We start from the raw sequence: 56038 nt of genomic DNA, 5'->3' as shown, positions 1-56038 counted from the left end.
ATCAACCTGACAGAGCCGGTCGCCAACAGCCGCAGCCTCTCGCTCTGGGCTTCCTTCATCAGCCGCGTCAGCGTCGATCCGGAACTCGCCGCCATCCACCGCGAGGGCTACCTGAGTTTCCGCAACGCGCTGGAGGGCTTGCTCGGCGATTTCCTTGCGGCGCGCGGTGAGGACGCCTCGCCGGAGCGTTGCCGCAGGCTCGCCATCGCAATCAACGGCCTGCTCGACGGCCTGTGGCTCGAAGGCTGTCTGGCCGGCGAACTCTTCGGGGAAAGCGAACTCGTCGAGATCGCGCTGACCTCGATCGAAACCCTGCTCGGGCTGCGCCTGAGACCGGTCGACGCCAACCGCGCCGATCGATAAACGACACTCAATGGAAATGCGGAGGACGGCCATGCGCTATGCATCCATCACAGATCGGCTTGCCAATCTCGGTTCTGAAAAATGGGCCATCCATGCCGAAGCGCGGCGCATGAAGGCCGAAGGCCAGACGATCATCGAACTGACCATCGGTGAGCCGGACGTGCCGCCGGACCCGACGCTGCTGGCAGAAGCCGTGCGCACCATGCATGCGGGTCGCTACCGCTACTCCAACGGCCGCGGCGAGCCCTCCGTGGTCGACGCGCTGGTGCGCAAGTACCAGAAGCGCCGCAACGACGTGACCGCCGCCAACGTGCTCTGCTTCCCCGGCACGCAGACCGCCCTCTTCGCCGTCATGCTCGGCCTCGTGGAGACCGGCGACGCGGTGCTCGTCGGCGACCCGCTCTATGCGACCTACGAGGGCGTCATCCGCTCGACCGGTGCCGAGCGCATCGCCGTGCCGCTGCGCCCGGAAAACGGCTTCCACATGAAGGCGGCCGACCTCGAGGCCGCCATCACGCCAGCCTGCCGGGTGCTGCTGCTCAACACGCCGCACAACCCGACCGGCGCGGTGCTGAGCGCCGCGGAGATTGCCGAGATCGGCGCTGTCTGCCGCAAGCACGATCTCTGGATCGTCTGCGACGAGGTCTATGAACAGCTCGTCTTCGGCGCGACCTTCGCCTCGCCCTTCGACAATCCGGACCTTGCCGAGCGCACCATCGTCGTCTCCTCCATTTCGAAATCCCATGCCGCGCCAGGCTTCCGCAGCGGCTGGGCGATCGGTCCGGCGGACTTCTGCACCCGGCTGCTCTCGGTCTCCGAAACGATGCTGTTCGGCGGCCAGCCCTTCATCGCCGACATGACGGCCTATGCGCTCGACAACCCGATCGCGACCGCCGCGACGATGCGCCAGAGCTACAAGGCACGTGCCGCCCGCTTCGCCGAAGCCCTGTCTCTGGCGCCCGGCCTCGTGCCGCTGCCGCCGGAAGCCGGCATGTTCATCGTCGTCGACGTCTCCGAAACCGGCATGAGCGGCGAGGATTTCGCCTGGGCGCTCCTGCGCGAGGAACTGGTCGCGGTCATGCCGGGCTCCTCCTTCGGCGACGAGGCGGAAGGCTTCATCCGCCTCAGTCTCACCGTGCCCGATGCCCATATCGACGAGGCCTGCCGGCGCATCACCGCACTCGCCACCCGTTCCACCATGCCGAAGGAGCGCCGCGCATGAGCACGAAAACCGTTGGGGAAGTTCTCGTCGACCTACTGGAGGCAAACGGCGTCGAGGTCGTATTCGGCATTCCGGGCGTGCACACGGTCGAACTCTACCGGGGCCTTGCCGCCTCGAAGATCCGCCATATCACACCGCGTCACGAGCAGGGCGCCGGCTTCATGGCGGATGGGTATGCGCGCGTTTCCGGCAAGCCGGGCGTCGCGCTGGTCATCACCGGTCCGGGCCTCACCAACACCATCACGGCGATGGCGCAGGCGCGGCAGGATTCCGTACCCATGCTGGTCATCTCGGGGGTCAACCGGCGTGATTCGCTCGGCCACGGCCGCGGCCTGCTGCACGAGCTGCCGGATCAGCAGGGCATGATGAAGACGCTCGCCCTCTATTCTCACACGCTGCTCAATCCCGCCGACCTGCCGCTCGTCATGGAGCGCGCCTTTGCCGTCTTGCTTTCCGGCCGCCCCGGCCCGGTGCATATCGAAATTCCGACCGACGTGATGGCAAAACCCATCGAAACCGGCCGTTTTCCCGCCGCCGTTGCCACGCGTCCGCGCGCCGATGCGGAAACCCTGCAGCGCGCCGCCATCCTGTGCACCAATGCCTCCCGTCCCGTCATCCTCGCGGGCGGCGGTGCGATAACGGCGGAAGAGGAAATCCGTTCGCTCGCCGAGCGGATCGGCGCACCCGTCGTCACCACCGTCAATGCCCGCGGCATGCTTGCCGGCCATCCCTTGCGCGTGCCGGCAAGCCCCAGCCTCAAGGCCGTGCGACGTCTGCTTTCCGACGCCGACCTCGTCGTCGCCTTCGGTACCGAATTCGGCCCGACGGACTATGACATCAACGTCGACAACGGCTTCCCACGGCTGAAATCGCTGATCCGCATCGATATCGATGCCGCCCAGCTTGCCCGCACGCCGCAATCGGGGCTGTCGATCTTCTCCAGCGCCAAGACGGCGGCGGCCGGCATGCTCGGTTTCCTCGAAGGCCATAAGGCAATCGGCAACGGTGCGGCACGCGCAGAAACCGCCCGCAAGGGCGCGTGGAACGAGCTGACGGCGAAGATGCAGGCGGAAATCGGCGTCATCGACGCCATCTGGCAGACGCTGCCGAAAGCCATCGTCGTCGGGGATTCCACCCAGGCCGTCTATGCCGGCAACTACTATTGCGACGCACCGCGCCCGCGCAGCTGGTTCAACGCCGCAACCGGTTACGGCGCGCTCGGCTTCGCCCCGCCCGCCGCCATCGGTGCAGCCCTTGCCGAGCCGGATGCGCCGATCATCTGCCTCGTCGGTGATGGCGGGCTGCAATTCTCGCTCTCGGAGATCGGCTCGGCGGCGGATGCCGACGCCCGCGTCGTCTTCCTCGTCTGGAACAATGACGGCTATCAGGAGATCGAGAACTACATGGTCGATGCCGGAATCACACCGGAAGGCGTGAAGCCGTCCGCACCCGACTTCGTCGCCATCGGCACCGCCTATGGCGTGCCCTCCGAGCGCCTCGCCGATGTGCGCGATCTGCCGGCCGCGCTGGAAAAGGCCGGCGGGCGCAAGGGCCCGAGCCTCATCGAAATCCACCAGACGAAGACGGCCGGCGCCACGGCCTGATTCGCAGCGGCACAAGAGCAGCACCGCCGCTGCGCGGACGCCTGCAACGGTTCGGCGGCATGAAAACCTGGAAATATCCAGGTTTTCATGCCGGTGGCAGCGCTCCCGGTTCTCCCGGCTTTGCAAACCGTCGTTTATTTGTCATGGATGACGCCGCCGCCGGTCCCCTTTGTGCCGACGGTCATCGGGAACGGACTCGAGTACAGGTTGGCGGACCAGCAGACATTTCCACGACCGGTCTATGAACGGGGCCCACCCCGCGCGCGACCCCCAGCACCCTCGCTCCTCCAGAGGGCGCTCGACCTGGTGCCGATGCGCGACTTCGCGGCTGCGCATATCGGCTTCACCGGCCGGTTCAACCGCGCCGTCAAGCGTCTCGATCGCGAAGGAGGCCCCGCCATCCTCGCCGCCCAGGGGCACTTTCATTTCGGCGAACGGCTGGTCATCCCCATTGCGACCAGCCACCTGACCACGCGGCTGCGCGACAACATTTCCGATCGCGGGCGGCTACGCTGGATCGGCACGCACTTCCTCGACGGCAGCGACTGGAGCCGCATCGTCGAGCCGCTCGAAAAGTCCTCCTCCCATGTCGAGATCACCGAACTCTTCGAGACGCGGCAGGATTTTCGCGCAGGCGCGCGCTATCAGGCCTATGCCAAGCGCATCAAGGATGGCGCAACGGTCAAACGCAACCGCATTGCCATCGACACGATCGAAAAGCTCGACAATTTCTTCGAATATTACCTGGCGCTCATCGCAGACATCGAGAAGAACGGCATCGTGCCGCATTCCGATCTCGGCCTGCTCGGCCAGACCGGCCGGCGCCATCGCTGGACACGCACGCTCTGGCAGGATCTCGCCGAGCGCGATATCGGCGTGGCGATCGACGCCGAGGGCCGCCTTGTCCGCCACACCAACGGCAAGCACCGCACGGCAGCAGCCGTTGCGCTCGGCATCGAGCGCATTCCCGTCGAAATCCGGCTGGTGCATGCCGGCTGGCTTTTGCGCCAGGGCAAACGGCTCGGCCTTTCACCGGCCGATGCGCTCCTCGCCACGCTCGAACAGGCCCGCGCTACGGGCTGGCCTCCAACGTAAAAGGCCCGGCGAACCGGGCCCTTCGTATCAATCGGCTCAGGATGCTTCAGGCAACCGGACGGCTCTTCAGGAGGTCGCGGATCTCGGTGAGAAGCAGCACGTCTTCCGGCGGCGGTGCGGGCTCGGCGGCACCGGCGGCCTTTTCCTTCTCCAGCGACTCGCGCATGCGGTTCACGCCCTTGATCATCAGGAAGATGATCCAGGCGAGGATGAGGAAGTTGATGAGCACGGTGATGAAATTGCCATAGGCAAAGACCGCGCCCTGCTCGCGGGCGGCGGCAAGCGACGTTGCCGTCACGTTGCTGGACAACGCGATGAAGTAGTTGGAAAAATCGAAACCACCCCCGGTCAATGCACCGACGATCGGCATGACCAGGTCGTTGACGACGGATTCGACGATCTTGTTGAAGGCTGCACCGATGATGACACCCACGGCGAGGTCCATGACATTGCCGCGGGCGATAAACGCCTTGAACTCATTGAGCATGAGGGTCTCCTGTTGCTGCGAAGCAAAGGCAACCTAGTTTAGTTTTTGCTGAGATGGAACTGCGTTCCATCAATATCTAGGGGTTTACACACCGGTCCTTTCCACACTCGACCTTCGGCGCAATTTCCTTCCTCTCCGCTTTGGCCTATTCTCGCGTGAAAGGCCGAAGGACTGCGGGAGGAAGCATGCCGGGCTCGCTGATATTCGCCCTGGCGCTCGCCTATCTGCTGCTGCTCTTTGCGGTTGCAAGTTACGGCGACCGGAAGGCAAAGCGCACCGGCCGCACATCGAAGGGCCGGCCGCTGGTCTATGCGCTGAGCCTTGCGATCTACTGCACCTCCTGGACCTATTTCGGCGGCGTGGGCCTTGCCACGACCCATGGCCTCGAATTTGCGGGCATCTATATCGGCCCGATCCTGATGTTCACGCTCGGCATGCCGCTCATCCGCCGCATCGTGACGCTGGCCAAATCCGAACGCCTCACCTCGATCGCCGATTTCGTCGCCGCGCGCTACGGCAAGAATCCGGGCGTCGCCGCCGTCGTCGCCCTCATTTCGCTGATCGGCTACATCCCCTACATCGCGCTGCAATTGAAAGCCGTGTCCAGCTCGGTCTCGGCCATGGTCGATACGACCGGCTTCGGCATCGCCGCCTCCGGCGGCCTCATCGACCTGCCGCTGGTCGTCACGCTCTTTCTCGCGTGTTTTGCCATCGTCTTCGGCACGCGCCACACGGACGCAACCGAGCACCAGGACGGCCTCATCCTCGCCATCTCGATGGAATCGCTGGTCAAGCTCGTCGCCATCGCCTCGGTCGGCATCTACGTCATCTTCTTCATGTTCGACGGGCTCGGCGATCTCTGGCAGCGCGCGGCGGAGAACGAGCGCGTCATGCAGGCGCTGACCTACGAGACGCCGGTGGCACGGTGGATCCTGCTCATCGTGCTGTCCGCCTTCGCCATCGTGATGCTGCCACGCCAGTTCCATGTCACCGTGGTGGAGAACCGCACGGCAGGCGAGCTGCGCATGGCGGGCATCCTCTTCCCGCTCTATCTCGTCGCCATCAACCTCTTCGTGCTGCCGGTCGCCATCGGCGGCGTGCTCACCTTCAACGGCCAGGGCGATGCCGACCTCTATGTGCTGACCCTGCCCTTCGCACTCGACCAGCCGCTCCTGACGCTGGTCGCGTTCATCGGCGGCTTCTCCGCCGCCACCGCCATGGTCATCGTCGCCTCGGTGGCGCTCTCCATCATGGTGTCGAACGACATCGTCATCCCGGTCGTGCTCAGGCGCAGCCTCATCGGCGGTGTCGAGCAGCAGGACGACCTCTCGCGCATGCTGCTGCGCATCCGGCGCCTCGCGATCTTCTTCGTCTTGCTGCTGGGTTATGCCTATTACCGCGCCGCGACCGCCAATGCGGGCCTTGCCTCGATGGGCCTGCTCGCCTTCGCCGCAGCGGCGCAGGTCGCCCCGACGATGCTCGGCGGCCTCTTCTGGCGCAATGCCAATGCACGCGGTGCCATGGCCGGCATGATCTCCGGCCTCGTCGTCTGGGCCTACCTGCTGTTCCTGCCGAGCATCGGCGTCGCCGACAATGCCTATATCGCCGAAACGGTGCTCGGCTTCCTGTTTCCCGGCGCGACCATCTTTACCGGCGAGAACGCGGACCCGCTGGTCAACGCCACGCTGCTGGCCATGATGGTGAATATCGGCGCCTATGTCGTCGGCTCCCTCACCCGCAATCCGACCTCGCTTGAACGGCTGCAGGCCGGCACCTTCATCCGCTCCAAGCCGCGCCTCGAGCGGGCCTTCCGCGGCCGACGCACCAAGGTGACGGTCAAGGACCTCAAGACGACCATCGCCAAGTATCTCGGCGAGGAGCGCATGCAGCGCTCCTTCCATACCTATGAGCGGCAGGTCGGCCGCTGGCTGGAAGACAACTCCCCCGCCGACGCCGCCATCGTGCATTTTTCCGAGCAGCTGCTCGGCAGCGCCATCGGCTCCTCCTCGGCCCGCCTCGTGCTGTCGCTCGTGCTCCAGCGCATCGACGATACGCCGACGGATACGGACTGGCTGCTCGACCAGGCCAGCGAGGCCCTGCAATACAACCAGGACATGCTGCAGACGGCACTCGGCCAGATGGACCAGGGCATCGCCGTCTTCGACAGCGCCGGGAACCTCACCGTCTGGAACCGCCGTTTCCGCCAGCTGCTCGACCTGCCGGAATATGTCGGCCAGGTCGGCTTCCCGCTTTCCGATATCGTGGAAATCCTCGTCGAGCGCGGCGACATCGCCGCGGAGGAGCAGGAGGCCGTGGTGACGCGCACCATGACCTTCGACGAACCCTTCGCGCTGGTGCTGTCCGGCGGCGAGCGCATCATCGAAGTGCGCACCAACGCCATGCCGGAAAAAGGCTTCGTTTCCACCTATACGGACATCACCGACCGGGTGGCGGCCGACCGGGCGCTGAAGCAGGTCAACGAGACGCTGGAACAACGCGTCGCCCAGCGCACCATCGAGCTCACCCGCGTCAACACGGAACTCGCCGAAGCGCGCGCTGCCGCCGAGGAGGCGAACATCAGCAAGACGCGTTTCTTCGCCGCTGCCGGCCACGATATCCTGCAGCCGCTGAACGCCGCCCGGCTCTATTCGTCGTCCCTCGTCGAAAGGCTCGGCGAGACGGAGAACCGCGAGATGATCCACAATATCGATTCCTCGCTGGAATCGGTGGAAGCGATCCTCGGCGCCGTGCTCGACATTTCCCGCCTCGACACCGGTGCGATGAAGGCGCGCGTGCAGACGGTACCGCTGAAGGACCTGCTGAAACGCATCGAGACCGATTTTGCGCCGATGGCGCGGGCGAAGAACCTGAAATTCACCGTGCTCCCCTCCTCGCTCGCCATCCGCACCGACCCGAACCTCCTGCGCCGCGTCGTGCAGAACCTCGTCTCGAACGCCATCAAGTACACCAATTCGGGCAAGGTCCTCGTCGGCGTCCGGCGCAAGGGTGGGCACGCCTATATCCAGGTGCTCGATTCCGGCATCGGCATTCCCGCCTCGAAATTCCGAACGGTCTTCAAGGAATTCGCCCGTCTAGACGAGGGCGCGCGTACGGCACCGGGCCTCGGGCTCGGCCTTTCCATCGTCGACCGCATCTCGCGCGTGCTGTCGCATCCGGTCGAACTGCAATCGACGCAGGGGCGCGGCACCAGCTTCAAGGTGCGCGTTCCGATCGATGCCGCCGCAAGCCGCCACGTCGCCGATAAACCTGCCGCTGTGCCCGTCAGTGACGAGCCGCTCAAGGGCCTTCGTGTCCTCTGCGTCGACAACGAGCCGAAGATCCTCGACGGCATGCGGCTGCTTCTCTCGGGCTGGGGCTGTACCGTCACGCTTGCCGAATCGGTGGCCGCGGTTGAAGCCTTGGCCGCAACCACCGTCGATGCCGTCATCGCCGACTACCACCTCGACGACGGCACAGGCATCGCCGCGATCGGAAAGCTTCGGGCAGCGCTTGGCCGCGAGGTTCCAGCCCTTCTCGTCACGGCCGACCGCACGCCGGACGTGCGCGCGGAAGCCGAACGCGACAATATCCTCGTGCAGAACAAGCCCGTGCGTCCCGCCTCCATGCGGGCCTGGCTGACGCAGCTTTCGACGACGCAGCGGGAGGCGGCGGAATAGGCCTCAGGCGGCGGCCTGAGCACTGCCGATCTTGCCGAGCTGGATGACCGCCTGGGTGCGGCTGTCGACATTCAACTTCAGGAGGATCGCCGAGACATGCGCCTTGATGGTCGCCTCGGAGACACTCAATTCATAGGCGATCTGCTTGTTGAGCAGGCCTTCGGCGAGCATGGCGAGCACGCGTGACTGCTGTGGCGTCAGCGTACGCAGCCGCGCGATGAGATCAGCAACCTCGCTGTCCTGCTCCGGCCCGCGCACATAGCCGCCGGGCGTATAGATGTTGCCTTCCAGCACCGAGCCAATGCCCTCGCGGATATCCTCGATGGAGGCGGATTTGGAGATGAAGCCGGAGGCGCCGAGATCGAGCGCTCGGCGGATGGTGGCCGGGTCGTCGCTCGCCGAGACGATGACGACCGGAAGGCTCTGGAATTCGGCCCGCAGCGAGATCAGGCCGGAAAGGCCGCTGACGCCGGGCATGGCAAGGTCGAGCAGCATGAGGTCGGCGTTCGGATTGCCGGCGGCGGCCTTGCGCGCCGCCTCGAAATCGCCGGCCTCGACGATGTCGGGATTGCCCGCCATTCCGGTCAGCGCCTGTTTCAGCGCACCGCGGAACAGCGGATGGTCGTCCGCGATGATGATCGTGAGTGCCGATGCCATGCGCTCCCTCCCAAGAGTAGACGGACCCGCGACGGACGCAACACGACCTCGGCCGGCGAAGGATGTCCGTTAGGTCTTTTGCGGGACCGCGTCTTTCCCGGGGGTGGTTTCCTCCTCACCCTCCTCCAGGTTTTTCACGATGCCCATGAACCTTTGCATCATCTTTTCCATGATGGTCATGGTCCGGTCAATCTCTTCATCCGTGGGTAGAGACGGTTTTGCGGTCGTCTCGCCCGTCACACCACCTTTTTCCAGCGCTTCGACACGCTTGGTGAGCAGGTCGAGCTCCTTTTCGAAGGCGGCGCGCTCATCTGCCGCCATGCGGCAGACGATCTGGCCCTCCTGCTCCCGGCACAGCGAAACCTCGCCCGTCGCCGTGTCGAGGCGGACAAAACCGCCGTCCGTCTTCTCCATGCGATAACGTCCCTCGCCCTCGGCCTGGGCCGAGCCCGCCACGAGGGCGACAACGAAGATGAAAGGCAGAGCGTGAATTCGCATGCAAAATCCTCCAAGAGCCGGTTTGCGGACCTGTCGCCGGTAGACATTCGCCGTTCTTTGCGGCAAGCGCTACCGTTGAAAAACAGCAGCCAGTGGAGGAACGGACGAGATGGCCAAAACAATCTACAAGATCGTTCCGGCAAGTCTGTGGCAGAAGGCGAAGGCGAACGGGATTTTCGAGGGCGCCGCCATCGACCTGTCCGACGGCTTCATCCACTTCTCCACCGCCACACAGGCAAAGGAGACGGCCGCCCGCCATTTCGCCGGCCAGGATGATCTCATTCTTGTCGCCGTCGATGGTGATACGCTCGGCGACACGCTCGTCTACGAACCCTCGCGTGGCGGCGATCTCTTCCCCCATCTTTATGCCGTCCTTCCGCTGTCCGCCGTGCTCTGGGAAAAGCCCCTGCCGCTCGGTTCGGACGGCGCCCACCAGTTTCCGGAGATGCCGCTCTGATGTCGCTCCTGTCCACGCTCGGCCGCAAGGGCCTCTTCCTCTTCGATCCGGAAACCGCCCATGGCCTCTCGATCGCCGCGCTGAAGGCCGGCGTCGTGCCAGCCTGCCCGGCCAAGGCCGATCCCCGCCTCGCGCAAACCGTCGCCGGCCTTGCCTTCCCCAATCCCGTCGGCATGGCCGCAGGTTATGACAAGAACGCCGAGGTGCCCGAAGCCCTCCTGCGCCTCGGCTTCGGTTTCACCGAGATCGGCACCGTGACCCCACGCGCCCAGGAGGGCAATCCGAAGCCCCGCATCTTCCGCCTGGTGCAGGACGATGCCGTGATCAACCGTCTCGGCTTCAACAATGCCGGCCATGCAGCGGCGCTCGAGCGTCTGAAGGCCTGCCGGCGCGATGCGCTGATCGGCGTCAATATCGGCGCGAACAAGGACAGCGCCGACCGCATCGCCGACTATGTCGCCGGCATCCGCACCTTTTACGACGTGGCGCGCTATTTCACCGCCAACATCTCCTCGCCCAACACGCCCGGCCTGCGCGACCTGCAGGCCAAGGAAAGCCTGCATGCCCTGCTGTCGGCCGTGCTCGCCGCACGCGCCGAGGAAGCGACGAGAAGTGGCCGCCAGGTGCCGGTCTTCCTGAAGATTGCGCCCGACCTTACCGAGGAGGGTCTCGACGACATCGCCGAGGTCGCCCTCGCCCATCCGCTCGATGGCCTCATCGTCTCCAACACGACGCTGTCGCGAGTTGGCCTCAGCGACACGCGCCAGGCCGGTGAAGCAGGCGGCCTTTCCGGCAAGCCGCTCTTCGAGAAATCGACCGTGGTGCTCGCCAAGATGCGTCGGCGCGTCGGCGAAAACCTGCCGATCATCGGCGTCGGCGGCGTCTCCAGCGCCGAGACGGCGGCGGAGAAGATCCGCGCCGGCGCGGACCTCGTGCAGCTCTACTCCTGCATGGTTTACGCCGGTCCGACCCTGCCTGGCGAAATCGTGAACGGCCTCTCGCGCATTTGTGATCGCGAGCAGATCGCCTCGATTTCCGCGCTTCGTGGCACGCGCACCGCCCACTGGGCCGAGCGCGCCCTCTGAGCGCCACACGGGAACCATAGTCGTCCTGGAGGGTTTCGTTCCTGCGGGTGGAGTGTTCGGCAAAAGCTGATTCGCATCGACGGTAGCCTGCACCGATCCCGCCTATAACGGCCAAAAAGGCCAGGAAGGGACGATACCATGGACGACCACGACGAACGAATCCGCCAAAGGGCTCACGAAATCTGGGAAGAAGAAGGCCGCCCGGAAGGCCGTGAATATTCCCACTGGCTGCGCGCCAGGGCCGAAATCCACGAAGAGGATGGCGGCGGCCCGGCCCGGCCCGAAAGGCCCTGGACGATAGCAGGTCTCGGCATCGGCCTCATACAGCCGGTCTGACGATCAACATCCGGGTCGGGGATCAGCTCCGGCCCGGCCTGGAAAACTGCCGTTCTGCAAGCCCCGGCAAGCGCAGAGCCAGGAAAATGCCCCGAAAGGCAAGAAACAGGTTGAGCGACAGCCAGAGCCCGTGATTGCCTAAAAGCGGCACGAAGACGGCAAGCGACAGCAGATACCCGACAAAGGCCAGCAGCATCATGTTGCGCATGGCCGTCGACCAGGTCGCACCGATATAGACCCCGTCCATCTGGAAGGCGAGAGCACCGACAACCGCCGTCAATGCGGCCCAGGGCAAATACTTCGCCGCCTCCACCTGCACGCTTTCTGTGGTCGTCAGCAGACCGATCACATCCGTTCCAAAGGCGAGGAAGAGCAGCGTGGTGACGAAGCCGAGGCCGAAGGACCAGAACACGGTGAGCTTGACGGCCCGGTCGAAGGCCGGACGGAAATTCGCACCGAAGGCCCGGCCGACGAGCTGTTCGGCGGCATTCGAAAGACCGTCGAGATAATAACCGGCGACGAGGAAGATGTTCATCAGCACCGCATTGGCCGCCAGCATCAGCGGACCGAACGAGGAACCGATGCGCGTCATGATGGCGAAGGAACCGATCAGCACGAAGGTCCGGATCATGATGTCGCGGTTGAGCGAGAACAGGGCCCGAAGCCTATCCCGGGCAAGGACCTCCGCACGGGAAGGCCGGTGCGCCCGGTTGAAACGGGAGACGACGATGGAGAAGCCGGCAAGCGCACCGATCGTCTCGCCGGCAAAGGTACCCCAGGCGATGCCGGCAATGCCCCAGCCGAACCAGAGGCCAAGCACGATCGACAACACGATATTGGTGCCGTTGATGATGGCCTGCAGCATCAGCCCCATCAGGCTCTGCCCGCGGCCGAGCACGAAGCCGAGCAGGGCATAGTTGGCGAGCGCCATGGGCGCGGCAAGCACGCGGATCATGAAATAGGTCGACGTCACCTCCGCGACGCCGGGCGACGGCGCCATCAGGAAGAGGCCGGCGGACAACAGAAGGGGCGACAGCAGGGCTATGGCGAGCCCGCAACAGAGCGCGATGACGAGTGCGCGCCAATAGACCGCCTGCTCTTCCCTTGGATCGCCGCGGCCGAAGGCCTGGGCGACGAGGCCGGTGGTGGAAGCGCGCAGGAAGTTGAAACTGCCGAGCAAAAGGTCGAAGAGCACGGCGCCGATGGCAAGGCCTGCCAGAGCATCCGCCGAACCGAGCCGTCCGGCGACAGCCGTATCGGTCAGCCCCATCAGCGGCGTCGTCAGGAAGCCGAGCGTCATCGGGATGGCGATCGATAGCACGAGCCGGTGCGTCACCTCGAAGGGGCCGGCTCCCTCGTTGCCGTTTGCGGTCGCTGCACTCACGATCCTTCCCCCCTACGCCACCCCAACCTGCCACTCCCCCGAGCGACCGGCCGGCTCTTTCAGCTTGACAACACCATCGCCCAGTAGGGCCGGTTGCCGGATGCCGGATTGGAGACGACCGCGACGCCCAGCCCGCGGTAGTTCGCCCCCAGCATGTTCTCCAGATGTTTCGGCGAACGATACCAGGCCTCGAAGGCTTCGGCCGCGTTGTCCTGGCCGACGGCGATATTCTCCGCTGCCGGCAGCGGCACCTCCATACCCTTCATGCGCTTCAGGAAATTCGCGCCGAAGCCGATATTGTGTTCCATCTTGCCCGCACTCGCCATGCGGCTTGCCTGGTCCATGGCCGCACGCTGCGCCGCCGTGTCGAGCGATAGCGGCGCAAGGCCGCGCTCGGCCCGGATCTTGTTGACGAAGGAGAGCGAAGCCGGCGTCTGGTCGCTGCCGGTGCCGGCCGAAGGGCTCAGCACGCTGGTGGTGGAACAGCCCGCAGCCAACATGGCGACGGAGGCCGCGGAGGCGGCAAGAAAGGCGCGACGGGAGATCATGATCAGCGACGATAGCTCAGAACACGGATGAGGATGAAGACAGGCACCACGATGACGGCGCCGAGCAACAGGTAGTCGCCCAGCCGGCCGAGCGTCTTGAAGCCGGTGTTCCAGAGGTCGACGATGAAGTCGCGGACGGCAAAGAGGATATCGTCCGGATAGAGCCCGAAGATCGACATCAGGAAGCCCACGGCCACCGACAGGATCAAGAGCTTGATGATCACGCGGATCGGTGTATCGCCGAGGAACCCGTTCACGCCATTCGACATCAGTTGATTCTCCAAAAACTCGTGTCCACTCCAGATAAGCCGTCACCGGTTCCGCGGCAAGCAAGGCGTCCCCGCGAGAATTCGCTTGCCTTTTGCCGCGGCCCTGCCATGTAGCGCCGTCTGTTTTCCCGTTTCCGAGCCCCCATGACGAGCCCGCACTTCTCCTCCGGCGATCTCATCGCCGACCGCCGCGCCGATTATGCCCGCATGTTCGCGGAATCGGGCGAGTTCGCGGAGGCTGCGGAACTCATGGAACAGGCGCTCGAACAGGTGCCCGCCTGGGCTGCCGGCTGGTTCCGGCTCGCCGAATATGCGGAGAAATCGGGCCGGAAGGAGGCGGCGGCGGCCGCCCTCGCGAAGGTCGTCGCCCTCGACCCGGCCGACATCTTCGGCGCCGGCCTGAAGCTTGCCGTGCTGGGCGTTGCCGAAACGCCCGCCGCGCCGTCCACCGCCTATGTCGAGCGGCTCTTCGACGACTATGCCGACCGCTTCGACACCGCTCTCGTGCAGCGGCTCGACTATACGGTGCCGCAGACACTCGCCCGGCTGGTGCGCCGGCATGCGGGCGAGGATGCGCATTTCGGCCTCGTCTCGGATATCGGCTGCGGCACCGGCCTCTTCGGCGTGGAACTGCGCGCCAGCGCCGGGCGGCTCGAAGGTTTCGACCTGTCCGCCGGGATGCTGGCCAAGGCGGCGGAGAAGGCGGTCTACGACCATCTCGCGCAGGCGGACCTATCTTTGCCCGCCGAAAAGAGCGGGCTTTTCGCCAATGCGCCGGAGGAGCGGGCCGACCTCGTCAGCGCGGCCGACGTGCTGATGTATCTCGGCGACCTCGCCGAGGTCTTCCCGAGCGCCGCGCGCCTCTTGAAGGCCGACGGCCTCTTCGCCTTTTCCGTCGAGGATGGCGGGATGGACGACACGCCGCTGCTGCGCCCGTCGCTGCGCTATGCCCATCCGGAACGCTTCATCCGCAAAAGGGCCGAGGAGAACGGCCTTGCCATCCTCGCCATGGAGAAGAGCGTGATCCGGCAGGATGCCGGCCAGCCGGTGCATGGGTTGCTCTTCCTTGCGAAGCGCGAGGCTTAGCCGAAGGCAGCGCTTGCGCCGGATATGGCGCCCTATACAACAGAAGAAACCCTCGGAGATCTGGCATGGACGGCGACAAACGGCGTTTCGGCTTCTGGAACCCCACCCCCACCCGCCATACGCCGCTGGAAGACGCACAGGGTCTGTTCGCCAGCAGCATGATTGCCGCGCTCGGCCTTGCCCTGATGGGCAGCGCCGGACTGGTGGCGAGCGGCACCGCCGGCGTCGCCTTCGTGCTGCATTACCTGACGGGCGTAAGCTTCGGCCTCTATTACACCGTCGTGAACATCCCCTTCTACGTCCTCGCGCTGAAGCGCCTCGGCTGGGCCTTCACGATCAAGACCGTGCTGGCGGTGACGATGACCTCGCTGATCACCGAGCTGCAACCGCATTTCGTGACCATCGAGAGCATCGACCCGATGTGGACGGCGGTGCTGGCGGGCATCCTGCTCGGCTTCGGCCTGCTCGGCCTCTATCGCCATCGCGCCAGCCTCGGCGGCATCGGCGTTCTCGCCGTCTACATGCAGGAGCGTTTCGGTATCCGTGCCGGTCTCGTGCAGCTCGCCTTCGACGTCGTCGTGCTCATCGCGGCTTTCTCGGTGGCCGCGCCCTTCATCGTGCTCTGCTCGGTGGTCGGCGCGCTGGTGCTCAACCTCTTCCTGACGGTCAATCACCGCGCCGACCGCTACATCGCCATGTGAGGCTATTTTTCCAGGGACCGCTTCACATTCGACCAGCGGTCACTAGCTTAGGCCGGTGAGCATCATCGATTCTGCCGCCGGCCCCAGCCTCCTGCCCTCCACCTTCGCCGCCTGGTTCTCGGCCAAGGGATGGCAGCCGCGTGCGCATCAGATGGAGCTGCTCACGCGGGCGACGGCGGGCGAAAGCCTGCTGCTCATCGCCCCGACCGGCGCCGGCAAGACGCTCGCCGGCTTCCTGCCGGCCCTTACCGACCTCACACGCCGCGGCAGGATTCCGCCCGGCAGCGCCTTCACCGGCATCCACACGCTCTACATCTCGCCGCTGAAGGCGCTCGCGGTCGATATCGAGCGGAACCTGATGAAACCCGTCGAGGAGATGGGCCTGCCCATCACCATCGAGACGCGCACCGGCGACACACCGCAGGCCAAGCGCCAGCGCCAGCGCCTCAATCCGCCCGACATCCTGCTGACGACGCCCGAGCAGGTCGCCCTGCTCATCGCCAACGGCGAAGCGCCGCGCTTCTTCAAGGACCTGAAATACGTGATCTTCGACGAGCTGCATTCGCTCGTCACCTCCAAGCGCGGCCATCTCCTGTCACTGGGGCTCGCGCGGCTGCGGCAGCTTGCGCCTGGCCTTCGCACCATCGGCCTTTCGGCCACCGTCGCCGAACCCATGGATCTCCGCCGCTGGCTGGTCGAGCAGCGGCCGGGCGAGGCGCGGCATGCCGGCCTCGTCACGGCGCCGGGCGGGGCGCGGCCGATCATCACCATCCTCAAGAGCAAGGAGCGCGTGCCGTGGTCCGGGCACTCCGCAAAATATGCGATGCCCGAGGTCTACGAGGCGATCCGCGACCACAAGACCTCGCTGCTCTTCGTCAACACGCGCAGCCAGGCGGAAATCCTCTTCCAGGAGCTCTGGAACATCAACGAGGACACACTGCCGATCGCTCTGCACCACGGCTCGCTCGATGTCGGTCAGCGCCGCAAGGTTGAAGCCGCCATGGCGGAAAACCGCCTGCGCGCCGTTGTCGCCACATCGACGCTCGACCTCGGCATCGACTGGGGCGACGTCGATCTCGTCATCCATGTCGGCGCGCCGAAGGGCGCCTCGCGGCTTGCCCAGCGCATCGGCCGCGCCAACCACCGCATGGACGAGCCGAGCCGGGCGATCCTTGTACCCGCCAACCGCTTCGAGGTGATGGAGTGTCAGGCGGCACTCGACGCCAACTATCTCGGCGCGCAGGATACGCCGCCGGTGGGCGAAGGCGCACTCGACGTTCTCGCCCAGCACGTCCTCGGCATGGCCTGCGCCGCGCCCTTCGACGAGGATGTGCTTTTTGCCGAGATCACCGCCGCCGCACCCTATACCGATCTGCCCCGGGAAAGATTCAGCCGCATCGTCGCCTTCGTCGCCACCGGCGGCTATGCGCTGAAGACCTATGAGCGCTATGCCCGCATCCGCAAGACGCAGAACGGGCTGTGGCGCGTCTCCAATCCACAGGTCGCCCAGCAATACAGGCTCAATCTCGGCACGATCGTCGAAATGCCGATGCTGAACGTGCGCATGGTCAAGCGCGGCGCCAAGGGCGCGATCGGCCGTGGTGGCGCCTCTCTCGGCAAGGTGGAGGAATACTTCCTCGAAATGCTGGCGCCCGGCGATACTTTCCTCTTTTCCGGCAAGGTACTGCGCTTCGAGGGCATCCGGGAGAACGAGTGCCTCGTTTCCCAGGCGTTTTCGCTCGACCCGAAAGTGCCGGCCTATGCCGGCGGCAAGTTCCCGCTCTCCACCTATCTCGCCGATCAGGTGCGCGGCATGCTGGACGATCCCGACCGCTGGGGCGGCCTGCCCGAGCAGGTGCGCGACTGGCTGGCCTTGCAGCGGGACGTCTCCGCCCTGCCGAAACGCGACGAGCTGCTCATCGAGACCTTTCCACGCGGCAGCCGGCACTACATGGTCGCCTATCCGTTCGAAGGGCGGCTGGCGCACCAGACACTCGGCATGCTGCTGACGCGCCGGCTGGAGCGGACCGGCCGCCGGCCGCTCGGCTTCGTCGCCACGGACTATTCGCTTGCCGTCTGGGCGCTCGACGACCTCGGCTACAGCTTTGCCGTGGAACGCCCATCGCTGGCAGAGCTCTTCGACGAGGACATGCTGGGCGACGACCTCGAAGCCTGGCTAGACGAAAGCTTCATGCTGAAGCGCACCTTCCGCAATTGCGCCGTGATCGCCGGACTTATCGAGCAGCGCCACCCGGGCAAGGAAAAGACCGGACGGCAGGTCACCGTTTCCGCCGACCTGATCTACGACGTGCTGAGAAGCCACGAGCCAGACCACATCCTGCTCGAAGCCACGCGCAACGATGCGGCGGCAGGGCTTTTGGATATTCAGCGATTGGGCGATATGCTGGCACGAATCAAGGGTCACATCACCCATCGTCGGCTCGACCGCATCTCACCGCTCGCCGTGCCGATCATGCTGGAAATCGGCAAGGAACCGGTGGCGGGCGAGGCACAGGATTCCCTGCTGGCGGAAGCGGCGGAGGACCTGATCGCCGAGGCGATGGGCGAGGCCGTTATCTGAAGGTCCATCTAGAGGGATTGAACGACAGGCATGCAGAGGCTCGCGCTGGCATCGGCGAAGATCGAGGATTTCGGCGCCGTTTCGGCCCGCACCGTTGTGGCGGGCGTCGAAGCGGTGTGTGATCCGCTGGGCGCGCTCTACCTGCCGGAAACCCGCCTTCTCGTCGTCTCGGACCTGCATCTGGAAAAGGGCGCCGCCTTCGCACGGCGCGGCATGATGCTGCCGCCCTACGACACGCTCGCCACGCTCAAGGTACTCGAAGCCGTCATCCTCAGGCACGATCCGGCGATCGTCGTCAGCCTCGGCGACAATTTCCACGACCGCGTCGGTTCGGCCCACCTGCCGGACATGTTCCGCACGAAGATCGCCGATCTGGCACGCGGGCGTGACTGGATCTGGATCAACGGCAACCACGATCCCGACGGGACGGTGGACCTGCCCGGCCAGTCGGCCGACGAGCTGCACTATGCGGGTCTTGTCTTCCGGCACGAGCCATCACTGATTTCACCTGCCGGCGAGATTGCAGGGCACCTCCATCCGGCCGCCACCGTCATCCGCCGGGAGAAGGCCGTGCGCCGACCCTGTTTTGCGACCGACGGGCGACGCCTGCTGATGCCCGCCTTCGGCCTGATGACGGGCGGGCTGGACCTGCGCCACAAAGCGATGACCGGCCTTTTCGAGCGGCCAAACCTCGTCGCCCACATGCTCGGTCGTGATCGCATCTATTCCGTACGCTTCTCCAACCTAGTCGGCTGAGCGCCCCGGCGTGCCAACACCGCGCGCGTTTCGCACTGCGGCTTCGCACCGGACATGATCTCAGCGGCTTGATGGGCGCCCGAACCGCTTGTAACATGCAAGCAGTTCCTGGAGAGCCCGATGAAAGACACCTACCGCTCCGGCTGCCCGATCAACCTGACGCTTGAAATCCTCGGCGACCGCTGGAGCCTGATCGTGCTGCGCGACATGATGTTCGGCAACCGTCGCCACTTCCGCGAGCTCCTGACGAAATCGGAGGAAGGCATCGCCTCCAACATCCTGGCGGACCGGCTGCGCCGCCTCGTCGAGGAAGGCATCGTCAGCAAGGCGGACGATCCGAGCCACAAGCAGAAGGCGCTCTACAGCCTCACCGAGATGGGCATCGCTCTTGTGCCGGTCTTCGCCATGATGGGTGCCTGGGGCCGGCGCTTCCTGCCGGTGACGGAGGACCTGTCGATCCGTGCGGAACTGCTGGAAGAGGGAGGCCCGCCTCTGTGGGAGGCCTTCATGGAGGAGCTGCGCGCAATCCACCTCGGCGCGCCGCGCCCTGCCCGCTCGGTCTTCAACGAGCTGCAGACCGCCTATGCGGCGACAGTTGCCCGCAACATGGCTGCAACCAGCGCTTGACGAAAGCGTTGCGGTTGATTTCCATCAAGGCAGCGCCGGACGCCGGTTCTAGTCTGGGCAAAAAAGGAGGCTGCACCATGTACAAGCATATCCTCGTTCCCACGGATGGGTCCGACATGTCTTCCGCCGCCATCGACCAGGCGCTCCAGCTCGCCAAGACGCTCGGCGCCAGGGTGACGGTTTTGACGGTAGCCGAACCGCTGCACTTCCTTCCCGTGACGCCCGGCGCGACCGTCAATCTCAGGACGGATTACGAAGCGCATGTGAAGGAGGATGGCATCCGCATCCTCGGTGCAGTCGAGGCAAAGGCGAACACCGCCGGCGTGGCAGTGGAGACACTGCAGGTGACGGCGGGCGATGCCTGGCAGGCGATCGTCGACACCGCCAAGGCAAAGGGCTGCGACCTCATCGCCATGGCCTCGCACGGCCGGCGCGGCGTCAGCGCCTTCCTGATGGGCAGCGTCACGACGAAGGTACTCAGCCACGCCAAGGTGCCTGTCCTCGTCTACCGCTCCTGACGCTCAGTCCTTGCGGAAGACGACGCTGGCGAGCCAGCCGGTCAGCAGCGCAAGGATGACGGAGAAGGCACCATAGGCCAGCGAGTTGTTGTAGGCGGCATTGGAGATCATCTGCTCGATGCCCGTCTTCATCACACGCAGCGGCAGCGCCTTCTCGGCGATGAAGACGCCGTCACGGAAGAGGTGCGCCCGCACGACATGGGTGCCGTTCGGCACGCTGGCCGGCAGCTTGACCGTTGCCTTGAACAGGCTCGCGCTGATGAACTGTACGCCGCCCGGGTCGCGCTGGTAGAAGCCGCCGCTTTCCTTGAGGCGCCGGAAGGCCTCGCGGAATTCCGTGATTTTGCTGCCGTCGCCGACATAGCCGATCGGCGACAGGCGGATATGCTGGATGCCGACGCCGACGCCGTTGAGCATGGCCGGTTCGGCAATCGTCTCCACGTCCCGGGTACTCGACAGCGAATAGGATTCCGGCACAAGCTCGAAGGTCATCGAGCGGCGGTTGACCCAGATGCCGAAGACCCGCTCCTTGACGCGCACCGTATTGTTGTCCTTCGGCCCTTCCAGCGCCACGACGATATCATATTTGCGCTGGGCGAGCAGAGACGGATCATAGCCTTCGATGGCGCCGAAGATCGTCAGATCCGCGCCGCGGAAATCCGAGGAGATCGCAATCTCGTCCGTGGAGATGCCGATCTCAAGCTTTTCCGGGAAATCGACCGGCTTGTCTTCCAGCACCTGGGCGGCGGCGGGAAGGACGAGGAACAGGCCGAGGAGCAGGGCAGCGACGGCTCTCATCGATAGACCCCCTCGCTCACCACGGAATAGATATCGGCCGGCGCAACGACGAGATCGACGGCAAGGCGGGCCCCGACGGCGAGGACGAGCAGCGCCAGCAGGGCGCGCAGCTGTTCGCCGCGCAGCTTCTGGCCAACGCGCACGCCGTACTGCGCGCCGATCACGCCTGCCACCATCAGGATGAAGGCGAGCACGATATCGACCGAGTAGTTCGTGGTCGCCTGCACGATCGTCGTATAGGCCGTGACGAAGATGATCTGGAACAGCGAGGTGCCGACGACGACATTGGTCGGGATGCGCAGGAGATAGATCATGGCCGGCACCATGATGAAGCCGCCGCCGACACCCATTATGGACGTGAGGATGCCGATGCCGAAGCCGAGGCCGACGACCGGGATGATGGACAGGTAGATCTTCGACTTCTTGAAGCGCATCTTCAAAGGCAGGCGATGCACCCAGCTGTGCTGGCCGGGCCGGCGCAGCGAGACCGGCTGGTTTTTCGCCGCGCGGCGCAGCGCCCGGATGCTTTCAAGCAGCATCAGGGTGCCGACGGTGCCGAGCAGCACGACATAGAGCAGCGAGATGACGAGATCGAGCTGGCCGATACTGCGCAAGAGCGAGAAGATCCAGATACCGACCGTGGCGCCTGCCAGGCCGCCGAAGAGCAGCACCGTGCCAAGCTTCACATCCAGCGTGCCGCGCCGGAAATGCGAGAGCGCGCCCGATATCGAGGAGGCGACGACCTGGTTGGCGCCCGTCGCAACGGCGACAATCGGCGGGATGTTGTAGAAGATGAGGAGTGGTGTGATGAGGAAGCCGCCGCCGACCCCGAACATGCCGGAGAGGAAGCCGACGGCCGCGCCCATGCCCAGAATGATGAAAATGTTCACCGAGAGCTCTGCAATGGGCAGATAGACAGTCACAACAATACCCCGATCGGCAAATTTCCGCTTGCGCGGGCTCATAACATCCGGCGGCCGCTGTCCGTTTCGCCTGCCGTCGCGGCTCCCCTCCGGCAGGCTGCGCATATAAGGAAGCGCCCCGCCGCGTGAAGGAGAGCCCCTCCGGCGGCCGGTTGCGCCTTGCATCACGCAAGGATCGATCACGGGGCGCTGCCTTCCGGCGCACCCTGTTCATTTGTACAGTTCCGGACGCAAAACCGCGTTTTGCATGCCAGCTGGAACTGCGCTTGCCACCTTCTTCAATGATAACGTTTCTCGAGCGCGTATCATCTTGGGGCGGCATGAAAATTTCTACCGCATCATTCCTGAAATCGGGGCCGATTTAAGGATGAAATCCTGCGGCAAATACAAAATGCCACAGCGTCCGTAGCACATCGTGAACGGTGTGCCGCGCTGTGGTGAGCGTCATGCCCGCAGGGTAGGAACAAGTCAACCGGAGAAGCCGTTTTCGAGGCCCCTCCGGCAATCCGCCGATCAGCTCGGCTGCTTGTTGCGCTTCAGGAGTTCCGTCACCAGCGCATCGTCGATCTCGCCGGTTTCCTTCTGGCCGACGGACTTCTGGAAGGCCTTGATGGCGGCGACCGTCTTCTTGCCCATCGCGCCATCAGGCGTACCGGCGTTGAAGCCGTTGTTGTTGAGGATCGCCTGGATGTTGCGGATCGCCTTCTTCATGTCGACGCTGGCGGTCTTGGTCGGCTTGCCGACCCATTCGTCGGGCAGGTCCGCCGAGTTGGTCTTCTCGTCGAGAGGCTGCGCCTTCCACAGCTCCACCTTGGCCTTGGCGCTGGAAAGCTGCTCGGGAGCCATGGCATTGGCCACCTCGTCGCGCTTCAACCCCGCATCACTGTCGCCGTCGCGAGCGGCGATGGCAAACCACTTGTAGGATTCTTCCAGGTCCTGCTTCACGCCGTTGCCGCGCGCATAGAGGATGGCGAGGTTGAACTGGCTGTCGCGCACGCCAAACTCGGAGGCTTTCTGGAACCACTTGGCGGCAGCGTCGAAGTCCGGCTGCTGGGTGCCGACCCCCGTCGCCAGCAGGACGGCGAGATTGTGCATGGCGCTCGCATTGCCCTTGTTCGCCGCGATCTCATAGAGTTCCCGGGCACGCGGCAGGTCACGCTCGACACCCTGGCCCTTCTCGTAGAGGTTGGCAAGGCGGTACTCGGCGGGCGCAAAGCCGCGGGCAGCGGACAGCTCGTACCAGCGGGCGGCTTCCGCAAGATCCGTCGCAACGCCACGGCCTTCCGTGTAACGCGCGCCAATCTCGAACAGCGCCAGCGCATCGCCCTCCGTTGCCGCCTTGGAGAGCGAGGCCGGGGTGATTGCTTCCGGAACCACGATTGCGGCCGTCTGCGTCTGGTCGACCGGCTGGGTCTCCTCGGCGACGGCGGTTTCCGGCGCCGTCACCGGCTCGAAGCCGGCAGTGGCCGCACCATCGGTCGTTTCAGCCGGAGCCGTCAGAGCTTGGCTGCCGGTGGCGGATGTCTGGGTCGGTGTCGGCTCGGCGCCGGCATTCGTCTGCGTATCACCAAGATTGCGCGCATCCCCGCTCTCGACATTGCCGCTTTCGACGGGAGCCGGATCCGTCACGACCTCCTCGCTGACGACGGGCGCTGCAGCGGTATTGGCGGTCACAGCCTCGCCGGTGCCCGTCGTGGTCTCGACCGGAGCCGTCTCGTTCGTGACGTTGGCGGTCTGCTCGACAATGACCGGAGCCTCGTCGCCGGCCACCAGCGTGTTGATCAGCGGATAGGACATGATCGCTAGCAGCGCGGCGCCGACGGCGAGCAGGATCGGCCGGCGGTGGCGCGACAGCGCCGAAGCAGGCTTCTCGCCCTTTGCCAGCTTTTCCGTCTTCTTGGCGGGCGCGACGCGGGAGATCGTATCCGTCTCTTCGGCAGCAAGCCGGGCAGCACGGCGGGCAGCGGCGATCTGAATGGCCACACGATCGCCTTCGCCACCTGCCGTCGCTTGCGTGGCCGAAGCCTGGCCGGCACGAACGCGTTCAAGGATACGGCGGACGTCAGGCACGCCGGAGCCCGGCTCCAGCAGCTGGTTCGCCTCTTCCGGCGCGAGTTCGTCCGTGGGATCGATCGAGGGTGTCGGATCGATCTGCTGGCGTTCGACCGGCAGAGCGGTTTCCTTGCGGCCGGGCGCAAAGCGGCGCTTCAGGCCGGCGAGCAGGCCGGTCTTGGGCTGAGCTCCAGCCGGCTGGTCGGCGGAAAGAGCAACGGGCTCGTCCGTCAGTGCCTCTTCCGGGGCCGGACGCTCGGGAACGGGAATGTTCTCGACCTCGATCTCGGCGAAGCGGCTTTCCTCCTGCGTCGCCTCGGCTTCGGCCTTGCGGGTCTCGCGGGTGCCGAAGCCGTCGTCGTCAAAAGGGTAGTCGTTGCCGTAGATGCTGGAGGCGGGGGCGGCGTGGCGCTCCACATCCATCGCCGGCATTTCGGCGCGCGGCATGGCTGCCTCGCGGCGACCGAAGGTTTCGCGCGGGGCGTCGAGCTGCTCGAGGCGGCCAGCGATCTGCACCAGCGTGTCGTGCAGCGCATCGAAGGTGCGCGCAGTGCGCTCCTCGCTCGAGCGGGTCAGTTCCTCCAGTGCGCGCAGGTCATCGGCAAGGCCGGCGATCGCTTCCATGTCGGTGCTGGCCGCCGCCGTCGGGCCGGCGTGGCGGTAGGCCTCCATCACGGCTTCCGCCGCCTGGCGGGCGGCCTCGACGATGTATTCGTCGTTGGTCGCCATGTAATCCTCGATCGTCGCGAGACGGCCCTCAAATTCGGAGGGGACCTGCGCGACGGCAGCGGACGGCGTGCTGATCAGCGTGGAAAGATGCGCGATCTGCGCCTCCAGGCCACGCAATGCCTCATGATCGCCCACCGGCGCGACGCTGGTCGCATCGAGGCGGTCGGCAATCGCCGAGAGGCGATCCTCGATATGGGCGAACCGGTCTTCCTGGAACGGGCTGCCTGTCGGTGCATCGAGATTGTCGATGCGCCGGGCAAGCGCGTCCAGCCGCTCGGCGAGCTGGTCGTTGACGCTGCCCTGGTCGAGCGCGTCGATCTTGCGGGAAATGTCGGAAAGGTAATAGGCAAGCTCATCGTTGCCCTGGGCGGGAGCGACCTGCTGGCTTTGCTCCAGCATCTGCGAGAGCTGCTCGATACGCTCTTCGAGACGAAGCGCCGTGCGTTCGTTCGACAGGTCCTCGATGCGGCTCGCGAGTGCTTCGATGCGCAAGGAGAGGCCCTGGTCCGGTGCGGGCGCCGGGCGCTGGGCAATGAAATCGAGCTGGTCGGCGAGATCGGCGATGCGGCCTTCGAGGCGCTGCATCATGCCGTTGTCGGCCATGGCCGACTGCTGCATGCGGCCGGCCGCGGCAATCGCCCGGCTGATCTCGTCGAGGCGGGCGTCCAGCCCTTCGAACTGCGAGGTGACGGCCGAGACGAAGCGGCCGTCATCCGGCTGCGCCTGGCGTGCCAGCATGTCGATGGCGCGGGCGATGGTCTCGATCTTGCCTTCCAGCGCATGGATGGCCGGCGTGGCGCTGACCGCGCCGATCTGGCCCTTCAGCTCGTCCAGCCGATAGGCAAGAGCCACCAGTTCGTCGTCGCGCGTCTGGTCGAAGACGGAGAGCCTCTTCTCGACGCCGTTCCAGCGATCCTCCATGCGACGTACGGAATCCTCGCGGGCAAGCCCATCGAGCACGGAGCGCAGTTCGTCGAATTCGACGCGCAGGCCTTCTGCCTGACCGGCCGTCTGGCCGGACTGGTGGCCAAGCTGGTTGATGCCAGTGGAAAGCCGCAGCAGCTCCTCGCGCAGGTCGTCATTGTTGTTGCGGCCCTCGGCCATCTGGCGGATGCCGCGGATTTCCGAGCGCAGCGACTGCATCTCGCGTTCCAGCCCGTCGGCGATATCCTTCTTCAGGTCCTGACGCAGCGAGACGAGTGCCTTGGCGATGTCCTCGACGGAATTGTCCGCGCGGGCGGGTGCGGTCTGCTGATGGCCATAGGCCGGATGCGCCTGCTGGCCGCCATAGGCGGCACCAGTCTGCGGGCCGCCATAGGCGGTATGGGCCTGCTGGGCGGCGGCATAGTGGTCGGCCGAGAGCGGGCGGCGCTCCAGACGATGGGCAACGCGTTCGCGACCGCCTTCGATGGCACGCTGGCGCTGCACGATTTCGGAAACCGGATCGTCGCGCAGCGGGATCGCGCGCGCCGGCTCCTGACGGGGGTGCTCACCGCGCGGCGCGAAACGCTCCTCGCCGCGCCCGCGCGCCTCGCGCCCGCCCGCCATCAGGCCTTCGATACGGGCTTCCAGCCCCTCGATGGTGCGATTGAGCGCATCGAGCGAGGATCTTTCGCCGTGACGCTGCGGGTTTCGCGATCCGTTCATCTTCGCCTCGCTTTGGCGGCCGAGCGGCCTGCCGGGAGATACTTCTGAAGGCGCTGCCGCCCGGCTGCGCCCTTTCTTCCACTCTGGCGGATCTCCGCCGTCAAACACTGCATGTGCCATGGGAAACAGTATCGCCCCTGTCTGTACCGGACCGTCCGTCCGGCCGTTACAAAGGGAAGTCCAAATGATTCCCGATCCCACGCCCTCAGGCGTCACAATTCATGAAACATGGTAAACAAGGAGTTAACTGCCCCGGAAAATTTTTAACGATTTGCTCATAGAATGATCTTCGGGAGGAAAGGCGACCGTTTGCGGCACAACCACAGGCTCCGAACGAACCGTCCGTCGCCGCACCGCCCGCCCGCAGCCCTCCCGACCGACGAAATTTCTTCGCGGCTCTGTTTTGACGTTTACGCAAACGTCAAAGTTTTATAGTATCCGATCTCAAGGAGCGGACTCGCGTCCGCGGGACAGGTGAGGACTTCGAGCATGCCGATCTACAAAGCCCCCGTGAATGACACGCTTTTCATCCTGAACGACGTGCTGGCGCTCGAGCGCTACAACAACCTGCCCGGCTTTGCCGATGCAACGGGGGACATGCTGGAGGCGATCGCCGGCGAAGCGGCGAAGGTGGCTGAAGAGGTGCTCTTTCCGGTCAATCTTTCCGGCGACCAGGAAGGCTGCAAGCGTCACGACGATGCCACGGTAAAGACCCCGAAGGGCTTCAAGGAAGCCTTCGACCTCTACCGCCAGGGCGGTTGGATCGGCCTTGCGGTTCCCGAGGAATTCGGTGGCCAGGGCCTTCCCTACGTACTGCACACGGCCGTCGGTGAATATATGTCCTCGGCCAACATGGCGCTTACCATGTATCCCGGCCTGACGCAGGGCGCGATCGCCGCGATCCTCGTGCACGGCTCCGACGAGCAGAAGGCCGCCTATCTGCCGAAGATGGTGGAGGGCGCCTGGACCGGGACCATGAACCTGACGGAGCCCCATTGCGGCACCGACCTCGGCCTGCTGCGCACCAAGGCCGTGCCGCAGGCTGATGGTTCCTACAAGATTTCCGGCCAGAAGATCTTCATCTCGGCCGGCGAGCACGACATGTCCGACAATATCGTCCACCTCGTTCTCGCCCGCATCGAGGGCGCGCCGGAGGGCACCAAGGGCATCTCGCTTTTCATCGTGCCGAAATACATCCTGAAAGACGACGGCACACCGGGCGACCGCAACACGGTTTCCTGCGGTGCCATCGAGCACAAGATGGGCATTCACGGTAACGCCACCTGCGTCATGAACTACGACGAGGCGAAGGGTTTCCTCATTGGCGCGGAGAACAAGGGCCTCAACGCCATGTTCGTCATGATGAACGAGGCCCGTCTTGGTGTCGGCCTGCAGGGCCTGTCAATTGCCGAGATCGCCTATCAGAACGCCGCCAACTATGCCCGCGAGCGCCTGCAGGGCCGCTCGCTCTCCGGCGTCAAAAACCCGAATGGCAAGGCCGATCCCCTCATCGTGCACCCCGACATCCGCCGCACGCTGATGACCATCAAGGCCTGGACCGAGGGCGGCCGCGCCTTCACGCTCTGGACCGCGCTGAAATCCGATATCGCCCACCGCTCCGCCGACGAGAAGGAACGCCAGGCGGCCGACGACATCCTCGGACTGATGACCCCGATCCTCAAGGGCGTCCTGACCGACAAGGGTTTCGATCATGCCGTCATGGCCCAGCAGGTTTTCGGCGGCCACGGTTACATCGAAGAGCACGGCATGAGCCAGTATGTGCGCGACGCGCGCATCGCCATGATCTACGAGGGGGCCAACGGCATCCAGGCGCTCGACCTCGTCGGCCGCAAGCTCGGCATGAACGGCGGGCGCGCCGTCATGACACTCTTCAAGGAGATCGGCGATTTCTGCGAGGAGAACCGCAATGACGAGAGGCTTGCCTTCTTCACCAAGCACCTGAAGAAGGGCTTGAACGACCTTCAGGCCGGAACCATGTGGTTCATGCAGAACGCCATGGCCAAGCCCGACAATGCCGGCGCCGGCTCGACCGACTACATGCACCTCTTCGGCCTCGTCACCGTCGGCTACATGTGGGCGAAGATCGCGAAGGCCGCCGAGGAGGGCCTCGCGGCGGGCGCTGGCGAGCGCGAGGACTTTTTGAAGAACAAGCTCGTCACAGCCAAATTCTTCATGGAGCGGATGATGCCGGAAACTGGCCTGCGCAAGACCCGCATCGAGGCCGGCGCCGACACAACGATGGAACTGGCAGCCGAAGCGTTCTAGCCTCAAGAATCAGACGACCCGTTGCGAGTTTGACGGCGTTTCAGCGCCGCTAGGGAGAAGAGACCAATGACCGACGTCTTCATCTACGATCATGTGCGCACCCCGCGCGGGCGCGGCAAGAAGGACGGCTCGCTGCACGAAGTGCCGTCCGTGCGCCTCGCCGCCAAGGTGCTGGAAGCGGTGCGCGATCGCAACGGGCTCGATACATCAAAGGTCGACGACATCGTCATGGGCTGCGTCGATCCGGTCATGGATGCCGGCTCCGTCATTCCGAAGGCCGCAGCCTTCGAGGCCGGCTACTCGACCCGCGCGCCGGGCATGCAGATCTCCCGCTTCTGCGCCTCCGGCCTCGATGCGGTGAATTTCGGCACGGCCAAGATCGCGCAGGGCGCCGACGACATCGTCATTGCCGGCGGCGTGGAGTCGATGTCGCGCGTCGGTCTCGGCATGTCCGGCGGCTCCTGGTTCATGGACCCCTCGGTCAACTTCCCGGCCTATTTCATGCCGCAGGGCGTCTCCGCCGACCTCATCGCCACGAAATACGGCTTTTCCCGCGACGACGTCGACGCCTATGCCGTCGAAAGCCAGAAGCGCGCGGCGCACGCCTGGCAGAACGGCTACTTCAAGAACTCCGTCGTGCCGGTGAAGGACATCAACGGCCTCACCATCCTCGCCCATGACGAGCACATGCGCCCCGGCACGGACATGCAGGCGCTCGCCCAGCTCCAGCCGTCCTTCCAGATGCCCGGCGAGATGGGCGGCTTCGAGGCCGTCGCCATCCAGGCCCATCCGGAAATCGAGGGCATCACCTACGTGCACCACGCCGGCAACTCCTCCGGCATCGTCGATGGCGCTGCGGCCGTGCTGCTCGGTTCGAAGGAAGGCGGCAACATTCTCGGGAAGAAGGCGCGCGGCCGCATCAAGGCCTTCGCCAATATCGGCTCCGATCCGGCACTGATGCTGACCGGCCCGGTCGACGTGACGGAAAAGCTGCTCGCCCGCACCGGCATGCAGCTTTCCGACATCGATCTCTTCGAACTCAACGAAGCCTTCGCCGCCGTCGTGCTGCGCTATATGCAGGCCTTCGACATCCCGCACGACAGGATCAACGTCAACGGCGGCGCCATCGCCATGGGCCACCCGCTCGGCGCGACCGGCGCGATGATCCTCGGCACCGTGCTCGACGAACTGGAGCGCCGCGACCTCAACACCGCCCTCGTGACGCTCTGCATCGGCGCGGGCATGGGCACGGCAACGATCATCGAGCGGGCCTGAGGGCGCGCCGATGAAAGCCCCTCACCCCGCCTCCGCTTCGCTCGGCGCGCCCGCTCCCCGCAAGCGGGGCGAGGGGGAACGGCGACGTCGCGGCATGTCCCTTCTCCCCGTTCACGGGGAGAAGGTGCCGGCAGGCGGATGAGGGGCAAACGGCCGCTCCGTACAAGATTTCAGGGAAGAGGAATCCCACCATGAGCTACAAGAACTTCACCATCGAGACCGACGCGGACGGCATTGCGCTCGTCACCTGGGACATGCCGGAAAAGTCGATGAACGTCTTCACCATCGAGGTGATGGACGAGCTGGACAAGATCATCGACCAGGTCGTGGCGGACAGCGCGGTCAAGGGCGTCGTCATCACCTCCGGAAAATCCTCCTTCTCCGGCGGCGCCGATCTTTCGATGATCCAGGCGAGCTTCGACCTCCTCAAGGATGCACAGGCGAAGGATCCGGCGAGCGCCGTCGAAAAGCTCTTCGAGGCCACCGGGCGCATGACCTGGCTGTTCCGCAAGCTGGAAACTTGCGGCAAACCCTGGGTCGCCGCCATCAACGGCACCTGCATGGGCGGCGCCTTCGAAATGTCGCTCGCCTGCCACGGCCGCGTCGCCTCGAGTGCCAAGTCGGTCAAGATCGCGCTTCCCGAGGTCAAGGTCGGCATCTTCCCGGGCGCCGGCGGCACCCAGCGCGTGCCACGCCTTGCCAATGCGCAGGACGCCCTGCAGATGATGACGACCGGCTCATCGCTGACCGGCGCGCGCGCCAAGGCGATGAGCCTCGTGCATCAGGTGGTGGAGCCCGACCAGCTCATCCCCGCCGCCAAGCAGATGATCAAGGACGGCTTGAAGCCCGTCCAGTCCTGGGACGAGAAGGGCTTCAAGGCGCCGGGCGGCGGCATCTGGACACCGGCCGCAGCCCAGCTCTGGCCTGCCGCGCCCGCCATCCTGCGCCGCGAGACGGCCGGCAACTATCCGGGCGCGCTCGCCATCCTCAAATGCGTCTATGAAGGCCTGCAGGTGCCCTTCGATACGGGGCTCAGGATCGAACAGCGCTACTTCACCCATATCCTCCAGACGACCGAAGCCTTCTCGATGATCCGGTCGCTGTTCGTCTCCATGCAGGAGCTTGGCAAGGGTGCCCGCCGGCCGGCCGGCCAGCCGAAGGCAGAATTCAGGAAGGTCGCCGTCGTCGGCGCCGGCTTCATGGGCGCCTCCATCGCCTATGTGACGGCCGCCGCCGGCATCCCGGTCGTGCTCATCGACCGCGACCAGGAAGCGGCCGACAAGGGCAAGAGCGTTTCGCAGGGGCTCGTCACCGGCGCGATAAGCAAGGGCCGCATGACGAAGGAAGACGGCGAGAAGCTGCTTTCCCTCATCACCCCGACGCCCGACTACGCGAGCCTTGCCGATGCCGATCTCGTCATCGAGGCGGTCTTCGAGGACCGCAACGTCAAGAAGGAGGTCACGGAGAAGATCGAGGCCGTGCTGCGCGAAGACGCCATTTTCGCCTCCAACACCTCGACGCTGCCGATATCAGGGCTTGCTGGGAATTCGAAGCGCCCGGAGCAATTCATCGGCATCCACTTCTTCTCGCCGGTCGACAAGATGATGCTCGTGGAGGTGATCCTCGGCAAAGAGACGGGCGACCGGGCGATCGCCACCGCACTCGACTATGTCGCCGCCATCAAGAAGACGCCGATCGTCGTCAACGACACACGCGGCTTCTATGTCAACCGCTGCGTCTTCCGCTACATGGCCGAAGCCTATGACATGCTGATCGAAGGCGTGCCGGCGGCGATGATCGAGAATGCCGCCAAGATGGCCGGCATGCCGGTCGGCCCGCTGTCGCTCAACGACGAGGTCGCCGTCGACCTTTCCTACAAGATCTTCAAGGCCTCCATTGCCGACCTTGGCCCGCAATCGGTCGATCCACGCCATATGGAACTCGTCACCAAGCTGGTGGAGGGCGAAGGCCGCCTCGGCCGAAAGGCCGGCAAGGGCTTTTACGACTATCCGCCGAAGCCCGCCAAGAAGAAGCTGTGGCCGGGCCTGAAGGACCTCTACCCGCAGCAGAAGCCCGACGGCGTCGACGTCAAGGTGCTGAAGGAGCGCCTGCTCGTTACCATTGCGCTGGAAGCCGCGCGCACCATGGAAGAGGGCATCGTCACCGATCCGCGCGAGGCCGATGTCGGCTCCATCCTCGGCTTCGGTTTTGCTCCCTATACCGGCGGCACGCTATCCTACATCGACGGCATGGGTGTGAAGGCTTTCATCGCCCTCTGCGAGACGCTCGCTGCCAACTATGGCAGCCACTTCCAGCCGACACCGCTGCTGAAAGACATGGCTGCCAAGGATGAGACCTTCTACAGCCGCTTTGCGCCGGAGGCGAAGAAGGCAGCCTGACGAAGGCTGATCGAAATGAAAAGGATGGCGCACCGCCATCCTTTTTCGTTTCAGCCCCTCGATCACATGCGTAGCGGTGAAAATAAAACAATCGAAACCGTAAATTTAATTCTGAACGAAGTCAGCGATTCTTCTGCTTTTTCGATGATTTCCGGGGACATTTTTCAAAAAATCCCGCCCAGCCATTGCATATTCGTGAATAGACCTTATATGAGTTCCGTCGAAAACTGCTTGCGACCTTTGTCTTCGAGCTTCCAAGCTCTGTCAGATTTCCTTTCAAGATCGATCAAAATGGACGAAACATCGTTCAATTACACTAGAGATGGAAAGGTTATCATCATGAATTCGGGCACCGTAAAGTGGTTCAACAGCACCAAGGGTTTCGGCTTCATTCAGCCTGATGACGGCACGACGGATGTGTTCGTTCACATTTCTGCCGTCGAGCGCTCGGGCCTTGGCTCGCTCGCCGAAGGCCAGAAGATCAGCTACGAGATCGTCCGTGACCGCAAGTCCGGCAAGAACTCGGCCGACAACCTTCGCGCCGCATAAGATTGTCATTCCGCCTGCCGACCACGGATGTACTGGCGGCGGAGCGTTGAATGACGGGAAGAGGTCGGGGTAACGCCCGGCCTTTTTGTTTCCATAGCCTCGAAGGAGAGTGCCATGGGTCAGAAAACCTATGCCATTGGCGACCGAGTGGTTCTGAAGGCCAGCCGGTCCCGCTCGGTGACGGGAGAGCAACGATGCCGGATCATCGGCATCCTGCCCGCCGACCATGGAGAAGCCCAGTATCGGGTGCAGATCGACAACGAGAATTTCGAGCGACGCATCGTAAACAGCGATATTGATAGCGATGAAAGTGGTAGCCCCGCGTCAAGCGGGATAACGACAACCGTCGCTGGCAAGAGCGGTCCGTGGCCAAAACCGTCGAGCATGCGCGTCGGTAAGTGACGCTATCGCTTGCGAAGCAAGCGGTGACGGCAGTTGAAGGAGAGTGGCGGTCGCCTAGGTGGCTTGAATCACTCCTTGCAGAGTGATGGTGCCGCGGCGGCATATCTACACCCAGTGCGGCGCAAGCCGCGAGAGAAAGGACATATCGTGCAGGTTCTCGTCAGAGACAACAATGTCGACCAAGCGCTTCGTGTGCTGAAGAAGAAGATGCAGCGTGAAGGTCTGTTTCGCGAAATGAAGGCGCGCAGCGCCTTTGAGAAACCATCCGAGAAACGGGCGCGCGAGAAGGCGGAAGCCATTCGCCGCCAACGCAAGCTCGCCCGCAAGAAAATGCAGCGCGAGGGGCTGCTGCCCGCACCCAAGCGTGCGGTGCGCCCTGCCCGCTAACCATTCCCCGTTATAGCGCCGGGTGGTGCATTCCGCCGCCCGGCTCGCCCTGTCGGACATCACTCCAGAAAGGAGAGATCATGACCGCGACCAAGGATAAATTCTTCAATCCCGCCAAGCTTTCCGCCCAGGAGAAGGCAGCCACGACCGACCATACGGCGCGCACCATCATCGCTGCCGAAGCAACCGAGCGGGAAAAGAAGACCGCCCGGCTACGCGCCCTGCGCATGCAACAGGAACCGGTCGAGGCGCCGCCGAAGCCAGCCCGCAAATCCAGCAAGCGCCCAGCCTCACCAACCATCTGAGCCGGCCGTCAACAAGGATGGCCCGTCGCGCAGGCACCGGCCGGGCGGCGCAGCGTTTCTCCTGTTTCCTGCGGAACAGCGGGCGGACGGGCGATGTGCGACCTTCTGATCACCGGATGAGAGAGGCTCATCCTTAACAGAGATCAGGAGAGACCCATGCGCAAGATCATCGTTTCCGCCACCGTTGCCCTCGTCGCCGCCGTCTCCTTCGCGGCCCCTTCGCAGGCCGGCTACTACAGCTACGGCTACGAGCCCTATTGCTTCATCAAGAAGGTGAAGTCCTACGACTACTACGGCAACGTCATCATCAAGAAGATCAAGGTCTGCAAGTAAACATCGCCCAGACTGACCTCCCCAAAGACCCGGATGTCCCCTGCATCCGGGTCTTTTGCCGTCCGGTATCCCGCTCTACGCGGGACGTGCGGCGTCGGCCATGCGCACCAGCAGCTCGGCACGCGTGCCGACAGTGCGGCTGGCATAGGCGAGCTTGGCGCCGAGGCTTGACGCCATGGCACCGATGATCTTGGAGCCGAGACCGGTGCCGCGTACCGGCCCCTCCCCGCGCCAGCCGATGCCGTCGTCCTCGACGAAAAGCAACGCGGTTTCCGGGTCGAGGCGGGTGAAGCCGACGCGCACCTCGCCGCCAGTCTCGCCATAGGCATATTTGAAGGCGTTCGTGACGAGTTCGGTTACGATGACGCCAAGCGATACGGCGCGGTCGGTCGGCACGTGCAGCGGCTCCAGCATCCGGTTGAGCCGCACGTTGCGGCCATGGCCCTTCATCGACGTGTCGAGCTCGGAGAGCAGCGTCGAGAGATAGGCCCCCATATCGACATGGCGCACGTCTTCCGACGTGTAGAGCCGCCGGTGAATGCCGGCAATCGCGGTGATGCGGGCCTGCGTTTCCGACAGCGCCTCCTTTACCGCCTCGTCGGATGCGCTCGACATCTGGAGGCGGATAAGCGCGGCGGCAAGCGCCAGCGAATTGCCGACGCGGTGGTTCACCTCCGCCAGCAACACCTCGGCCCGCTCCTTGGCAGCGCGGATCTCCTGTTCGGCACGAAGCTTCGCGCGCTTCAACTCGGCATTTTCCAATGCCTGGCCAAGTGCATTGGTCAGCAGCGGCATGAAATCGTCGCCGACCGACTTGATCACATAGTCGGCAGCGCCAGCCTTCAGCGCCTCGATGGCAACCTGGGCATCGTTCGACCCCGTCACATAGACGACAGGCACTGCCCCCGGCGCATCGGAAAGCTCCTTCAGGAAGGAAAGGCCCGTGCCCGATTTCAGGAAGTGGTCGAGCACGACAGCGGCGAAACCGCCGTCGGTGAAAAGCGCGCGGCCATGCTCCACATCCTCGGCATGCAGCACCTCATAACCAAGACGGCCGAGCGCACGCTGGGCGAGCCGCGCGAGGATCGGGTCGTCGTCGATATAGAGGATGCGGACCGAGGCTTCCTTCATTTACTGCGTCTCGGGGATCTGGATCACGGAGAAGAACAGGCCGAGCTGGCGGATCGCATGAGCGAAGCTTTCATATTCCACCGGCTTGGTGATGTAGACGTTCGCGCCGAGATCGTAGCAGCGCTGGATCTCCCGCTCATCGTCCGTCGTCGTCAGGATGACGACCGGCAGGCGTTTCGTGTGGGTATTGGTCTTGATGCGCTGCAGGATATCGATGCCGGACATGTCGGGCAGGTTGAGGTCGAGCAGGATCAACAGGAACCTGCCGGCGCTCGCAAGGCCAGAGCGGTCCTTGCCGAGCACGAAATCGAGCGCTTCCGTGCCGTTGGTGAAGGGCACGACCTCGTTGTGCACGCCGGCGCGGCGGATGTTCTTCTCGATGAGGCGCGCATGGCCCTCGTCGTCCTCGATCATGACGATGGTGACTTCCTTGCCCAGTCCGTTCATGCCTGCATACTCCTGACTACTTTGCTGAGGTCGGGCGGAAGACGGAGCACGAAGGTCGTCCCCTGCCCGAGTTCGGATCGGACGATGATATCACCACCAAGATTGCGCATCAGTGAACGCACATGCGCCAGGCCTATGCCTTCGCCGGGCTTGTCCTGGGCGCCCGAGCGACGGAACAGTTCGAAGACCCGCTCGTGGTCCTCCGGCGAGATGCCACGGCCGTTGTCGGTAAACTCGATGACGGCACCAGCCCGGCCGCCGTTCTTCGCGGTCACGGAGATGCGCAGCGGCCGGCCCGGCGACTGGTACTTGATCGCATTGTCGAAGAGATTGCCGAAAACCTGCTCCAGTGACAGCCGATCGGAAATGACGGTCGGCAGCTTTTCGTCGATGGTGACCTTGCCATCGGATTCGCCGACCTGATGGCCCACCGCCGCCGCACCCGTTTCCACAAGCGCCTTGATGTCGACGCGCTCGATGCGCAGCTCCCGCCGCCCGTCGCGCGAAATCTTCAGGATGGCGTTGATGAGACCGTCCATCTTCTTGGTGGAGGAGCGGATGAAGCCGATCGCCTCCGGCAGGTCCTCGGAAGCGGCGCGGCGCGCTTCGAGAATATCCCCTTCGCTCGGCGCCTTGCCGTCGGCCAGCACATAGCCCTGGATGGCTGCAAGCGAGGCCTGCAGCTCACTGGTGAAGCCCATGATGTTGACGAGCGGCGCGCGCAGGTCGTGCGTCACGATATAGGCGAAGCGCTGCACTTCCTGGTTGGCGCGGATCAGCTCCTCCGTGCGCTCGTCGACGCGTTTTTCCAGCGTGGCGTTCAGCGTCTCAACCTCGCGGCGGGCGACGACGAGGTCGCGTGTATATTGCATGACGACGGTGGCTGCGCCGCCCAGTACGCCGATAATCGCGATCGCGCCGATGATCGTCGTCCATTGCAGCGCGCTGGCGGACGAGAGCGTATCGACGACGCTCTCCTCCAGATGCCGGTCCGCATCATCGAGGATGAAGCCGACCTCAGTGCGAAGCTCATCCATCAGGACGCGGCCCCGATCGGTCTTAACCTCTTCGACAGCCTCCGCCTGCCGGCCCTGCTCCATGAGGGCGACGGTTCCGGCCAGCTCCGCCAGCTTCTGCTCCACAAGTTTACTGACCCGTGCTGCCCGCTCGACATATTCAGGCAAGCGCTCCGTCTTTTCCAGGAAGACCTTTTCCCGCTCGGCGACGGCGCGCAGAGCGTCATCGTAAGGACCTCGGAAGGCAGTGTCGGCCGTTATGATGAAACCGCGCTGGCCCGTTTCCGCGTCCTTGACGATGGAGAGCAGGTCGGCAGCGGCGCTGCGCGCCTCGCGCACTTCGATAAAATCCGCGAAATAGTCCTGCACCTTGCTGACGAGCCAGAGCGACGTGCCGACAATGCCGAGCAACGCGAACATGCCAGCAATCAACAGAATAACCGTCGAGCGCACGAAGGCGGCGTTCGAAATCGGCATCTAACCCCCCGGTTCAAGCCGTCTACAGGACGGCGACAATATCGTTGTAATGTTCGCTTGCAACCAACCAACGTGACGAAAACGGAATTCTTTTGGTTGTTTCGTCACTTAAGGGGCTAGATCCTGACACGGAAGCGCCCGGCGAACCGTTCGCTGGCAATGATGACCATGCCCGCAGAAAAGATCAGCGTGGCACCGACGAAGACATTCGAGCCCGGCACGTCGCTCCAGATGAGATAACCAAGCGCGAAGGCCCAGACCAGCGAGGAATATTCGAAGGGAGCAAGCACGGAGACCGGCGCTCGGCGCATACCCTCGAACATCGCGAACTGCCCGATGCCGGCAATGACCCCCGTTCCGGCCATCAGCGCCAGGTCGAGCAGCGCGACCGGCTGCCAGACGAAAGGCAGCGCGAAGGCCGTGAAGAGGAGGAAAAAGAAACTCGATATGGTCACCTGCACTTGCGTTCGTTCATGCAGCGCCGTCTTGCGCAGCAGCACCGTTGCAACCGCCCAGAAGATCGCCGCCTGCAGGGCGAGATAGACGGGCAGCGAAAGCTGTACCCCCTTGGCCGCAACCCCGCAGGCGATGACCACGCCGACGAAGCCGATCACCACCGCGAACCACCGGTATCCCGGCACCTTCTCGCCGAGGATCGGCACCGAGAGGATCGTCATGACGACCGGCGAGGCGTAGTACAGCGTGGTGAGTTCCGCCAGGCCGAGATCACGCGCGGCGGTATAATAGGACAGCCAGGCAGCAAGCAGCAGCAGATTGCGCAGGAAGAGCGGCTTCAGCACAGGCGAGCGGCGCGCGCTTTGCACGAGCGGGCGCCCGCCGAAGGCAAGACAGAGCGCGAAGATCGTCAGGCTGCGCACGAACAGGATCTGCCAGACCGGCAAGGCCGCGACGAGCCATTTGACCGTCGCATCCTGCAAGGAAAACATGAAATAGGCGAAGGACGTCAGCAGAATGCCGGAAGAGACGGTCTTTTGCACGGAATGGACCTCGAAGGCGCGGAAGCGCCGCGCTGTGCCTTGATAGCGCGGCGCCCGATGCGGCGAAAGAGGCTGAAAATCAGGGGGCAAGGAAATTTTTCCCACCACTTTGAACCGCGCCACGAAAAGTCCGTTTTGCCTGCAGGTTTCGACGTGCAAGCGGGGCCACACAGGTATATGCGCGAGCCATGGACTCCAAACGCACCGGCTATCTCTTCACCCTGCTTGCCATCCTGATCTTCAGCCTGCAGGACGCGATCTCGAAACATCTCGGCAGCCTCTACCCGCCGGTCTTTATCGCCATGCTGCGCTTCTGGGCCTTCGGCGCCTTCGCGATGGCGCTGGGCGCCCGCAGCCCGGGTGGCCTGAAGGTCGTGGCAGCGACGAAACGGCCGGCCCTGCAAATCCTGCGCGGCGTCCTCCTTGCCTTCCAGATCGTCGTTACCATCACCGCCTTCACCAAGGTCGGCCTAGCCCATTCCCAGGCGATCCTGGCATCGGGACCGATCTTCGTTGCACTCCTGTCGATGCCGCTGCTCGGCGAGCGGGTCGGCTGGCGGCGCTGGACGGCGATCGGTATCGGGCTTTGCGGCGTGCTGATCATCCTCAATCCCGCCGGCAGCGCTTTCGACATGGGCGTGCTGCTGCCGCTCATCTCCGCGCTGATGTTCGCGGTCTATGTCATTGCCACCCGCCTCGTCAGCCGCGAGGACACGGCCTCGACGAGCTTCTTCTACACCGGCGTGGTCGGCGCCGTGGCGATCTCGCTTGTCGGTCCCTTCTTCTGGACGAACCTCACACCGGGCGACTGGCTGTGGATGGGCCTGCTCTGCATCACCGGCATGTCGAGCCATTATTTCCTGATCCGCGCCTATGACCTGCTCGATGCCGCCGCCGTGCAGCCGCTCACCTATCTGCAGGTCGTGCTGGCGGCGATCATCGGCGTCAGCGTCTTCGGTGAAACGTTGAACCTCAACATGGTGCTCGGCTCGGCCATCGTCGTCGGCGCCGGCATCTTCACCATCTGGCGCGAGAGCGTCGTGGCCCGGCGCCGGGCGGCCGAAAACCGGATCGGAAAGAACACAGGAAAATAATCCTTTTTCCTTTACTCATTCACCCTCCTTGGATATGCTTCCGATCAGTCGGACCGGCCCTTGCCGGTCCGTTGCCTTGGCAGGGTTTTTCAGCATGTTCTCCCACGACCGGATCTGGGCAGCGATAGACGCCCTTGCCGAGCGCAATCGGCTCTCTCCGTCCGGCCTTGCCCGCCGCGCCGGGCTCGACCCGACATCCTTCAACAAGTCGAAGCGGCAGGGTGCCGACGGCCGCCAGCGCTGGCCATCGACGGAATCGATCGCCAAGGTGCTCGACGCAACCGGCGCCTCGATCGACGAGTTCTTCACGCTGGCCGACCCGGCGCGCGACGCCGCCCTGCCGCATGGCGCCTTTCCGCCGCAGACCGGCACCATTCCCCTGCTCGGCTTCGCCCAGGCCGGCGCGGGCGGCTTCTTCGACGATGGCGGCTTTCCCGCCGGCCAGGGCTGGGACGTGGTGGAGTTTCCGGCTTCGCCAGATCGAAAGCCCGGCGTCTACGCGTTGGAGGTGCAGGGCGACAGCATGCTGCCGCTCTACCGCGACGGCGACGTCCTGATCGTCGAACCGGGCGCGCAGGTGCGCCGCGGCGACCGCGTCGTCGTCAAGACGCGCGAGGGTGAGGTCATGGCCAAGGTGCTGCACCGCCAGACGCCACGCACGATCGAGCTTGTCTCGCTCAATCCCGAACACCCGAACCGCAATTTCGACATCGACGACGTGGACTGGATCGCCCGCATCATCTGGGCCAGCCAGTAGGCCGCTTCAGCCGCCGTAGAGATTGACCGGGAAGTAGCGCAGATAGATTTCCTGCAGGCGGCCGCTGCGCGAGAGCGCCAGCAGCGCATGGTCGATGGCGCCGGTTATCGTCGCGTCCTCCTTGCGGAACATGATGGTGAGGCCTTCGCCAAGGAAACGCTCCGACAGGTAAGGCCCATCGAACAGACGGCAGCAGCCGGCCGATTCCGAGCCGCTCGTCCAGAAGGCGAGCTGCATCCCGTCCCCGAAGACCGCCTCCACCTTGCCGTCCTTGAGGCTTGCCAGCAGGGCGGTCCGATCGGCAAAGGCTTCCGCCTGCACGCGCGGGAAAAAGGCCTTCAGCATCGCCTCGTGCGCACTCGCCGCGACGACACCGACACGCTTGCCATCAAGCGCAGCCGCGGTCGCGCCGGCGGGCGGGGTCTTCTTTGCCACGGCGAAACGGGCCGGCAGGCGCATGAAGGGGCGAGAGAAGACAAAGCGCTTGCGCAGCTCCGCGGTGACGGCGACACCCGCGGCCACCGCCTCGCCATTGCCGTCGATGAGCGCTTTTTCCAACTCCGGGAACGTCACAGCCTGGATCTGACATTTTTCGGTGAGCGCCAGCTCCCGGCAGATCTCCCGCACCAGATCGACGTGGAAACCGGCGAGCTTGCCGGTCTGGTCGATGAAGTTGAACGGCGGGAAATCCACGGTTGTCAGGAAGCGCAGCCGCACGATGCCGGACAGGTCCGGCCGCGCGATGCGCTCACGCGTGTCGAACAGGATCGGCAGGTCGACCGAGGCAGACTCCTGCGCCACGACATCCTGCGGCTGCACCGCCGCCAGCAGCAGGCCGAAGGCAAGGAGCCCGTAGATTTTCAGGGGTGCAATTTTGATATGCCGCATTACAATCAACCTGGGGTTTAAAGGGGGCGTAGCTGCCTGCGCGGCTGCGGGGCTGCATGCGACTGGCAGAATATCCCGACGACATCGGTTTCGCTACCGCAATCGGCATCCGGCCGGCACCGCTGGCGCCACCCCGCGACGATACCGTACCCTCCCGCCTGATGACGGAGGCCCACCTCTTCCGGCGCCTGGGTCTATCGAAGCCCCTCATCTCCACCATGCTGGTGCGTGCCAACCAGCACGGCACATCGCTGGAAACGGAGCTTTTGGCAAGCGGCTCGGTCTCGGAACATGTCTACTACGAGGCGCTGGCCGAGATCCTGGACATCCCCTTCCTCGACCGGCTGGATCCGGCAGAGGTCGAGGATCTTCCCGGGGCCGATAGCCAACTCATCGACCCGACCGTAGTACGGTTGCGCCATCCGTCGCGTCCACCGACCACGGCAATCGTGCCGAGTGCCGAGCGGCTCGACTATCTCGGCGAACGGCTGGCACACGCCCCCGCGCTGCGCAGCATGATGGCGGCGACCACACCCTCGGCTCTCCGGGCCGCACTCTGGCAGGCCGGCCAGCAGAGGCGGCTGCGCGACACGGTGGAGGAGCTGCACGCCACCATGCCCGAGGCGAGCGCCCGTATTACGTTGCGCGGCCGGCAAGGTTTCTACACCGGCGCCACCGTCACTCTGCTCCTTACGCTGGCTGCGCTTGCCCCCAGGCTGGCCACGCTGGCGTTACACATCGTGGTGACCCTGCTCTTTTTCTGCACCTTCCTGATCCGCCTTGTCGCGCTTGTTGCCAAGTGGCGGCAGGAGCGCCGGCCGATGCTGCCGCCTCCATCGGTCCGGCCGCGACCGACCTACTCCATCTTCGTGGCGCTCTATCGGGAAGCGGCCGTGGTGCCGCAGCTCATCGATACCCTGAACCGGATCGAATGGCCGGCTGCGCGTCTCGACATCAAGCTCATCTGCGAGGCGGACGACCAGGAAACGCTCGATGCGCTCGCTCTCACCCGCCTCGGCCGGCAGTACGAAATCGTTGAGGTGCCACCTGGCCGGCCGCGCACCAAGCCGAAGGCGCTCACCTATGCGCTCGGCGCGGCACGCGGCGAATATCTCGTCATCTACGACGCCGAGGACAGGGTCGATCCCCTACAGCTGGAGGAAGCCTGGCGGACCTTCGAGGCGGGTCCGCCGGACATTGCCTGCCTCCAGGCGCCGCTCGTCGTCACCAATGCGCGGGAAAGCTGGCTGAGCGCACTTTTCGCGCTCGAATATGCCGGGCTCTTCCGCGTGCTGCTGCCGCACCTTGCCGCCGCGCGCCTGCCCGTGCCGCTCGGCGGCACGTCCAACCATTTCCGCACGCGCGTTCTCCAGCAGGTCGGCGGATGGGACCCCTACAATGTTACCGAGGATGCCGATCTCGGGCTCCGCCTCTACAGGCTCGGCTACCGCTGCGGCACGCTCACCCGGCCGACCTACGAGGAGGCCCCCATCGGGCGGGACGCCTGGCTCGGCCAGCGCACGCGCTGGTTCAAGGGCTGGTTGCAGACCTGGCTGGTGCTGATGCGCCATCCCTCGCGCCTCGTTTCGGAAATGGGCCTCTGGCCCAGCCTCGTCTTCCAGGTGCTGATCGGCGGGCTCATCCTCTCGTCGCTCGCCCATCCGCTGATCATCGCCTATCTCGGCCTCATCACCTGGTCGCTGTTCTTCCAGCCCGCGTTTACGGTCGGGCCGCTCGAGTTCACCCTCTTTACGCTCGATATGATCAACATCTTCGGCAGCTACGCCGTCTTCATCGCACTCGGGCGGGGTGGCATGGCGGAGAGCGAACAGGCCGCCGTGGGCAGGCACTGGATGATGACGCCGGTCTACTGGCTGCTGCTATCGGTCGCCGCCTGGCGCGCCGTCGGGGAGCTGCGCCACAATCCCTTCTTCTGGAACAAGACGGCTCATCGGCCGGTGCGGCCGCAGACGGGAATGGAAGCCGGATAATCCTCTCAACTGCGGCCGGCAGCCTGCAAAAGCCCACCCCTCACCCGATCCGTCTGCCCAGGGAGGAACGGAGGGACCGGATGAGGAGCTCCGGCTCGGCGGCCAGGAACGCTTTGGCATTGTTCCGAACGAAAAATCGCTTCACGCGTTTTCTGGACCTGCTTTAGTTGCCGCCTTCCGTCCAGATTGCCACATCGACAGGCGCAAGCTGCCGGCCACCAACGAGGAAGGTCGCATCCGCACCAGCCGGCACGAAAGCGGAGCTGCTGCCGTAATTGAAGGCGAAGTGCAGCCGGCCGCGGCGGGCGAGCCTGAGATCACCGAGATCGGGCAGGCTTCCGACGCCAGCCCAGCCGAGTGTGTCGCCCATCAGCTTCGCGAGAAATTCGCCGCGCGGCAGCGTGCCGACATAGCGCGCGCGGTCATTGCCGATGACAGCAGGGGAGCCCGGGCGGTGCTCGCCTTCGAAGGTCGCCAGCACCGTCTCGTTCGTGCGGATGAGTTCCCGCCAGCCAGTCACCGGATGGCTCGCATTGCCGTAGAGCACGGGCTCGCTGTGATAGTCCGGCAAGGATTCGACGCGCGTCACCCGGAAATCGAGGAGATCTGCGAGCGGGCCGGGCGGCAGGTCGGCGGGAATGTGCATGTCCCGCGTCTTGCTGCCGCTGCGCGGACCAAACAAAGTCTTGGCCTTTGACGCCTTCAGCCGGGCAAGGAAGGCAGCATCCGGGATGACGAGGTCAGGCGCCAGCACCAGGCTGTAGCCAGAGAGATCGGAATGCTGGCCGATGAAATCGACATCCACACCGAGGCGCGCGACGGCGGAATACCAGTCGAGCGCGATGGCCGAAGCGGCATACCCGCGGCCCTGCGGAAGGGCGCGGGTTGCGAAACGTGATTCGTAGTCGAGCACGATCGCGACAGCGGCCTTTTCCCGAACCTCGCCCCTCGGCAACCGCGCCATCTCCTCGGCGACCTGCGCTACCTCGATATACCCCTGGTCCACCTCGCTGTTCGGCAGCAGCAGGCCGGCATGGAACTGCTCCTGCGCGAACGGCGCCTGGCGCCAGCGGAAATAGGAGACCATGTCGACGCCATGCGCATAGGCGAGCCAGGTCCACAGCCTTACCATGCCGTCGGCTGGCGACTGGTTGTGCGCCGCCCAGTTGACGGGACCCGGCTGCTGCTCCATCACCCACACCCGGCCGCGGCCGACGGCGCGGTAGAGGTCGTGGTTGAAGGCCGGCTGGTCCGGATCGCCGACGCGCAGGTAGCGCGCCTTCTCCTCGGCGCTGAGGCGACCGTTGATCAGCCCCCCCATCGGATAGACATCCCAGGAGGCAATATCGATATCCTCGCCCACCTTGTAATGGTCGAAGTCGGTGTTCTGCGACATGAAATTGTGCGTCACCGGGCGGCCCGGCGAATGCTGTCGGATGATATCCGCCTGCGCCTTGTTGAAGGTCTGCACCTGGTCGGAGGAGAAGCGGAAATAGTCGACGAGATGGCTCGGCGTCGGCTCTTCCACGAGGTTGTTCGGCAGATCGACCTCATCGAACGTGTTGTAGTGCATGCTCCAGAAGGTCGTGCCCCACGCCTGGTTCATCGCCTCGGCCGTGCCGTAGCGCGCGGCGAGCCATTGCCGGAAGGCCAGTTTCGCCTCATCGGAATAGCTGTGGATCGTATCGTGGTCACCGTATTCGTTGTCCGTCTGCCAGGCATGCACGAAGGGATTCTCACCGTAACGGCGCACCATGGCCTCGGTGATGCGGGCGGCCTCCAACCGGTAGCGGCGGCTGGAGAAACAATAGTGCCGGCGCGCGCCGAACTTGCGCACCACCCCACGCTCGTCGACGGGCAGAATATCCGGATAACGATCGACCAGCCATTTCGGCGGGGCGGCCGTCGGCGTGCCCAAGATGACCTTGAGGCCGGCGCAGCCGAGCACCTCGATCGCCTCGTCCAGCCACTCCCAATGGAAGACGCCGGCCTGCGGCTCGATGTGCGACCAGGAGAACTCGCCGATGCGCACCCAGGCCAGGCCCAGCGCCACCATCCGGCGGGCGTCCTCGTCCCATTTCTCCCGCGGCCATTGCTCCGGATAGTAGCAGACACCAAGCTCCAGCATGCCGGCCGGGGGACGGGCAGCATCGAAGCGGTTCTGTTGCGTGAGCGGCTTGTGCACCGGTATCGTCCTTCATTCTCCGCGGTGCCGGCTGGGCCGGGCCGCTTTCATCACGATCGCAATATAAACGTTTATATCGCCATTCAAAATCTTGCAGTGGGTGCTACCAGAGTACCGTCCTGCCGTCGTAGGCCCTGAAGCTTCCGGTCTCGGCCATCGTCGCGCCGTCGATCAGACCCTTCAGGCCAAGAGCGCTTTCCGCAACCTCGACCGCCGCTTCCGCGCCCCCCATGTCCGTCTTCACCCAGCCGGGATGCAGCGAAAGGACCGCGATGCCGTCGGACCGGAAATCCTGTGCCAGCTTGACCGTCGCCATGTTCAGCGCCGCCTTGGAGCAGCGATAGGCATAGTCGCCGTCCTCGTCGTCGATCGTGCCTTCCGCAAGCGAGCCGGCGCGGCTGCCGATATTGACGAGCACCCGGCGCCGGCCGGCGAGAAGATTGGACCTGAGCGCCCGGGCGACCAGCAGCGGAGCGAGCGCATTGATGCGCACGACCTCCAGAAAGCCGTCCGTCTCCAGCGAGGCAAGGCCGCCCGTGTCACCGCGGATCGCGGCATTGTTGATGACGATATCGATCGGCACGCTTGCCAGATGGTCGCCGAGCGCGGCAATCGAGGTAGCATCCGCCACGTCCAGCGGCGGGGCATCATCAGTTCCCTGTCGCGTGCAGGCGATGACGCGGAAGCCGGTAGCCGTATAGAGGTCAGCCAGCGCGCGGCCGAGCCCCCGCCCGGCACCGGTGATCAGCACCGTTCCCGTGTCAGCGGTGTTTTGTGTCATACTTCTTCTCGATGAGGCTGATGAGGCTGGCAGCGGCTAACGTCAGCAGGATGTAGAGGATCGCCGCCGAGTTGTAGGGCGCAAACGGCAGGAAGCTCGCCGACTGGAACTCCCGCATGCGCTGAGTGATGTCGCGGATCGACAGGATCGAGAGAAGCGAAGTGTCCTTCAGAATGGCGATCAGCTCGTTGCCGAGCGGCGGAATGACGATGCGGAATGCCTGCGGCAGGATGACGAGCCGCGCCGTCTGCCAGCGGTTGAGTCCCAGGCTGCCTGCCGCCTCGATCTGGCCGGCCGGGATGGCGTTGATGCCCGAACGGAAGATTTCCGCAAGATAGGCGGAATAGGCAATCGCCATAGCAACGATACCGCGAACCAGATTCGGCGGATCGAAGACACCGGCCGTCGCATCCTTCAAGGCGCCGGAAAGCGGCAGGCCGACATAGAGCACAATGACGAGCATCGGAATGCCGCGGATCGTATCGACGATGAATTCCGAACCGATGGACAGCGGATGGCGGCGATGCAGGAAGCCGCCGAAGGTCAAGAGGCCCGCCACGATGGCGATGACGGCAAAGGTGATGCCCGCGGCGCGGTCGCGATCGTTCAGCGCTTCGACCTGCCAGAGGCGCGGCCAATCGGCAGGCGCGGTGGCGGCGGGCAGCAGCGCGCCGCTGACGTCCTCCTTTTTACCGACGGCCTCGATCGCCTGCTCGGGCGTGACAAAGGTGCGCACCGGCGTCTCGGTAACCGGGCCACCCTCGTACTGCCCGAAGCGCACCGCGCCGATAAGGCCGGACGGGGTGCCGGTGATGATGCCGACCTTGCCCTCCAGCGTGCCGACCAGCACGTAGTTGTCGCGCGGCTGCATCAGGAACCAGGTGGAGAGCACGGCGAAAGCGAGGGTCATCGCCGCGAAGAAATAGAGGCTTTGGCGCGTATAACGCAGCTTCAGAAGCCCCACCCAGACGAGGCCGAGCATGGCCGCGAGGATATAGGCGGCGATGGCCGCGCGGATGGTCGTGGCGAGACCGGAAGCGAAAGCGAGATGCGCGAAGAGGAAGACAAAGACGAGGCCCGTGCCATTGACGAGGCCGAGCAGCCAGGCCCCTGCCCGGCGCAGGCGGCTTTCCGCTGGCACCCGCGCGCGACTGCCGGCAAAGGTAAGGCCGAGACCCGCGACGAGCAGCACGGCATAGGCCGGCCACAGCCAGGCCTCCACATCGCGCACCATCAAGTCGGCCGCCTCTGTCAGCTGGCGGGGCGTCGCGCCCTTGACGACGAGAGTGGACTTGAAGGGATCGACGCCGTTCGCGACGACCGAGGCGATGAAGGGATGGGCGAGATCGCCGGCAAGAATGGCCGCCGTCGCGAGAAGCCCGACAAGGCCGACAACCATCGTGAGACGCGGCCGCGCCATCGCACTGCGGGACAGAACGAGCACCGCAAAGCCGGCGGAAAAGGCAACGGTGAGCAGCAGGAAACCCGGCACGAACACGCCCGAGCCCAGCTCCACGCCCAGGATGGCACGCAGCGAACGCTGGTAGTCCGCGGAAGAGGCGAACAAATAGACGATGAAGGGCAGTGCAGCGAGGATGACCAGATTGCTGGGCCTCACGCTTCTGACGAACGACATTTTGGCCTCCGGCATCATGATCAAGAAGGATTGCCGAAAGCGCCCGCACCGCGCTTCCGGCAAAAGCCTCTTACTTGAGGCCCCAATACTTGGCGATGAGCTGGTCGAGCGTGCCGTCGTCCTTGATCGCCTTCAGGCCCTCGTTGAAGGCGGCGACATTCTCGTCACCCTTGCGGAAGACCAGGCCGAGCGGGTCGGATTCGAGGTCCTTGATGGAGGCGACAAGGTCACCGGCAAATTCGCGCTCATAGGCGGCGGCATTGGCCCCGTTGATCACCACGCCGTCGACGTCCTTGTTCTTGAGCGCGATAATCGCCGCGCTAAAGCTGTCATAGGCGACGACATTCTCCTTGCCGACCACGCCTTCGGCAACCTGCGCATCCGTCGTGTTGGCCTGGGCGGAAAGCTTCTTGCCGTCAGCCTTGAATTTTTCCAGCGTGATGCCCTGATCCTCGGCCCGCGTCAGCACGGCCTGACTGTTGACGATATAGGGGTCGGAGAAATCCATCGCCTTCTTGCGCTCGTCGGTGATGGAGACACCCGAGGCCACGAGGTCGAAGCTGCCCTGGTCAAGCGCAGCGAAGATACCGTCCCAGCCGGTCGTCACGAATTCGGCCTGGCAGTTGATCTTGGCGCAGATGGCGTTGACCACATCCACATCGAAGCCGACGATCTGGCCGGAGGCCGGATCGACGCTTTCCATCGGCGGCGACGTGGTGTCGGAACCAACCTTCAGAAGCTTGCCGCCAAGATCGGCTGCATGCGCAGCACCCGCCGCGAAGACGGCAAGCGCGAGTGTTGCAACGATTTTTTTCATCTCTTCCTCCTCAACCGTCGGCGCCCGCCATGCGCGGAAGGTGCTCGACAAATCCCCTGAACGGACCACGCGCCCATCCGCAGCACCTCCTGCCACACATGGACCTCATCCTCGCTCCGTAAAATTGGTAACAAGGAATATAAACGTTTTCAAGATAAAATATAAACGTTTTTATTTCCGCCTATGCATCGCGTGCGCCAAGATCAAAACAACGCTGGGCATTGTCGCCATCATGGCTTCCGGCCAAGCGGATCATCCCAAAACCGGCAGGCCGAGACCACACCGGAAGCTGTAAAACCGCACGAAAAAGAATCTGCTTGAATGTCGCGCAATGCCCTGAGAACCCGGGCTGGAGCGGGTAGCGGGAATCGAACCCGCGCGTTCAGCTTGGGAAGCTAGTCGTTAGGCCGAAATCTCATAGGGATAGCTGTAAAACTCTCAAATTTGGCCGGACGCAATATCAAAGGCTTACCGGCAAAATGTAAAACTCAAATTTCTACCGCCCGTTGAATTTGATTATGGAGGCTTCCATGGAAGCGCCCTTCCGCCGGCAGCACGCCGACCACGCTGAAGTGTTCCACCTGCGCGCCCGCAAGACGTTTCGAGAGGCGGCCGAAAGTTTCGTCGAGCATGGAGGGAGCGGGCGGCATCTGCCGCGCGTGGTAGAGTTTTTCGGCGATCGTCCGCTCACCGACATCGTCCCATTCGATATACGGGAGATGGCACTCCATCTCTATCCCGACCAAAAGAACGCGACCAGGAACAGACAGGCAATGGCACCGGCTCTAGCGGTCATGCGGCACGGATACGATAGAGGGTGGTGCGGTTTCATCCGCATAAAGCGCTTCAAGGAAGAGCGGCCGAAGCGCAAGGTGCCGGCGCAGCGCGCATGGCTGCACGCTTTTGCGCGCCAGTGCCGCAAGGATGATCTCGACAACCTCGCCGCCCTGGTGCTCTTCATGGCGAGCAGCGGCACGCGCGTGACAGAGGCGATAAATGTCCGATGGCGCGACGTGGACACCGCCAAGCGGACCGTCCTGCTGAGAAAGACAAAAACGGATACGAACTCGACCCGTGGGCTGACCAGCGAGGTAGCGGACCGGATAGCGGGCCTTCGCACCGAGGCCGCACCGGACGATCGCGTGTTCGGCTACAGCAGCCGGCAATCCGTGAACACGCGCATAGCCGCGGTCTGCAAGCGCGCAGAGATCAGTTACAAATCGAGCCACACTTGCGGCCGGCACACTTTCGCGACGAGCGCGATCGAGATGGGACTGGATATCAAGACAACGATGGAGGCGGGAGGATGGAAAAGCTCTTCCGTATTTCTCCAAACATACGTGCACAGCCCGGAGAACGCCGTCCGCATCGTTGCCGACCAGCTCGGCCGCTATCAATTCGACGCGGAAATTTAAGCCTATTGTTCTCATTCCGTTCTGGCTTATTTTATGGTCTCATCCATGGAGGCCAAGATGACGCAAACCGGAAAACTGATCGTGCTCGCTGCCTACACGAAGACCGACGACGGCGGGCTTCTCCCAGCTTTCGAGCCGCGGCAGATGGACAGCGAGGAGAAGGCCACGCGGATCGCGAGGGCGATGGCCGGAGAATATGCAGGCGTCATCGCCTGGAGCCGCGACGCAGACCCGGCGCTCGGCGACTACGGCCCACCGACGATCCTATTTCAGAGCGGCGAGCTGCCGGAACTGGAATAGGCCGTGGCGAAGTGGCAGCGAAAGTATCGATGGGTCCTGACGTGGCCTGGCGAAGAGAGGGAAGACTGGAGCGCCTTCCATGACGGGCTCTATATCGGCCGGGTGTCGAGGGACAAGACCAGCCTGAAGCGCGGGACGTTCATGTGGAGCGGCGGCGTGTCGTACTGGCCTGGCTTTCAGCGACCTATGCCCCATACCGGCCGCACCGTTGAAGCTTGGGAAGCTGCTAAGGCCGTCGAGGACTGGTATGATGTGGGGTTGGCACGCACCGGAGAGCGGCCGGCGAAGGTCGCGCAGAGTATCGGGCCGCTGTGTGACAACGGTTTGCCGCTCTGGGTAAAGGGCATCTGAGAAGCCCAAGAGCGACTTCTATTGAAGCCGCCCGTCGCAATGCAGCGGCAAGAGCCCAGTGTCGACGTCGGGATGATATTGTGGCAATAAAATGGCTGCGGGCGCGCGTTGCCCTTGCAAACTCTATCTAAAGTAGCTACGGGAGCACATCTCAAGCTTTATGCAAGGTCCGCGAGCTAGGCGCTTAACCCTATATGGCCTTTGAATTTAATGCACTAGCAGTGCTCAAGCTGTTTAAAGGGCATAAGCGGGAACTTTTCGGCGCACTTTGCCTTATCGTCACCGCAGGGCTCCTTTATAAACGGGGCATTAATGACATTGTGGCCATCCTTGTACCGGCCGGGTTCTACTTGGGGTATCTGGTATTCGAGTGTGTCGGTTACTACTTTCAGTACCAGATGAAGAAACTCGAAATTGCTAAAATCGAGGCGACAGAAGCGAAAAGAGTTCAGAGCAAGGCGCAAAAAGCTGTGATCCGGAGAAGCAAAAATGTCCAATAGCGCGACACTCTTTGACACCTGGAATATAGTTGCAGCGATCACGGTCGCAACAGTGCTTCTTTTGAATTTGTCCGACTGGCTTAGGACTCGCGCGTACACTCAGAAGGTGGCTGCGGAAGCTCTGCGCGATCATCTGTCTGCCGTCGATCGGATCATTGATGATCCAGCCCTCCCCCCGGCACTGACCAACTTTGTCGCGAAGTTCAATATCGTTGTATCTAATAAGAAAGAGGCGCGAGAGTTCTATCGTATAATGATGGGCAGCCAAGGCGAGAAAGTTAAAGATACCGACCTTAGCGATGCTCTTAATCAATTGAGTAGGACAAGGCCGGATCTTGTAGAGGGGGTGTTCATGGTAATAAGCAAGGGTCTTCTTTGCGTTCTATACAGGACATCTCCTAGCATTAAGCAGGTTGACGATTTTATAGCTTGCCTCGCTACAGAGCCTCGGCGTGAGATAAATGTCGCCTCAAAATATATTCTGTCACGTACGTCCAAAAGCGGAAACCTAGTACCGGCGTGACCGGCGTCCTTTCACCCACCGACTGGCAGTCGGCGACTTTTCGCCGGCCGCCCATCTGTATTCCGTTGATTAGCTGGAATTCTGCTAGGGTGTATAGGTCTGCGAGTGGGTTAGATCTCGGCGTCCACCAACTGCGTTCTCACTGCTCCCTGCAGTTCTGAGTGCTGATCGTAGGCCGTATCGTGAATCCACCACTTGCTGCGGCGGGGCAGTCGCGCCTGCGACGATCGGTGATCTTCACATCCATTGCGGAACAGTTTTCCACGGCGATGAACTTCACAAGTTTTGATATGCGTGTTGAAGACCTCATAGCTTTCTGCTTTTCTATCGCTACTCAAGATTGCCGAGGTGCGTGATGGCTCCATTGATTTCGATGGTACCTAAAGTCTACGACTCCGAAATTATCGACCTGTGCCGCTCCATTGGCAATATTCTCAACGCCACAAACTTCGAGGTTTTGACGCTCGGCGGTGCCAGTACCCTGCCGATTGGACAAGACGCAGATGGCGACAGTCCATTCCGGACAAAAGATTTCCGACTACTCAGAGCTTCAGTCAGCGGTAAGCGATTTGAGGTTGTCCTTGACAGGCAAGCCCTCGCTGGAGTCGACGCCATTCTCTATGATCAGCTGACGGTCAGCAATAACGCAATCGGAACTGCGACAGTAAAAGGTGGAGTGACCGAAGAAGAGGCGAGAGCGATCGAGGACATTGTGTTCTCAGCTTTTAGCCGCGATCACGAGAAAATCGCTGGCCTGTTTCGAAACCCGAAGCTGTTTCGAGATCTTTTAGCCTCCCATCATCGGCAGAATATACAGCTTCAAGAGACTGTTCTGCGTATTGCGGAGCAAGCCACAGACGCCCGGGACCAGCTTGAGAAAGACTTTGGCCGTCGCCGTGAGGCACTCGAAAAAGATGCGGCAGTTTTGCGTCAGCACCTCATTGATGAGGCCGCCAGGGAAAAGAGTAAAAATGAACAGTCCTACGAAGGACAGATGTCGGAACTGGCGGAGCGCAATCGTGTTCTTGCAGACCGTGAGAAGGTCCTTGACGACCGCAACAACACCCATGCGCGACGAGAACTCCACAAGGACCTGAAAACAAAAATTGCTCAGCGAGCCGGGAGTTTGACGGTAACTCCAGAAACGACTGCCAACAGGCGCCCTATCCACGTGGCGATCATTCTTTCGATGGCCTTCCTGGCAACGTCGATTGTTTTCTTCTATTGGCAGATGGGCGCGCTTTCGTCGCAGAACACCACTGCTCAATGGCTCATCGCAGGACTGAAACCTGTTACGCTAACGATCGCATTGCTAGGGTTGCTGGCTTGGTATCTCAGGTGGATGAACCGGTGGTTTGAACGATACGCCGACACAGAGTTTCAGCTCAAGCAATTCGAGTTGGACATTGATAGAGCTAGCTGGGTTGTCGAAGCGGCGCTGGAGTGGAAGCTATCGCAGGATCGCCCGATGCCCGAGCACCTGCTTGAAACGATATCAAGAAATCTTTTTTCCAAAAGCGAGAAGGACGAATCGGCGGACATGCATCCCGCCGATTACTTGGCGTCGGCGATACTGGGTAGAGCATCGGCCTTAAACCTGAAGGTTCCGGGTGGCGAGATTTCGCTGACGGGACGGGATTTGAAACGTCTGAAAACGGATGAAATTTCGCCGGCCTAACAGCCGGCTACTGTCTCTCAAGCCCGCCTCGCTGCCCTGCCTCGATCCGTTGCAGGATCTCCCGGATCACCTTGATATCCCCCGACTGCGCTGAAACCAGCGCCTGAAGGTCTCTGATCGCGGTTGACGTGTTTGCGACGCTTTGCTCGGCCGCCGCAACCCGGAAGGCAAGGTTATCGATTTTGCGAACCTCGCTCTCGATCGTGCGGAAGCGCTCTTCCGTCCGCCCCTCGATCGCCTTCACCTCGGCGAGCCGCTCCTTGTGATATTGATCATGCCCGGTGCGCCAGCGCTGAAGCTCTTCGATATCCCGCGTCGTGTTCGCCCACACATAAATCCCGCAGGCAAGGAAGCTGACCAGGCTGATGAGCTGAAGTACCGTGTTGAGGTTCCATTCAAGCTTCGGTGCTCGGGAAATGCCCATCGTCTTCTCCTCGCTCATTCGCCCTGCTGCCCCTCGACTGCTTCAATGGACCGGACCAGCGCACCATGTCGCCGGCGACATTCACCGAGCGCCGCGCGATCCTGCCCCCAGAGACGCGCAGCGGCCGAGGACGACAGGTCACCGTCCGGAAGGCTGGAGACCGGCTGGCATGCCTGCCGAAGGGTTTGAGGGATACGGGCCGGATCAATCCCGCCCGACACGGTCGATGGCGTCCCGCAACCTGCGAGACAGGGCAGGGCCGCAGCCACCAGCAGGGCTGCTCGTCTGATCCTCTTCAAGGGCCTTCTCCAGTTCGGAAATGCGTAGGGCGTCGGTCATCGTTCGGGAGAGATACTCCCGCTCGACCTGGTCGATCTTGGTTTGTGCCGCCTTGCGGTCGGCCTCGCGCTGAAGCTCGGCGCGGCGGGCCTGTTCCTGCCAGACGAGGCGCTCGTCGCGCTGCCCGGCATGATAGGCCTGATTGCGCTCATAGAGGTGCCAGACGAAGACGGCTGCCGCGATGAGGCCATAGACGCCAACGGACTTGGCGAGCCAGATCAGCGTCGGCATCAGCCTGCAAGCCCCTCTATGCAGATGCGTTGTTCGTCCTTACGGCGATTGACAAGGCCCTGCACGACGCGCCCGCCAGCCTTGTTCCACATCGGGATCGCGTTGCAGGCTCCGCGAACATCGCCAGCATTGGCCCGCCGCGCAACCGTCGACCCGCAGAACGCGCCGGTCCCGATGTTGTACGAGAGCGACAGGAAACTTATATAGCTCTTCGCCGGGATCTGGTCCGGGGCCTTCAGGCATTTGCGCATGCCCTGTTCGAATTCGGCGAGGCCATCGCCGAGCATCGCCTTGCACTCGTCGACAGAATAACGGTCACCCATCTTCACGCCGCGCGTCTCGCCGAAGCAGACAGTCGGAATGCCGACTACGTCGCGATAGGCGACGGTGCGCAGCCCCTCCCATCCACCAATAAGGGCAACGGCGGCGGCCATGAGCGTGCCATTCTTCTTGAGCCTGCTATTCATCGGAAACGCCTTTCTGCGCTACGAGCCGGGCGACGAACGCGCCGGCAGTGAAAAGGAAGGAGAGGCCGGCAAAGACGCCGGGCGGGATGGGGAGCGCGTCGCCGAGCAGCGGCAGCGCGACTTCGCCGCCGGATAGAAGGCCGGCAAGCAGAATGAGACGAATGCTCCAGGCGCGCCGGAGCACCGCCCGCCAGTTGGGGGCGAGGTGCATAAGCCTTCTCCATGAGGTTTACTAAGGGCGGGCGAACGAAAAGCGCCCGTTGGTAGTGAATTCGATTTGGCTAGACTTGAAGTTTCGGGAACAGCACGCCATCTCTGGCGCGGGAATTGCCCAGCTAAATTAGAAGGAATTTTTCAATGACCAAAGAATTGCAGGCCGCCTACGAAGTGAAGCGCCAAGGTTTTCTCACCGGCTTTCTTCAGAGCCCGGCTAACTTCGAGCCGGCACTGGCATATGCGCATCAAAAAAGGCTCGCTCCATATTTCCATGAGCACGGTATGAAGGAGACGCATGGCGGCGATCCGTTCGACGCCGTCTATGCAGTGGACAACAGCTTCATTGACTCGCTCATGGCATACGTAGATCAAAACTGGAGAGCCGGTACGCTCGCGAACGTTGAATTCTACAACCTGGAAAGCTTGTTTGGCGGAATGGGCTCGCGGATTGCTATTTTGCACACTCTCGAATATGCGCGCATCGCCGGTAGGTATAGCGATCCACTTTACGATGCGGTAACGAGCAATGCCCCGATTGAATGCCAGACGATTGATGCGACATTTGCTCCAAGCGACGTGCGCTTCAGCTAGCCTAAACCGCTAATTCTCATCGGTCCGGCCATACCGCCGGGTGTTCACCCACTCGGTTGGTGTGGCCGGCGTTCCCTCGGGAGAGTCCTTCGCCACTGTTCCCGTTTCGTTGGAGCCGCCTGTGGAACCTTCGCCCTCGGAGCCGCTGTCGCTGCCGCTCCCGCCGGATGACCCGTCATAGAGCTTGCCGCTGATCCGCGTGCGATAACCGTCCTTCTTCCCGTAGGTGTGAACGGCGGTGTCGATGACGTAAGGCACGCCATCGAGCCCCGGCCGCACACCCTGGAAGAGCAGTGGTGCACCGGCAACGATGGCAGTATCTCCCGTCACGGTCACGGAGGCGGCGCCTTCGCCGCGCTTCAGATCCTTCGCCTTGGCCTGCGCTGCCTTGTCCGCTTCGGCGAGATCCGCGAAGGGTGTTGGGATGCGGTACACGCTGTCGCCGGCGGCATCGCTGTCCGCCTCGATCTCCGTCCGCTCGGCCTTGTCCTTGTCCTGATAGTAGGCAACGACCTTCTTGTATTTCGTGCGGTCGTTCGCCTCGAATGAGCACGTCCCCTGGACGATCACGCCAGGCGTTACGACCACCGATCCAAGGAAGCTACCTCCGGCCGCGTTGCCGGAGCCGCGCTTGGAGAAGACGAGACGTCCATCGCGCACCTTGAAGAGGGCGTTGTGCCGGTCCGCGAGGCGACGCAGGACGTGGACATTGCTCTCGTCAAGCTGACCGAACCAGTCGTATTCGTGCT

At 63.6% G+C, this 56038-nt stretch carries 56 protein-coding genes (2 of these 56 running past the window's edge); 33 read left to right on the top strand and 23 right to left on the bottom strand.

Annotated elements, in window-relative coordinates:
* From K0P03_RS01150 to K0P03_RS01135, 4 genes are all read left to right on the top strand, one after another.
* Positions 1-363 carry the 3' portion of a TetR family transcriptional regulator C-terminal domain-containing protein gene (locus K0P03_RS01150; protein WP_023513573.1) on the top strand. The gene continues 276 nt to the left of window position 1, outside the view, so the window shows 363 of its 639 coding nt (coding positions 277-639); the start codon falls outside the window, past its left edge; its stop codon occupies positions 361-363.
* Positions 364-394: 31 nt separating this feature from the next.
* A complete protein-coding gene (locus K0P03_RS01145) occupies positions 395-1585 on the top strand; it encodes a pyridoxal phosphate-dependent aminotransferase (RefSeq protein WP_023513572.1) in 1191 nt (396 codons plus the stop codon).
* Positions 1582-3189, top strand: a complete 1608-nt coding sequence (locus tag K0P03_RS01140; protein ID WP_272788691.1) for a 5-guanidino-2-oxopentanoate decarboxylase — start codon at positions 1582-1584, stop codon at positions 3187-3189. The genes K0P03_RS01145 and K0P03_RS01140 overlap by 4 nt, the downstream gene beginning before the upstream one ends.
* 312 nt (positions 3190-3501) lie before the next feature.
* The gene (locus K0P03_RS01135; protein WP_037405859.1) at positions 3502-4284 is read left to right on the top strand and encodes a hypothetical protein; all 783 of its coding nucleotides are present in this window, start codon (positions 3502-3504) and stop codon (positions 4282-4284) included.
* Positions 4285-4330: 46 nt separating this feature from the next.
* On the opposite strand, the gene mscL is transcribed toward K0P03_RS01135, so the two are convergent.
* Positions 4331-4771, bottom strand: a complete 441-nt coding sequence (mscL, locus tag K0P03_RS01130) for a large conductance mechanosensitive channel protein MscL (RefSeq protein WP_023517275.1) — start codon at positions 4769-4771, stop codon at positions 4331-4333.
* 185 nt (positions 4772-4956) lie between these two features.
* Between mscL and K0P03_RS01125 the strand changes: the two genes are divergently transcribed.
* On the top strand, positions 4957-8448 hold the full coding sequence (locus K0P03_RS01125) for a PAS domain-containing hybrid sensor histidine kinase/response regulator (protein WP_023516638.1): 3492 nt from the start codon (positions 4957-4959) through the stop codon (positions 8446-8448).
* A gap of 3 nt (positions 8449-8451) precedes the next feature.
* Here the strand turns inward: K0P03_RS01125 and K0P03_RS01120 are convergent, their stop codons facing one another.
* Together K0P03_RS01120 and K0P03_RS01115 are read right to left on the bottom strand one after the other, a co-directional pair.
* Entirely contained in the window at positions 8452-9105 is a 654-nt protein-coding gene (locus K0P03_RS01120) for a response regulator (RefSeq protein WP_023516639.1), read from the bottom strand.
* Between the two features lie 69 nt (positions 9106-9174).
* Entirely contained in the window at positions 9175-9603 is a 429-nt protein-coding gene (locus K0P03_RS01115) for a hypothetical protein (protein WP_023512399.1), read from the bottom strand.
* Between the two features lie 109 nt (positions 9604-9712).
* Between K0P03_RS01115 and K0P03_RS01110 the strand changes: the two genes are divergently transcribed.
* From K0P03_RS01110 to K0P03_RS01100, 3 genes are all read left to right on the top strand, one after another.
* The gene (locus tag K0P03_RS01110; protein WP_023512400.1) at positions 9713-10060 is read left to right on the top strand and encodes a DUF952 domain-containing protein; all 348 of its coding nucleotides are present in this window, start codon (positions 9713-9715) and stop codon (positions 10058-10060) included.
* A complete protein-coding gene (locus tag K0P03_RS01105; protein ID WP_272788690.1) occupies positions 10060-11145 on the top strand; it encodes a quinone-dependent dihydroorotate dehydrogenase in 1086 nt (361 codons plus the stop codon). Before K0P03_RS01110 ends, K0P03_RS01105 begins: the two co-directional genes overlap by 1 nt.
* 138 nt (positions 11146-11283) lie before the next feature.
* Positions 11284-11481, top strand: coding sequence for a DUF2934 domain-containing protein (locus tag K0P03_RS01100; protein ID WP_023512402.1), 198 nt, complete (start codon positions 11284-11286; stop codon positions 11479-11481).
* A gap of 22 nt (positions 11482-11503) precedes the next feature.
* Here K0P03_RS01100 and K0P03_RS01095 read toward each other — a convergent pair whose 3' ends face one another.
* The 3 genes from K0P03_RS01095 to K0P03_RS01085 are packed head-to-tail and all read right to left on the bottom strand — an operon-like array spanning position 11504 to position 13682.
* Positions 11504-12865 carry an MATE family efflux transporter gene (locus K0P03_RS01095; protein WP_245462048.1) on the bottom strand — a complete coding sequence of 454 codons (1362 nt, stop codon included), beginning with the start codon at positions 12863-12865 and terminating at the stop codon, positions 11504-11506.
* A gap of 59 nt (positions 12866-12924) precedes the next feature.
* Positions 12925-13413: a CAP domain-containing protein gene (locus K0P03_RS01090; RefSeq protein ID WP_272788688.1), complete on the bottom strand. Its 489-nt coding sequence runs from the start codon at positions 13411-13413 to the stop codon at positions 12925-12927.
* Positions 13414-13415: 2 nt separating this feature from the next.
* A complete protein-coding gene (locus K0P03_RS01085; protein ID WP_023512405.1) occupies positions 13416-13682 on the bottom strand; it encodes a DUF6460 domain-containing protein in 267 nt (88 codons plus the stop codon).
* 144 nt (positions 13683-13826) lie between these two features.
* On the opposite strand from K0P03_RS01085, the gene K0P03_RS01080 reads away from it, so the two are divergent.
* The 6 genes from K0P03_RS01080 to K0P03_RS01055 all read left to right on the top strand — a co-directional run bounded on the left by K0P03_RS01080 (position 13827) and on the right by K0P03_RS01055 (position 19951).
* Positions 13827-14768, top strand: a complete 942-nt coding sequence (locus K0P03_RS01080) for a methyltransferase domain-containing protein (protein ID WP_023512406.1) — start codon at positions 13827-13829, stop codon at positions 14766-14768.
* A 65-nt stretch (positions 14769-14833) separates the two neighbouring features.
* Entirely contained in the window at positions 14834-15469 is a 636-nt protein-coding gene (locus K0P03_RS01075) for a YitT family protein (RefSeq protein ID WP_023512407.1), read from the top strand.
* A 55-nt stretch (positions 15470-15524) separates the two neighbouring features.
* A complete protein-coding gene (locus K0P03_RS01070; protein ID WP_272788687.1) occupies positions 15525-18050 on the top strand; it encodes a ligase-associated DNA damage response DEXH box helicase in 2526 nt (841 codons plus the stop codon).
* Between the two features lie 30 nt (positions 18051-18080).
* Positions 18081-18806 carry a ligase-associated DNA damage response endonuclease PdeM gene (gene pdeM, locus K0P03_RS01065; protein ID WP_023512409.1) on the top strand — a complete coding sequence of 242 codons (726 nt, stop codon included), beginning with the start codon at positions 18081-18083 and terminating at the stop codon, positions 18804-18806.
* A gap of 120 nt (positions 18807-18926) precedes the next feature.
* The gene (locus K0P03_RS01060) at positions 18927-19433 is read left to right on the top strand and encodes a winged helix-turn-helix transcriptional regulator (RefSeq protein WP_023512410.1); all 507 of its coding nucleotides are present in this window, start codon (positions 18927-18929) and stop codon (positions 19431-19433) included.
* A 77-nt stretch (positions 19434-19510) separates the two neighbouring features.
* The gene (locus tag K0P03_RS01055) at positions 19511-19951 is read left to right on the top strand and encodes a universal stress protein (protein WP_023512411.1); all 441 of its coding nucleotides are present in this window, start codon (positions 19511-19513) and stop codon (positions 19949-19951) included.
* A gap of 3 nt (positions 19952-19954) precedes the next feature.
* On the opposite strand, the gene K0P03_RS01050 is transcribed toward K0P03_RS01055, so the two are convergent.
* The 3 genes from K0P03_RS01050 to K0P03_RS01040 form a co-directional block, all read right to left on the bottom strand.
* Positions 19955-20749, bottom strand: coding sequence for a TIGR02186 family protein (locus tag K0P03_RS01050; protein WP_023512412.1), 795 nt, complete (start codon positions 20747-20749; stop codon positions 19955-19957).
* Positions 20746-21672: a sulfite exporter TauE/SafE family protein gene (locus K0P03_RS01045; RefSeq protein WP_037405922.1), complete on the bottom strand. Its 927-nt coding sequence runs from the start codon at positions 21670-21672 to the stop codon at positions 20746-20748. The genes K0P03_RS01050 and K0P03_RS01045 overlap by 4 nt, the downstream gene beginning before the upstream one ends.
* A 513-nt stretch (positions 21673-22185) precedes the next feature.
* Entirely contained in the window at positions 22186-26100 is a 3915-nt protein-coding gene (locus tag K0P03_RS01040; RefSeq protein ID WP_272788686.1) for a peptidoglycan-binding protein, read from the bottom strand.
* A gap of 489 nt (positions 26101-26589) precedes the next feature.
* On the opposite strand from K0P03_RS01040, the gene K0P03_RS01035 reads away from it, so the two are divergent.
* From K0P03_RS01035 to K0P03_RS01000, 8 genes are all read left to right on the top strand, one after another.
* Entirely contained in the window at positions 26590-28386 is a 1797-nt protein-coding gene (locus tag K0P03_RS01035) for an acyl-CoA dehydrogenase C-terminal domain-containing protein (RefSeq protein ID WP_272788685.1), read from the top strand.
* A gap of 66 nt (positions 28387-28452) precedes the next feature.
* On the top strand, positions 28453-29661 hold the full coding sequence (locus K0P03_RS01030) for an acetyl-CoA C-acetyltransferase (protein ID WP_272788684.1): 1209 nt from the start codon (positions 28453-28455) through the stop codon (positions 29659-29661).
* Between the two features lie 191 nt (positions 29662-29852).
* Positions 29853-32060: an FAD-dependent oxidoreductase gene (locus K0P03_RS01025; protein ID WP_272788683.1), complete on the top strand. Its 2208-nt coding sequence runs from the start codon at positions 29853-29855 to the stop codon at positions 32058-32060.
* Between the two features lie 339 nt (positions 32061-32399).
* On the top strand, positions 32400-32609 hold the full coding sequence (locus K0P03_RS01020) for a cold-shock protein (RefSeq protein WP_024270199.1): 210 nt from the start codon (positions 32400-32402) through the stop codon (positions 32607-32609).
* 114 nt (positions 32610-32723) lie between these two features.
* Positions 32724-33011: a cold-shock protein gene (locus K0P03_RS01015; RefSeq protein ID WP_272788682.1), complete on the top strand. Its 288-nt coding sequence runs from the start codon at positions 32724-32726 to the stop codon at positions 33009-33011.
* Between the two features lie 147 nt (positions 33012-33158).
* Complete coding sequence (gene rpsU, locus K0P03_RS01010; RefSeq protein WP_024270201.1) at positions 33159-33398, top strand: 30S ribosomal protein S21; 240 nt, start codon at positions 33159-33161, stop codon at positions 33396-33398.
* 80 nt (positions 33399-33478) lie between these two features.
* Positions 33479-33703, top strand: coding sequence for a hypothetical protein (locus K0P03_RS01005; protein WP_024270202.1), 225 nt, complete (start codon positions 33479-33481; stop codon positions 33701-33703).
* Positions 33704-33859: 156 nt separating this feature from the next.
* On the top strand, positions 33860-34036 hold the full coding sequence (locus K0P03_RS01000) for a hypothetical protein (protein ID WP_156334041.1): 177 nt from the start codon (positions 33860-33862) through the stop codon (positions 34034-34036).
* A 75-nt stretch (positions 34037-34111) separates the two neighbouring features.
* On the opposite strand, the gene K0P03_RS00995 is transcribed toward K0P03_RS01000, so the two are convergent.
* The 4 genes from K0P03_RS00995 to K0P03_RS00980 form a co-directional block, all read right to left on the bottom strand.
* The gene (locus K0P03_RS00995; RefSeq protein WP_023515755.1) at positions 34112-35167 is read right to left on the bottom strand and encodes a sensor histidine kinase; all 1056 of its coding nucleotides are present in this window, start codon (positions 35165-35167) and stop codon (positions 34112-34114) included.
* Positions 35168-35614, bottom strand: coding sequence for a response regulator (locus tag K0P03_RS00990; protein ID WP_023515407.1), 447 nt, complete (start codon positions 35612-35614; stop codon positions 35168-35170). It abuts the gene before it with no gap.
* Positions 35611-37107: a sensor histidine kinase gene (locus K0P03_RS00985; protein ID WP_272788681.1), complete on the bottom strand. Its 1497-nt coding sequence runs from the start codon at positions 37105-37107 to the stop codon at positions 35611-35613. Before K0P03_RS00985 ends, K0P03_RS00990 begins: the two co-directional genes overlap by 4 nt.
* A 116-nt stretch (positions 37108-37223) precedes the next feature.
* Positions 37224-38105 carry a DMT family transporter gene (locus tag K0P03_RS00980; protein WP_130516429.1) on the bottom strand — a complete coding sequence of 294 codons (882 nt, stop codon included), beginning with the start codon at positions 38103-38105 and terminating at the stop codon, positions 37224-37226.
* Positions 38106-38293: 188 nt separating this feature from the next.
* On the opposite strand from K0P03_RS00980, the gene K0P03_RS00975 reads away from it, so the two are divergent.
* Positions 38294-39199: a DMT family transporter gene (locus tag K0P03_RS00975; protein WP_050742594.1), complete on the top strand. Its 906-nt coding sequence runs from the start codon at positions 38294-38296 to the stop codon at positions 39197-39199.
* Between the two features lie 94 nt (positions 39200-39293).
* A complete protein-coding gene (locus K0P03_RS00970) occupies positions 39294-39956 on the top strand; it encodes a S24 family peptidase (protein WP_023513059.1) in 663 nt (220 codons plus the stop codon).
* A gap of 6 nt (positions 39957-39962) precedes the next feature.
* On the opposite strand, the gene K0P03_RS00965 is transcribed toward K0P03_RS00970, so the two are convergent.
* Positions 39963-40844, bottom strand: a complete 882-nt coding sequence (locus K0P03_RS00965) for a transporter substrate-binding domain-containing protein (RefSeq protein ID WP_272788680.1) — start codon at positions 40842-40844, stop codon at positions 39963-39965.
* Between the two features lie 56 nt (positions 40845-40900).
* Between K0P03_RS00965 and K0P03_RS00960 the strand changes: the two genes are divergently transcribed.
* Positions 40901-42835 carry a glycosyltransferase family 2 protein gene (locus K0P03_RS00960; RefSeq protein ID WP_272788679.1) on the top strand — a complete coding sequence of 645 codons (1935 nt, stop codon included), beginning with the start codon at positions 40901-40903 and terminating at the stop codon, positions 42833-42835.
* A gap of 163 nt (positions 42836-42998) precedes the next feature.
* Here the strand turns inward: K0P03_RS00960 and K0P03_RS00955 are convergent, their stop codons facing one another.
* The 4 genes from K0P03_RS00955 to K0P03_RS00940 all read right to left on the bottom strand — a co-directional run bounded on the left by K0P03_RS00955 (position 42999) and on the right by K0P03_RS00940 (position 48254).
* On the bottom strand, positions 42999-45020 hold the full coding sequence (locus tag K0P03_RS00955; protein WP_443020526.1) for a beta-galactosidase: 2022 nt from the start codon (positions 45018-45020) through the stop codon (positions 42999-43001).
* 103 nt (positions 45021-45123) lie between these two features.
* Positions 45124-45771 carry an SDR family oxidoreductase gene (locus K0P03_RS00950; protein ID WP_037405925.1) on the bottom strand — a complete coding sequence of 216 codons (648 nt, stop codon included), beginning with the start codon at positions 45769-45771 and terminating at the stop codon, positions 45124-45126.
* 10 nt (positions 45772-45781) lie between these two features.
* Positions 45782-47437 carry an amino acid ABC transporter permease gene (locus K0P03_RS00945; protein ID WP_272788678.1) on the bottom strand — a complete coding sequence of 552 codons (1656 nt, stop codon included), beginning with the start codon at positions 47435-47437 and terminating at the stop codon, positions 45782-45784.
* Positions 47438-47507: 70 nt separating this feature from the next.
* A complete protein-coding gene (locus K0P03_RS00940) occupies positions 47508-48254 on the bottom strand; it encodes a transporter substrate-binding domain-containing protein (protein ID WP_130516439.1) in 747 nt (248 codons plus the stop codon).
* Positions 48255-48784: 530 nt separating this feature from the next.
* Here K0P03_RS00940 and K0P03_RS00935 point away from each other — a divergent pair.
* From K0P03_RS00935 to K0P03_RS00905, 7 genes are all read left to right on the top strand, one after another.
* Positions 48785-49669: a tyrosine-type recombinase/integrase gene (locus tag K0P03_RS00935; protein ID WP_272788677.1), complete on the top strand. Its 885-nt coding sequence runs from the start codon at positions 48785-48787 to the stop codon at positions 49667-49669.
* 57 nt (positions 49670-49726) lie between these two features.
* Positions 49727-49969 carry a hypothetical protein gene (locus K0P03_RS00930; protein WP_272788676.1) on the top strand — a complete coding sequence of 81 codons (243 nt, stop codon included), beginning with the start codon at positions 49727-49729 and terminating at the stop codon, positions 49967-49969.
* Between the two features lie 3 nt (positions 49970-49972).
* Positions 49973-50320 (top strand): hypothetical protein, encoded by a 348-nt coding sequence (locus K0P03_RS00925; protein ID WP_272788675.1) that lies wholly within the window; start codon positions 49973-49975, stop codon positions 50318-50320.
* 194 nt (positions 50321-50514) lie between these two features.
* Complete coding sequence (locus K0P03_RS00920) at positions 50515-50820, top strand: hypothetical protein (RefSeq protein WP_272788674.1); 306 nt, start codon at positions 50515-50517, stop codon at positions 50818-50820.
* Positions 50810-51343 (top strand): hypothetical protein, encoded by a 534-nt coding sequence (locus K0P03_RS00915; protein ID WP_272788673.1) that lies wholly within the window; start codon positions 50810-50812, stop codon positions 51341-51343. Before K0P03_RS00920 ends, K0P03_RS00915 begins: the two co-directional genes overlap by 11 nt.
* 161 nt (positions 51344-51504) lie before the next feature.
* Positions 51505-51699 (top strand): hypothetical protein, encoded by a 195-nt coding sequence (locus tag K0P03_RS00910; RefSeq protein WP_272788672.1) that lies wholly within the window; start codon positions 51505-51507, stop codon positions 51697-51699.
* A complete protein-coding gene (locus K0P03_RS00905; protein ID WP_272788671.1) occupies positions 51699-53021 on the top strand; it encodes a hypothetical protein in 1323 nt (440 codons plus the stop codon). The genes K0P03_RS00910 and K0P03_RS00905 overlap by 1 nt, the downstream gene beginning before the upstream one ends.
* A 7-nt stretch (positions 53022-53028) precedes the next feature.
* Here the strand turns inward: K0P03_RS00905 and K0P03_RS00900 are convergent, their stop codons facing one another.
* The 4 genes from K0P03_RS00900 to K0P03_RS00885 form a co-directional block, all read right to left on the bottom strand.
* Positions 53029-53463, bottom strand: a complete 435-nt coding sequence (locus K0P03_RS00900) for a hypothetical protein (RefSeq protein WP_272788670.1) — start codon at positions 53461-53463, stop codon at positions 53029-53031.
* Positions 53464-53649: 186 nt separating this feature from the next.
* Positions 53650-54015, bottom strand: coding sequence for a hypothetical protein (locus K0P03_RS00895; protein WP_272788669.1), 366 nt, complete (start codon positions 54013-54015; stop codon positions 53650-53652).
* Complete coding sequence (locus K0P03_RS00890) at positions 54015-54482, bottom strand: lysozyme (protein ID WP_272788668.1); 468 nt, start codon at positions 54480-54482, stop codon at positions 54015-54017. The genes K0P03_RS00895 and K0P03_RS00890 overlap by 1 nt, the downstream gene beginning before the upstream one ends.
* Positions 54475-54693 (bottom strand): DUF7940 domain-containing protein, encoded by a 219-nt coding sequence (locus K0P03_RS00885; RefSeq protein ID WP_272788667.1) that lies wholly within the window; start codon positions 54691-54693, stop codon positions 54475-54477. The genes K0P03_RS00890 and K0P03_RS00885 overlap by 8 nt, the downstream gene beginning before the upstream one ends.
* Before the next feature lie 146 nt (positions 54694-54839).
* Here K0P03_RS00885 and K0P03_RS00880 point away from each other — a divergent pair, with 146 nt between their 5' ends.
* Entirely contained in the window at positions 54840-55289 is a 450-nt protein-coding gene (locus K0P03_RS00880; RefSeq protein WP_272788666.1) for a hypothetical protein, read from the top strand.
* A 9-nt stretch (positions 55290-55298) separates the two neighbouring features.
* On the opposite strand, the gene K0P03_RS00875 is transcribed toward K0P03_RS00880, so the two are convergent.
* Positions 55299-56038 carry the 3' portion of a phage late control D family protein gene (locus K0P03_RS00875; RefSeq protein WP_272788665.1) on the bottom strand. 412 nt of this gene lie beyond the right edge of the window, so 740 of the gene's 1152 nt are visible here — the last part of the coding sequence; the start codon falls outside the window, past its right edge — the gene reads right to left on this strand; the stop codon is at positions 55299-55301.

This window comes from Shinella sp. HY16 (assembly GCF_028534175.1).
GTDB lineage: Bacteria > Pseudomonadota > Alphaproteobacteria > Rhizobiales > Rhizobiaceae > Shinella.
Note: the sequence above shows the minus strand (reverse complement) of the source record. Positions and strands in the feature narration are given on the sequence as shown.

What these genes read in the sequence shown, in the direction of transcription:
- K0P03_RS01145 (WP_023513572.1), top strand. Translation starts at nt 395, where the DNA reads ATGCGCTATGCATCCATCACAGATCGGCTTGCCAATCTCGGTTCTGAA.
- K0P03_RS01140 (WP_272788691.1), top strand. Translation starts at nt 1,582, where the DNA reads ATGAGCACGAAAACCGTTGGGGAAGTTCTCGTCGACCTACTGGAGGCA.
- K0P03_RS01135 (WP_037405859.1), top strand. Translation starts at nt 3,502, where the DNA reads ATGCGCGACTTCGCGGCTGCGCATATCGGCTTCACCGGCCGGTTCAAC.
- mscL (WP_023517275.1), bottom strand. Translation starts at nt 4,771, where the DNA reads ATGCTCAATGAGTTCAAGGCGTTTATCGCCCGCGGCAATGTCATGGAC.
- K0P03_RS01125 (WP_023516638.1), top strand. Translation starts at nt 4,957, where the DNA reads ATGCCGGGCTCGCTGATATTCGCCCTGGCGCTCGCCTATCTGCTGCTG.
- K0P03_RS01120 (WP_023516639.1), bottom strand. Translation starts at nt 9,105, where the DNA reads ATGGCATCGGCACTCACGATCATCATCGCGGACGACCATCCGCTGTTC.
- K0P03_RS01115 (WP_023512399.1), bottom strand. Translation starts at nt 9,603, where the DNA reads ATGCGAATTCACGCTCTGCCTTTCATCTTCGTTGTCGCCCTCGTGGCG.
- K0P03_RS01110 (WP_023512400.1), top strand. Translation starts at nt 9,713, where the DNA reads ATGGCCAAAACAATCTACAAGATCGTTCCGGCAAGTCTGTGGCAGAAG.
- K0P03_RS01105 (WP_272788690.1), top strand. Translation starts at nt 10,060, where the DNA reads ATGTCGCTCCTGTCCACGCTCGGCCGCAAGGGCCTCTTCCTCTTCGAT.
- K0P03_RS01100 (WP_023512402.1), top strand. Translation starts at nt 11,284, where the DNA reads ATGGACGACCACGACGAACGAATCCGCCAAAGGGCTCACGAAATCTGG.
- K0P03_RS01090 (WP_272788688.1), bottom strand. Translation starts at nt 13,413, where the DNA reads ATGATCTCCCGTCGCGCCTTTCTTGCCGCCTCCGCGGCCTCCGTCGCC.
- K0P03_RS01085 (WP_023512405.1), bottom strand. Translation starts at nt 13,682, where the DNA reads ATGTCGAATGGCGTGAACGGGTTCCTCGGCGATACACCGATCCGCGTG.
- K0P03_RS01080 (WP_023512406.1), top strand. Translation starts at nt 13,827, where the DNA reads ATGACGAGCCCGCACTTCTCCTCCGGCGATCTCATCGCCGACCGCCGC.
- K0P03_RS01075 (WP_023512407.1), top strand. Translation starts at nt 14,834, where the DNA reads ATGGACGGCGACAAACGGCGTTTCGGCTTCTGGAACCCCACCCCCACC.
- pdeM (WP_023512409.1), top strand. Translation starts at nt 18,081, where the DNA reads ATGCAGAGGCTCGCGCTGGCATCGGCGAAGATCGAGGATTTCGGCGCC.
- K0P03_RS01060 (WP_023512410.1), top strand. Translation starts at nt 18,927, where the DNA reads ATGAAAGACACCTACCGCTCCGGCTGCCCGATCAACCTGACGCTTGAA.
- K0P03_RS01055 (WP_023512411.1), top strand. Translation starts at nt 19,511, where the DNA reads ATGTACAAGCATATCCTCGTTCCCACGGATGGGTCCGACATGTCTTCC.
- K0P03_RS01050 (WP_023512412.1), bottom strand. Translation starts at nt 20,749, where the DNA reads ATGAGAGCCGTCGCTGCCCTGCTCCTCGGCCTGTTCCTCGTCCTTCCC.
- K0P03_RS01040 (WP_272788686.1), bottom strand. Translation starts at nt 26,100, where the DNA reads ATGAACGGATCGCGAAACCCGCAGCGTCACGGCGAAAGATCCTCGCTC.
- K0P03_RS01035 (WP_272788685.1), top strand. Translation starts at nt 26,590, where the DNA reads ATGCCGATCTACAAAGCCCCCGTGAATGACACGCTTTTCATCCTGAAC.
- K0P03_RS01030 (WP_272788684.1), top strand. Translation starts at nt 28,453, where the DNA reads ATGACCGACGTCTTCATCTACGATCATGTGCGCACCCCGCGCGGGCGC.
- K0P03_RS01025 (WP_272788683.1), top strand. Translation starts at nt 29,853, where the DNA reads ATGAGCTACAAGAACTTCACCATCGAGACCGACGCGGACGGCATTGCG.
- K0P03_RS01020 (WP_024270199.1), top strand. Translation starts at nt 32,400, where the DNA reads ATGAATTCGGGCACCGTAAAGTGGTTCAACAGCACCAAGGGTTTCGGC.
- K0P03_RS01015 (WP_272788682.1), top strand. Translation starts at nt 32,724, where the DNA reads ATGGGTCAGAAAACCTATGCCATTGGCGACCGAGTGGTTCTGAAGGCC.
- K0P03_RS01005 (WP_024270202.1), top strand. Translation starts at nt 33,479, where the DNA reads ATGACCGCGACCAAGGATAAATTCTTCAATCCCGCCAAGCTTTCCGCC.
- K0P03_RS01000 (WP_156334041.1), top strand. Translation starts at nt 33,860, where the DNA reads ATGCGCAAGATCATCGTTTCCGCCACCGTTGCCCTCGTCGCCGCCGTC.
- K0P03_RS00995 (WP_023515755.1), bottom strand. Translation starts at nt 35,167, where the DNA reads ATGAAGGAAGCCTCGGTCCGCATCCTCTATATCGACGACGACCCGATC.
- K0P03_RS00990 (WP_023515407.1), bottom strand. Translation starts at nt 35,614, where the DNA reads ATGAACGGACTGGGCAAGGAAGTCACCATCGTCATGATCGAGGACGAC.
- K0P03_RS00985 (WP_272788681.1), bottom strand. Translation starts at nt 37,107, where the DNA reads ATGCCGATTTCGAACGCCGCCTTCGTGCGCTCGACGGTTATTCTGTTG.
- K0P03_RS00975 (WP_050742594.1), top strand. Translation starts at nt 38,294, where the DNA reads ATGGACTCCAAACGCACCGGCTATCTCTTCACCCTGCTTGCCATCCTG.
- K0P03_RS00970 (WP_023513059.1), top strand. Translation starts at nt 39,294, where the DNA reads ATGTTCTCCCACGACCGGATCTGGGCAGCGATAGACGCCCTTGCCGAG.
- K0P03_RS00965 (WP_272788680.1), bottom strand. Translation starts at nt 40,844, where the DNA reads ATGCGGCATATCAAAATTGCACCCCTGAAAATCTACGGGCTCCTTGCC.
- K0P03_RS00960 (WP_272788679.1), top strand. Translation starts at nt 40,901, where the DNA reads ATGCGACTGGCAGAATATCCCGACGACATCGGTTTCGCTACCGCAATC.
- K0P03_RS00945 (WP_272788678.1), bottom strand. Translation starts at nt 47,437, where the DNA reads ATGTCGTTCGTCAGAAGCGTGAGGCCCAGCAATCTGGTCATCCTCGCT.
- K0P03_RS00940 (WP_130516439.1), bottom strand. Translation starts at nt 48,254, where the DNA reads ATGAAAAAAATCGTTGCAACACTCGCGCTTGCCGTCTTCGCGGCGGGT.
- K0P03_RS00935 (WP_272788677.1), top strand. Translation starts at nt 48,785, where the DNA reads ATGGAAGCGCCCTTCCGCCGGCAGCACGCCGACCACGCTGAAGTGTTC.
- K0P03_RS00930 (WP_272788676.1), top strand. Translation starts at nt 49,727, where the DNA reads ATGACGCAAACCGGAAAACTGATCGTGCTCGCTGCCTACACGAAGACC.
- K0P03_RS00920 (WP_272788674.1), top strand. Translation starts at nt 50,515, where the DNA reads ATGGCCTTTGAATTTAATGCACTAGCAGTGCTCAAGCTGTTTAAAGGG.
- K0P03_RS00915 (WP_272788673.1), top strand. Translation starts at nt 50,810, where the DNA reads ATGTCCAATAGCGCGACACTCTTTGACACCTGGAATATAGTTGCAGCG.
- K0P03_RS00905 (WP_272788671.1), top strand. Translation starts at nt 51,699, where the DNA reads ATGGCTCCATTGATTTCGATGGTACCTAAAGTCTACGACTCCGAAATT.
- K0P03_RS00900 (WP_272788670.1), bottom strand. Translation starts at nt 53,463, where the DNA reads ATGAGCGAGGAGAAGACGATGGGCATTTCCCGAGCACCGAAGCTTGAA.
- K0P03_RS00895 (WP_272788669.1), bottom strand. Translation starts at nt 54,015, where the DNA reads ATGCCGACGCTGATCTGGCTCGCCAAGTCCGTTGGCGTCTATGGCCTC.
- K0P03_RS00890 (WP_272788668.1), bottom strand. Translation starts at nt 54,482, where the DNA reads ATGAATAGCAGGCTCAAGAAGAATGGCACGCTCATGGCCGCCGCCGTT.
- K0P03_RS00885 (WP_272788667.1), bottom strand. Translation starts at nt 54,693, where the DNA reads ATGCACCTCGCCCCCAACTGGCGGGCGGTGCTCCGGCGCGCCTGGAGC.
- K0P03_RS00880 (WP_272788666.1), top strand. Translation starts at nt 54,840, where the DNA reads ATGACCAAAGAATTGCAGGCCGCCTACGAAGTGAAGCGCCAAGGTTTT.